Genomic DNA, 56812 nt, shown 5'->3' on the forward strand with positions numbered 1-56812 from the left:
CCCAACACATTGATAACCCCTACAGCCTGGCTGCGGCACTGGCCTGTTACGACCGCGACGAACGCACCTCCGCCCGCGGTCTGGAAATCTCACTGGCGTTGCTGATTCACCCGATGGGCCAGCCGACACCCGGCACCGAAGATCATGACCGACGCTTCAAGCGCCTGGAGCAATGGCTGGACCAGCACGACAGCCCGCTTTACACCGCCTTGGCGCCGTTCAACCCGTTCAAGGACAAAGCCGATTCGATCGGCGCCATGTTCGGCGCCAGCGACAACGTGATCGAAGGGCTCGCCGGTCGCTTCCCGGCCATGGCGGACATCACCGACCTCACCGCCCAGTCGGTCAATACCGTGGTGCTCAAGCGACTGCGCGGGCAGACCCGTTGGGATGCCAGCCATGGCCTGCGCCAGCAAGTGTTGCTGGCAGCGCACGAGGCCAATGCCGAGAAAGCCCTGGGATTGCTGGCGGCGCGCTATCGAATCACCGAGCAGGCCATTACGGAAAACCCCTTTAGCCAGGAGGTGCAGCGGTATTTGAAGAGCGGCATGGCGCAGGTTGAAGAGATGAAAGCGTTGCGCATTTCGGGTAGCCGCACGGTGTCCATCGAGCTGACCACCACTGCGCGTGCGAAACCCAACTTCCTTGGGTTGCTCACCTCCGGCGGTGGTGGTGGTTTAAACGCGGGGATGCTGTGGTTCAACATCTTATCGCTCAAGACGGCCTACAACAGCCTGCAGAAGAGCGATGCACCGGAATACACCCTGGGGTTCGCTTCATCTGTGTTCGGGGTGATCGGTGCAGCGGCGGCAACGTTGGTCAGCGTACGGGCAACGCAAAAGGCCGTCATGCTGAGATTAAGTGCCACAGCGCCGGGCATGGCCTTTGGCAATGGGGTTATCAAGTTTTTGAGTAGCAATCTGTTTGCGCGTTTAGCCGGATACCCGGCGATTGCGCTGGGTTTTTTCGCGGACGGTACTAAGGCGCTACGACAGTACGAAAATGGTGATCTAACTGCAGCCGGTTACACTGTGGCGGGTGGATTCACCATGGCTATTGGTTCCGCTGTCGTCCTTGAAGCAGGACTTGCAATTGCAGGCGTGACATCGGTTGTGCCCTTTGCCGGATGGGCCGCCGCTGCCCTTGTCCTCGTAGGTGTAGCCATCATCGCAGGAGGCCTCTACCTACACGCCAAGGCACATGAACGCCTTCACAGCCCAATAGAACTGTGGGCAGCACGTAGCATATTCGGCAATCGCATCAATGATGGAGAGGCGCACGCCGACATCAACTTGGACTTTGACAAAAAACTGCCTGCTTTCACCTCACTGCAAACGGAAATTAAGGCTTGGCACAATGAACATTACGGGCCCAAGCTACTATCCGCCGAGCAGGCCCTATCCCTCGGCATAACTAAAGCCGACACCCGATGGCATCAGAATAACCACTGGTCGCCGCCAAATTGGACAGCTATCACACATAACGAAGTAGCCACCCCCCAACCAACCGTAGAGTTCACAGTGCTGCTGCCTGCATTCAGGCTAGGCGTAAGTGAATGGTCAGGAAGTTTGAGCTCCGTCCGTGACAACCACGGAATTGACGTTTTTCCAATCAGCCCGACCGGCCACCTCGTAGATGCTGGCTTAGTTCTACATTTCGAAAACACACTCGCCAACCAAAATCATGTCTCACTTCATCTAACCTACAACGCCAATCAAGGCCTGGACGAAGACAATGAGACCCTGTCAATTTTTCGTCTGGAGCGCTGATCATGGCAACCATCTGGATATTCAACTCAATGTCAGACTCTGGACACAAGCCCTCTATCACAGGGCAACTATTAAGCTTATCTGACACCATTTTATGCTTAAGGAATCCATGGATCACAGACTCTGTCTTCATGGGAAAGCTGTATTGCGCGATAACTGTTCTGTCAATTGCCGGCTTTTACCCATATTTACTATCCAGGGATATATGGCGCATGTACGAAACCGCTCCATTATTAGCGACTGGATTCTTGCTTATGCCTTTCACTTTCCTACCTTTCCTCATTTATCGAATATATTTCATAAAACGCTTATCAAGCTTCTGCTTCAATCGGGCGACCCAAAAAATCTACTATCAACGTTTAAGCAAGGTACTGGTCTTTGAGTGGAGCAATACCGGCGGTGGTATTTTTAAGCGTACGGAATACGGCGGCTCATCATTCAGCACCAGCTATGCCCTCGCCTTCGCCCCCCGCCGGGAAGACGGCAGCCTGCATCAAAAAGACTGCCTCTGGGTCGACAGCAACGAACCCACCGAACCCGGCGTCAAGCATGTGGCCGAGGTATGGGAATACCTCCGCCACTTCATGGACCACGGCCCGGACAAACTCCCCCCGCCCGGTGAGCCCAACTGGTGGCACAAGCCACTGCACGCCATCTGCCTGACCCCGGCAGAAGCCTGGCGCCACTATGCCCCTTGGCGAACCGGCGAGCCCGGTGAAATGCAGGGCAAAAAGAACTGGCAATTGCCGTTCTGGGCCGTGCTGTTTCCCTACAACCTCTCCGTCGCCCTCTGCTGGTATGGCATCTGCCGCCTGTTCAACGTCCGAGCAGCGCCACCGCCTCCCGAAGCATTTGAGGAGGCCCCAGCGCATTCAACCCAAAAAGGGAAGCGTACATGAGCGACACCTCCGTCAGCAGCGCTACCTCCAGGCCCTGTCTGCAGTTCACGCGTACCCATCCTGACGGTGCACTACACCAACGCGCCATGCACCCGCGACTTCCCGGCCATGGCTGAGACCCTGTCAATTTTTCGTCTGGAGCGCTGATCATGGCAACCATCTGGATATTCAACTCAAGCTCAAGTTCAGGGCATAAACCCGCTATTGGCGGGCAACTATCAAGCTTGTCAAAAACCACCTTATGCCTGAGAAACCCCTGGGTAACAGACTCAGTTTTTATGGGAAAGCTGTACTGTGCAATGACCATTGCGCTCGTCATCTTCACCTACCCTTACTTACTCACCAGTGAAGCCTGGAACCCATACACCTTTAGTTATACCTTTATCCTCCTTACACTAATTGCACCTTTAATCTTCCTCCCATTCTTAGCCTATCGAATATATTTCATAAAACGCTTATCAATTTTCTGCTTCAATCGATCAACCCAAAAAATCTACTACCAACGTTTGAGCAAGGTACTCGTATTCGAATGGGCCAACACCGGAGGTGGCATTTTCAAGCGCACCGAATACGGCGGCTCATCGTTCAGCACCAGCTATGCCCTCGCCTTCGCCCCCCGCCGGGAAGACGGCAGCCTGCATCAAAAAGACTGCCTCTGGGTCGACAGCAACGAACCCACCGAACCCGGCGTCAAGCATGTGGCCGAAGTGTGGGAATACCTGCGCCACTTCATGGACCACGGCCCGGACAAACTCCCCCCGCCCGGTGAACCCAACTGGTGGCACAAGCCACTTCACGCCATCTGCCTGACCCCGGCAGAAGCCTGGCGCCACTATGCCCCTTGGCGAACCGGCGAGCCCGGTGAAATGCAGGGCAAAAAGAACTGGCAATTGCCGTTCTGGGCCGTGCTGTTTCCCTACAACCTCTCCGTCGCCCTCTGCTGGTATGGCATCTGCCGCCTGTTCAACGTCCGAGCAGCGCCACCGCCTCCCGAAGCATTTGAGGAGGCCCCAGCGCATTCAACCCAAAGGAAACGCACATGAGCGACACCTCTGTCAGCAGCGCTACCTCCGGGCCCTGTCTGCAGTCACGCATCCCCATCCTGACGGTGCACTACATGGCACCTTAAGCACCTTGGACTTCGACAGTAAGGCAATTCCCTCAGATACTGAGCCGACCTGCTACTTAACTAGAATCGATACAGCCAGAGCAAAAAGCGGCACTCTATTAATAAATTTCCTACCAAACTAAGGCTTATCCGCCAACACTCATTCAATCTCAACCCTTCATGTCGAGAGGTAGCGCCGTGGCCACAACATGGTTATTTAGCCCACATGAAAACACTTATATTAAACCAAAAATCCACGGACAAATCAGCAAAATAACCACAACATTAGCGCAGCTTAGAAATCCATGGGTTTCCGACTCAGTCTTCATGGCCAAGATGTATACCGCCACGATTTTAGCCATCGCGATTGTATCCTACACAGGCTTTTTCACCCACTCAATCAATTACCAACAGGAAGGGGCATATGTATTTATTGCAATACAGCTCCTCGGACCATTTATTTTTACTCCATTCTTAGCCTACCGTGTTTTCTTAATAAAAAAACTTTCTGACATATACCTCAATAGAGCCACCAAAAAAATATATTACAAACGCATAAATACACTCATAGTTATTGATTGGAATAACACTGGAGGCGGTATTTTCAAACGCACAGAATTCGGCGGCTCCTCCTTCACCACCAGCTATGCCCTCGCCTTCGCCCCCCGCCGGGAAGACGGCAGCCTGCACCAAAAAGACTGCCTGTGGGTGGACAGCAACGAACCCACCGAACCCGGCGTCAAGCATGTCGCCGAAGTGTGGGAATACCTGCGCCACTTCATGGACCACGGCCCAGACAAACTCCCCCCGCCCGGTGAACCCAACTGGTGGCACAAGCCACTGCACGCCATCTGCCTGACCCCGGCAGAAGCCTGGCGCCACTACGCCCCTTGGCGAACCGGTGAGCCCGGTGAAATGCAGGGCAAAAAGAACTGGCAATTGCCGTTCTGGGCCGTGCTGTTTCCCTACAACCTGACCGTCGCCTTCTGTTGGTACTGTGTCTGCAAGCTTTTCAATGTCCGTGCAGCGCCACCACCGGCGGAGGCTTTCGAAGGTGGGCCTGCTAAGCCCTAATAGTCACCACCTGAAGTGGATAGGAAGAGAACGCTAAGCGCCTGGATGGCAACGCGGCAAGACAGAATGGGGATGGCGCCCAGATCAAAGGGCTGTAGGACGGCGCCTGACTTATCGCAGGCAACCCAGCGTCCATAGGTTCGGCACAAATCTCAAGAGCGGTGCAATACCTGTGGCGCTGGCTTGCCGGCGATGATTGGGCGCAGCGCCTGTCAGGCGAACTTGGCCCGGGCCGCGTGCAGCTTCTTGTAGCTGTCGATCAGGCGCAGGTGGCGATCAAGGCCTTCGAGCTTCATGCTGGTCGGGGTCAGGCCATGGAAGCGGACACTGCCGTCCACCGAGCCCAATACCGCATCCATGCGCGCATTGCCGAACATACGGCGGAAGTTGGCTTCGTAGTCATCCATCTCCAGTTCGTCATCCAACTGCACTTCCAGCACCACGTTCAGCGCCTGGTAGAACAGGCCGCGGTCTACGGTGTTGTCGTTGAACTGCAAGAATGCCTCGACCAGTTCCTTGGCATCCTCGAAACGCTGCACCGCGAGGCAGATCAGCAGCTTCAGTTCGAGAATGGTCAGTTGGCCCCACACTGTGTTTTCGTCGAACTCCACACCGATCAGCGTGGTGATGGTGGTGTAGTCATCCACATCGCAGTTGTCCAGGCGCTTGAGCAGCAGCTTCAGCGAGCGGCTGTCGAGGCTGTGCAGGTTGAGGATGTCGGCACGGAACGACAAGGCGCGGTTGGTGTTGTCCCAGATCAGGTCCTCGACCGGGTAGATTTCCGAATAGCCCGGCACCAGGATGCGGCACGCGGTGGCGCCAAGGTTGTCGTACACCGCCATGTACACTTCCTTGCCCAGGTCTTCGAGGATGCCGAACAGGGTCGCGGCCTCCTGCTGGTTGGAGTCCTCGCCGTGCCCGGAGAAGTCCCACTCGACGAATTCGAAGTCGGCCTTGGCGCTGAAGAAGCGCCACGACACCACGCCGCTGGAGTCGATGAAATGCTCGACGAAGTTATTCGGCTCGGTCAGCGCGTGGCTTTCGAAGGTGGGTTGCGGCAGGTCGTTCAGGCCTTCGAAGCTGCGGCCCTGCAGCAGCTCGGTGAGGCTGCGCTCCAGCGCCACTTCCAGGCTCGGGTGGGCACCGAACGAGGCAAACACGCCACCCGTGCGCGGGTTCATCAAGGTCACGCACATGACCGGGAACTCGCCCCCCAGTGACGCATCCTTGACCAGCACCGGGAAGCCCTGCTCTTCCAGGCCCTGGATGCCGGCGACGATCGCCGGGTATTTGGCCAGCACCTCTTGCGGCACGTCCGGCAGGCACAACTCGCCCTCGAGGATTTCGCGCTTCACTGCCCGCTCGAAAATTTCCGACAGGCACTGCACCTGCGCCTCGGCCAAGGTGTTGCCCGCGCTCATGCCATTGCTGAGGAACAGGTTTTCGATCAGGTTGGACGGGAAGTACACCACCTGCTGGTCGGACTGGCGCACGAACGGCAGCGAACAGATACCCCGCGCCGTGTTACCCGAGTTGGTGTCATACAGGTGCGAACCACGCAGCTCCCCGTCAGGGTTGTAGATCGCCAGGCAGTGCTCATCGAGGATCTCGGCCGGCAGCGCGTCGCGCGGGCCCGGCTTGAACCACTGTTCGTTCGGGTAGTGCACGAACGGGGCGTTGGCCAGGTCTTCGCCCCAGAACTGGTCGTTGTAGAAGAAGTTGCAGTTGAGGCGCTCGATGAACTCGCCCAGCGCCGAGGCCAGCGCAGCCTCCTTGGTGGCGCCTTTACCGTTGGTAAAGCACATCGGCGACTGCGCATCGCGTACGTGCAGCGACCAGACGTTGGGCACAATGTTGCGCCACGAGGCGATCTCGATCTTCATCCCCAACCCGGCGAGGATGCCCGACATGTTGGCAATGGTCTGCTCCAGCGGCAGGTCCTTGCCGGGGATATAGGTGCTGGTGTCCGACACCGGCATCAGCAACCCCTGGGCATCGGCATCGAGGTTGTCGACCACTTCGATCACGAACTCAGGGCCGGTCTGCACCACCTTTTTTACCGTGCAGCGGTCGATGGAGCGCAGGATGCCTTGACGGTCCTTGTCGGAGATGTCTTCGGGCAGTTCGACCTGGATCTTGAAGATCTGGTTGTAGCGGTTTTCCGGGTCGACGATGTTGTTCTGCGACAGGCGGATATTTTCGGTGGGAATATCGCGGGTCTGGCAGTACAGCTTGACGAAGTAAGCCGCGCACAAGGCCGAAGACGCCAGGAAATAGTCGAACGGGCCTGGGGCCGAACCATCGCCTTTGTAGCGGATAGGTTGGTCGGCGATCACCGTGAAGTCATCGAATTTGGCTTCGAGACGGAGATTGTCGAGAAAATTGACCTTGATTTCCATGCGGGATTACCGTGATTTAAGCGTGCAAAACGAAATTGGCCGGCATTATCCGGGTTTTCGTTGCGCAAGTCCTGTTCAACGCCGACTGCAGGCTTGATTTTTCGAAGCTGGCTTGCGTATTCCGCCGGATTACTTGCCTGATCCTCTGAAGCCACCCCGCCACCAGATCAGCGGTCATCCACCTGTGCTAGCGTTTCTGCACCGGGGGACAACGTATTCCCCATGCAAAAAAAACACAGCGACAACAACCGTGACGGGCAGGTGAAACCATGGAACTACGCATCAACCAGAAGACCTATCAGGTCGAGGCGGACGCCGACACGCCCCTGCTGTGGGTAATCCGCGATGACCTGGGGCTGACCGGCACCAAGTATGGCTGCGGCTTGGCCCAGTGCGGCGCCTGTTCGGTGCTGGTGGACGGCAATGTGGTGCGCGCCTGCGTTACCCCGGTGGCCGGTGTGGTAGGGCGTGAGGTCACCACCATCGAGGCGATCGAAGCCGACCCCGTCGGCAAACGGGTGGTCGCCGCCTGGGTCGAGCACCAGGTGGCTCAATGCGGCTATTGCCAGTCTGGCCAGGTAATGGCAGCCACGGCGCTGCTCAAGCACACGCCCAAACCCAGCGATGCGCAGATCGATGCAGCCATGGTCAACCTGTGCCGCTGCGGCACCTACAACGCCATCCATGCCGCCGTGCATGACCTGGCCCAGGGGGAGCAGGCCTGATGAACACGCCAGTCGATACACCCGCCGAACTGCTCAGGCTGCAGCGGGGCGAAACGGTCAACCTGTCACGTCGGCGCTTTCTTGCCGGCACCGCAGTCGGTGCCCTGGTGCTAGGTTTCGGCCTGCCCATGGGCTCGGCCCGCGTGCAGGCAGCAGCCGCCGCTGCGGCAACGGCTGAACGTGGCACTCAGGTGCCCGCATTTCTGGAGATTCGCCCGGACGGCACGGTACGCCTGCTGAGCCCCTTCATGGAAGGCGGACAAGGCCCTTTCACCGCCATGGCGCAGATTGTGGGTGAAGAGCTGGATGTCGACCCGGCCCATTTCGTGGTCGATAGCGCGCCACCGGGCGAAGCCTACGTGGTGATGGAGAACGGCATGCGCATCACCGGTGGCAGCATGTCGGTACGCATGAGCTACCCGACCATGCGCCGCCTGGGCGCGCTCGCCCGGGGCATGCTGCTGCAGGCGGGCGCCGAACACCTGGGTGTACCGGTCGATGAGCTTTCAACCACGCCGGGTAACGTAGTACATACCACGAGCGGACGCTCCGTGACCTACGGTGAGCTGGCCGGTCGCGCCATGGACCTGCCGGTGCCCGACCCGGCCAGCGTCAAGCTGCGCGACCCCAGCCAGTTTCGCTGGATTGGAAAGCCCGTACGCCGCCTGGATGCCTACGACAAGTCCACCGGCAAGGCCCAGTACTGCATCGACATCAAGGTCGACGGCATGCTCCACGCGGCCGTGCAGCATGCGCCGCGCCTGGGCATGACGGTTGGCAGCCTGCGCAACGAAGACCAGGTCAAGGCCATGAAAGGCGTACATTCTGTGCATCAGCTGCCAGGCGCCGTGGCTGTGGTCGCCGAGCGCTGGTGGCACGCCAAGCGTGCAGTGGAGGCTATTCAGGTGGACTGGAAAGAACCGGCCGCCGACAGCAAAGTGCGACCGATGCCGGCCGATTTTTCCAGCGACGCCTGGCGCGAACACCTCGCGACGGTGCAAGGGCCATCCCGTGATGAAGAGAACGAAGGGGATATTGCCGGCGCCTTGGCCAACGCCAAGACCAAGGTCGAGGCCAGCTACCACAACCAGTACCTGAACCATGCCCAGCTGGAGCCACCGTCCGCCCTCGCCCGCTTCAACCCGGACGGCAGCCTCGACGTCTGGCTGCCCAACCAGGCCCCGGACATGTTCCGTGACGACATTGCCAGACGCACCGGCCTGGAGCCTGCTCAAATCAACCTGCACTCGCCGCTGCTGGGCGGCTTCTTTGGCCGCCACTTCCTGTACGACTCTGCCAACCCCTACCCGCAGGCCATTGCCCTGGCCAAAGCAGTTGGCCGGCCGGTGAAGCTTATCTGGAGCCGCGAGGAGGAGTTTTTGCGCGATGTACTGCGCCCCGTCGCAGTGGTGAAGTTCCGCGCCGGGCTGGACGCAGACGGTATGCCAGTGGCGCTCGAAGCGGTAAGCGCCACCGAGGGCCCAACCGAGGCCCTTGCTGGAAAACAAGGGGAGAAGATCGACCCGACCGCGCTTGAGGGGCTGTCAGGCAAGTCCTACGCCATCGCCAACAAGCGCATTGCCCAGATCTATGTCAAAGGTCCGGCCATGCTTGGTTACTGGCGCTCGGTAGGTAACTCGCTGAACGACTTCTTCTACGAATCATTCCTGGACGAACTGGCTGACAAAGGTGGCAAGGACCCGTTTGAACTGCGCCTGCACCTGCTGCGCGACAACCCGAGACTGACCAACCTGCTGAACGCAGTGGCCGACTTGTCCGGCGGCTGGAAGCGCGGACCGTTCACCGCCGAGGATGGCAGCAAGCGCGCACGCGGCGTGGCCATGGCCTCACCGTTCGGCTCGGAGGCTGCGGTCATTGCCGAGGTTTCCATCGACAACGGCCAGGTCAGGGTGCACGACATCTGGCAAGCCATCGACCCAGGCAGCATCGTCAACCCGGCGATCATCGAGCATCAGGTCAACGGCGCCGTCGCCCTGGGCCTGTCGCAGACACTGGTGGAAGAAGCGGTGTACGTGGATGGCAAGCCGCGCGCGCGCAATTATGACCTGTACCCGATCCTGCCGCCTTCGCGCATGGCCCGGGTGCATGTGCGCATCATCGAAAGCGGGGCGAAGATGGGCGGCATCGGCGAACCACCGCTGCCCGCCGTGGCCCCGGCGGTGGCCAATGCGGTCGCGCAGCTCACTGGCCAGCGCGTGCGCAGTTTGCCATTGAGCCGCCACACCTTCAGCTGATCGCACAAGGGACGCCTCATGACCCATCGTTTCGCAAGAACCGCTGGCTGGCTGGCGCTGCCGTGCCTGGTCGCGGCAGGCCTGCTGGCCTGGTATGTCACCCGTGAACCCGCATCGCCGTTTGCCGACGCACAGGCCACTGCTGCCGACCCGGCGCTGGTCAGCCGCGGCGAATACGTCGCCCGGCTCAGTGACTGCGTGGCCTGCCATAGCCTGCCGGATGGCAAACCGTTCGCCGGCGGACTGGAAATGGCCACCCCGCTGGGGGCAATCCACGCCACCAACATCACCCCCGACCGCGACAGCGGCATCGGTAACTACACCCTGGCTGACTTCGACCGCGCCGTGCGCCAGGGTGTGGCGCCTGGTGGCCGACGCCTGTACCCGGCGATGCCCTACCCGTCCTACGCCAAGCTCAGCGATGATGATGTCAAGGCGCTGTATGCGTTCTTCATGCACGGCGTACAGCCGGCGCGGCAGGCTAACCTGGCCAGCGACATCCCCTGGCCGCTGAACCTGCGCTGGCCCATCGCCTTGTGGAACGGCCTGTTCGCCGCCACCACGCCTTACACCGCCAAGGCCGGGCAGGATGCACAGTGGAACCGTGGCGCCTATATCGTTCAGGGCCCCGGGCACTGCGGCAGTTGCCATACGCCACGCGGCCTGGCCTTCAATGAAAAGGCGCTGGATGACAGCGGCAAGCCGTTCCTCTCCGGCGCACTGCTCGACGGCTGGTATGCACCCAGCCTGCGTGCCGACCACAACACCGGGCTGGGGCGCTGGAGCGAGGCCGAGATCGCGCAGTTCCTGAAGACCGGGCGCAACCGGCATGCAGTGGTATATGGTTCGATGACCGAGGCGTTCAACAACTCCACGCAATTCATGCGTGACGACGACCTGGCCGCCATCGCCCATTACCTGAAGTCGCTGCCCGGCGACCCTCAACGTGACGGCGCACCCTGGCAATACCAGGCCGAATCGCTAGCGACACGGCTGGATAGCCCAGGAGCGCGCACCTACGTGACACGCTGTGCGTCGTGCCATGGCCTGGACGGCAAGGGCCAGGCCGAATGGATGCCGCCCTTGGCCGGGGCAACCTCGGCACTGGCCAAGGAAAGCGCCTCGGCAATCAATATCACGCTCAATGGTTCGCAGCGGGTGGTGGCTGCAGGGGTGCCGGACGCCTATCGCATGCCGGCGTTGCGCGAACAGCTGAGTGATCAGGAGATTGCCGACGTGCTCAGCTTTGTGCGTACGGCCTGGGGCAACCAGGGTGGTGCGGTGGATGCGCAGGCGGTAGGCAAGCTGCGTGGGCATACCGACCCGGCCAGCAGCAGCCCTATCATCTTGCATATGCGTTGAATTGGAGTGGCACATGTACCGACGCGAGGCTGCCCCCAACAAAGACCGCGCAGCACATGAGCCACTCTGTCACTGCCACCGCTCCAGATTCTGTTTCAACCACTGCTCGGGCAAGGCCCCGCCAACGATCTTTGCCATCTCCCGCGCCAGCGCCTCACGCAGCAGTGGCCGGTTGCAAGGCGACTCATGTGAGATTGCCAGGTACAACCCTTCGCTGGACACCGGTGGCTGCAAAACCTGCACAGTGGCTGCGATGCCCAATGTGCGCGCCAGCGCCATGCCAGGATACTGCTCGTACACCACGTAATCGCTGCGCTTGTGCATCAGCTTCTCGAACGCCTGCCTGGCAGTGGGCACCGCTTCGAGGGTGAGACTGGCCTGGGCGTATTCATCGAATTGTTGGCCGTGGCTATTGTTGACCAGAGTGCCACCCTTGCGGCCTTTGAGGTCGGCCCATTGCTGGTAGGCAAAGGCATTGTCCTGGCGCACCCAGATGACGCTGGGTGTGCGCAAAAACGGCGGGGCAATGAAGTCCACATGCTGCCGGCGCGCTTCGGTCAGGAAATACCCGGCCATCAAGTCGATCCGCCCGGTGCGCACTTCTTCCTGGGCTCGTGACCACGGCCCGGCGTAAACCACCTCTATGTCCAGCCCCAGCTGCTTGCCCAAGTATTTGAGCAGGTCGGCATTGGCACCGATCAGTCGCTGAGGGTTCAGCGGGTCGCGCCACAGGTACGGGGGGTATTCCGGGTTGCCTGTGGCGGTCAGCCGTAGGCATGCATCATCCGCTGTTGCAGCCAGGGGCAGCAGTGACAGGCACATCAGGAGCAAGACGTGGCGAAAGCAACGCTCGATCATCTACGACCCTCGGCACATGAAACACCCGGCGATCCGGCGTAGTGGCCAAAGGCTGCCACCTGCCGTGGTCGCCTGCAGCTATCATCTGCGCGCTGTAGACAGTCTGGACCATCAGCAACCCGCAGACGAACCTTTCATCGTCCCGTTGATAAATCTGCCGAAGGACAGACAGTGAGCGCCTGCACGGCCGGCGAAAAACTGGGCGTTTCAGGCACCCTGCCGTCGCATCGCCAGGATCGCCGCGCCAAAACCGATAAAGGTGGTGCCCACCACCCTGTTCACCCAGCGCGACAGCGACGGCCGGGTCAGCACCCCCTTGGCCCGCGCAGCCAGGGCGGCATACGCGCTTAGCGAAGTGAGCGACAAGGCCACGAAAATCCCGGTCAAGGTTAGGAACTGCGGCAACAGCGCAGCCCCCTGGTCGATGAACTGCGGGAACAGTGCAGTAAAGAACATGGTCGCCTTCGGGTTGGTCACTGCAGTGAGAAAGGCCGATTTGAACAGTTTCAGCGGCGTGGGCCGCACCTTGGCTGAACGCTCTGCGGCCCCCTGCTCCAGCATCGGGCTCTTCTTCAGCAGTTGTCGCGCGCCCAGGTAGAACAGGTAGCCCGCCCCCAGGATCTTCACGGCATTGAACAGTACTTCAGAACTGGCCAGCAGTGCGCCTAGCCCCAGCATGGCCGCTGCCGACAGACAGAACAGACCCGTGCCATTGCCCAGCGACGACCAGATCGCGCTGCGTTGGCCATGGGCAAGGCTGTTGTTGATAGCCATCAAGGTGGCAGGGCCTGGGCTGGCGATCGCGATGGCGGCGACCAGGGTAAACGCGAACAGCGAGTGAGAATCCATTTTCAGGCTCGTCAGACAAACAGGAAAGGCTGCGTCAATTGCACGCAGGTTCAGCCGGCATTCTGCCGCTTGGCCGCCTTTTTGGCGATAGCCTTCATTCGCGTCGCCGCACGCTGCACAGTGGCCATTTTCTCGGGCCGCTTCATGCCCCGCCACTTGCGGATTTCGTCACGGGTACGGCCGCAGCTCACGCACAGTTCGCTGTTGAGCTGGCATAACGAGACGCAGGGGTTGTCGATGTCTTTGGCCATGCCACTACTCAGCCAGGCAGTTCTGCCCGCGCACGTTCGCCAGCACTGTGGAACACCTGGCGCACTTCCTCGGCCTTGACCTTGGTGACCGACCTGGCCACCCGCAACTCTTCGACCACGCGCAGGCCCTGCTCCAGGGCTGTTGCCAGTTGCTCGGCGTCGGAGGCGTCAGCGATATCACCCAGATAAGGAGCGATGAGATACACGTAACGGTCCTGCAGCTTGAGCGCTTCCAGCGCGTCGAGGGCTTTCTGGAACCGGTCGGCAGCGGCAGGGCTCATGCTCAATTTATCGAAATGAATCAGGCTCACACGGTCAGTGGCCATTATGACGAATCTCCGTTTCCTGGTGCGGCCAGGCCCACAAGCAGCAGCGCTTCTACGATGCTCGTATGTGCGGTCCCGGGTTATGCCCATCAGGGTACCAGAAGCCGAGGCAGAAAGGGCCATTGCCCCCAGAACTAAAAGTATTTGCCAAGTCGCGCAATGGACGCCCCATGGCGTTATGGGGACATGAGCCGCTATCTGCTGCGCAGGATAATCCCGCCAGCAATCCACCCCGCCGAGGCCGTCATCGTGCTCGGCAGCCCACACAACAAGCCTGCGCGTCCAGGCAATACACAAATGGGGCCTCATCATACATGGCAAAGGAACACATCCCCGAAACACTCGATCTTGGCGTCACAGACCCCTCGAAAACCGCAGAAGCCCGCCAGGATCGACATTTCGAGGGCAAGCTTGACTGGATCGTCTTTGGTTTCACCAGCCTCCTGGCCATCGCCTTCGTGCTCTGGGGCTTCCTCAACCAGGCCAGCCTGGCCAGCAGCGCTTCCAGCGCGCAATCCTGGGTCATTCTCAATTTCGGCTGGTTCTTCGTGCTCACCTCCTCCCTCTTCGTGGTGTTCGTGCTGTGGCTGGCCGCCAGCCGTTACGGGCGGGTGCCGCTGGGCCGCGATGGCGAACAGCCAGAGTTCCGCACGGTGTCCTGGGTAGCGATGATGTTCAGCGCCGGCATGGGCATCGGCCTGATGTTCTTCGGCGTGGCCGAGCCGCTGTCGCACTACATATCGCCGCCGCCCGGCTCGGCCAGCGGGCAGACCAGCGAAGCGATGCAGGTGGCAATGGCCACTACCTTGTTCCATTGGACCCTGCACCCTTGGGCCATGTACGCCATCGTCGGCCTGGTAATCGCCTACGGCACCTTCCGCCGTGGCCGCTCGCAGCTGATTTCCGCCGCCTTCCGGCCGCTGATCGGCAAGCACGCAAACGGCCCTCTCGGCCGCCTGATCGACATGATGGCAATCTTCGCCACGCTGTTCGGCTCGGCCGCCTCGCTGGGCCTTGGGGCGCTGCAGATTGCCGGCGGCCTGGAATACAACGGCTGGATCGAAAGCCCCGGTAAACTGTTCTACATCTCGATCATCACTCTGCTGACCATTGCCTTCGTGACCTCGGCGGTGTCGGGCATCGGCAAGGGTATCCAGTGGCTGTCCAACACCAACATGGTGCTGGCACTGGTGCTGGCGGTGTTCGTGTTCATGGTCGGGCCGACGCTGCTGATGCTCAATCTGTTGCCGACCTCGCTCGGCATCTACATCAAGATGCTGCCGGAAATGATGGCCCGCACCAACGCCAGCGGCGGCGAACAGATGAACAGCTGGCTGGCCGGCTGGACCGTGTTCTACTGGGCCTGGTGGATCTCCTGGACGCCTTTCGTGGGCATGTTCATCGCCCGCATCAGCCGCGGTCGCACCATTCGCCAGTTCGTTACCGGGGTGCTGTTGGTGCCAAGCCTGGTCAGCCTGGTGTGGTTCACCATCTTCGGTGGCGCCGCCATCGAGGCCGTGCGCGAGGGCGCCTTCCAGCTGGCCAACGGCGCGGTCAACAGTAATCACGCGCTGTACCAGTTGCTGGACAGCTACCCGCTGGCCTCGGCAACCTCGGTGCTGGTGATGATCCTGGTGGGCATCTTTTTTGTTTCGGGTGCCGACGCCGCCTCGCTGGTGATGGGCACGCTGTCGGAACACGGCACCACCGCGCCATCGCGACGCACAGTGATTTTCTGGGGGACGCTGACCGGTACGGTGGCGGCCATCATGCTGGCGATCGGCGACCCAGGTAACCCTGGCGAGGCACTGACCGGGCTGCAGAACCTGACCATCGTCGTGGCCTTGCCATTCGTGGTGGTGATGGTGCTGCTATGCCTGGCGCTGTACCGCGACCTGCGCAAGGACCCGATGATGCTGCGCCACCTGCGCGGCAACGAGCTGATCGAGAAGGCCGTACTGTATGGCGCGGTGAAGCATGGGGAGGAGTTCTACATTGTGGTGCAGGAGAAGAAGGCATCGGCCAAGACAGCGGCAGAGGCCGAAGTAACCCGCAACTGACGGCGTCAACCCGAAAACCACGGGCTGCTAAGCAGCCCGTTCGCGATGCGAGACCGCGCCTGCTGAAACATGGATCTGCTTCAACCTTCCAACGCCGCCGCTATCTTGGCCACATCGATCTTGCCCATCTGCATCATGGCCTCGAACGCACGCTTGGCCGCCGCACGGTCGGGGTGGCCGATGGCTTCGATGAGGATGCGTGGAGTGATCTGCCACGAAATCCCCCATTTGTCCCTGCACCAGCCGCAAACGCTGGCCTCGCCGTCGTTAGCGACAATGGCATCCCACAAGCGGTCGGTCTCTGCCTGGTCCGCGGTACTGACCTGGAACGAAAATGCCTCACAGTGCTTGAAGGCCGGGCCACCATTGAGGCCCACGCAAGGGATACCCATTACCGTGAATTCCACGGTGATCACATCGCCCTGCTTGCCTGAAGGGTAATCGGCGGGTGCCTGGTGCACAGCGACAACCCGGCTATCGGGGAAAGTTCGGGCGTAGAAGTTCGCCGCCTCTTCGGCATCGTGGTCGTACCACAGGCAGATGGTGTTCTTGGCAGTCATGGTCTTGCTCCAAGATCGAAGGTGAGCCTTGAGTCTAGCCCCATAGCCCCGGCGTACCGGTAGCACCTGACCACCTGATGCAAATGCAGGATTGATAGGCGATCAAGCCGATAAAAAAAGCGCCCCAAGCGGAGCGCCAGAAAATCCACCTAAACCAAAGGAGCAACAAGGTTGCCAAGGTGGAATCACAGAATCGACAACGGGTACTCCACGATCAGCCGCACTTCGTCCAGATCCGACTCGAACGCCGTGGCCCGGGTGGTGGCCTGGCGAACCCGCAACGACAGGTCCTTGGCCGCGCCCGTCTGCACCACATACTTCACCTCGATGTCACGCTCCCAGCGTTTCTGGTCGGTCAGCGGGTTGCCCGCAACGTCACGGCGCATGTAGGTGGCGTTGGCATTGGAGTAGTCAGCATCGTTACCCTTGCCGTAGCGTGTCATGAACGACAACCCGGGTACGCCGTAGGCAGCCATGTTCAGGTCATAACGCAGCATCCACGAACGCTCCTTGGGCGCGTTGAAGTCGCTGTACTGGATGGAGTTGTCGAGGAAGATCGAGTCGGACTGACGCAGGTAGTCGAAGTCGTCGTCGCCGTTGTTGCGCTGGTGCGTCAGGGCCAGGGTGTGAGCACCAAAGCGCACACCCAGCTTGGCGCTCCAGATGTCGTTGTCAAAGGCGCCCAGGCGCTGCTGCCCTTCATCCACAGCCTTGTAATAGTTGAAACCGCCAATCAGCGCCAGCGCCTCGCTCAGTGGCCAGCTCAGGCTGGTGCCGGCGTAGTACTGGTTCCACGCGTCCTTGAGCCGGCTACTGAACAGGCTGACGCTGACATGCTCATTGAGCCTGTAATCCCCCCCACCATAGGCGATCCAGGGCGAATCGACCGGGCCGCCATAGAAGGTCACGAAGTTCTCCCGCAGGTCGCTGGACATCGGCTGGCTCATAGCATGCAGACGCCCGGCTTGCAGGGTAAGGTCCTTGATGCTGGAGTTCTCCAGGGTCACCCCACGGAAGCTTTCCGGCAGCAGCCGCGAGTCGCCAGCCGCCACCACCGGGTTGGCCGGGAACACATCCCCCACCTTCAGTACCGTGTCGAACAGTCGTAGCTTGGCCGCGCCCCCCACCTTGGTGTATTCGTCACGTGCCTGGCCGTCGCGGTCAACCGGCAATACGTCGAAAGAACTGCGCCCGCCGTTGCGGCCGCCGCCCGTGTCGAGCTTGAGGCCAAGCATGGCAAACGCATCCAGGCCAACACCTACGGTGCCCTGGGTGAAGCCCGACTCGAATCGGGTAATCACGGCGTGCCCCCAGGCCTCGGAGTAGCCGTTGTCAGCTTGTTTGCTCGGGTTGTGTGTGGGGGCCACAGAATCGCGATTATCGCGGTTGAAGTAGAAGTTGCGGTTAAGCACGCTGAGGGTGCTGCCCTCCATGAAGCCGTCCGCACTTTTTTCTGCAGCAACAACCTGGCTGCCAACGCCGGCCAGCGCCAGGCAAGCAGCCAGTGTCAGGGGTGATCTGCACGTCATCCGATGCTCCTTGAACGTCGCATTTGTTGTTATGTCGGCGGGCCAAGATTGACGGCCGGCAGATAACGCCAAGGTGATCGGCGCATTACAATTGCGTCATCGGCAACGCAGCGCTCTGGGGCGGGCGCTGCAACATTCTGCAGACATTTCCGACACTAGGCAGTGAACCTGCTGACAAAAAAACGGTCTTTCGCTGACGGTCAACTCACCGACCGGTTCATCGGCCCAGTCACCTGGCCTACTTTTTGTCCTGTTTCAGCGAAGACCCAACATGCCCGATTCCCGCCCAAATGCTTCCGCCCTCCCTGCCCTGCGCATCGGCCTGATTGCCGCCCTGGTGGGCCTTGCCGCCCCCGTGCACGCCGAAGAGCCTGCCAGCGACGCACGCTGGGTCAGTGACAGCCTGAGCACTTACGTGCGCAGCGGCCCGACCGACGGGCACCGCATTGTCGGCACGCTCAAGTCCGGGCAGAAGCTGACCCTGCTCGGCAGCCAGGGCAATTACAGCCAGGTGCGCGGGCAGAACGGCGATGTGGTGTGGATCCTCAGCAACGACCTGCAGGCAGTGCCCGGGCAGAACGAGCGCCTGCCGTTGCTCGATGCCCAGGTCACCGAACTGACCGGGCAGTTGAAGACCATCGACGACAGCTGGAAGAACCGCGTACAGGGCATGCAGGAAACGCTTGATTCGCGCAAGCAGCTGATTGATGAGTTGGAGGCACGCAACAAGGCACTGAACGAGCAGCTCGATCAGAGCCAGTCGGACCTGCGCGATACCCAGGCCCGCCTGGGGGATGAGAACAAGCAGGTGATGATGCGCTACATGGTGTATGGCGGCAGCATTGCCGGTGCAGGCTTGCTGGCGGGGCTGATCCTGCCGGCACTGACCCGTGGGCGCAAGAAGAACGATCGCTGGTTCTGAGCTCGGCAAGGCGTCGGGGCTGGAACGTGCAGGCCTGCCACAGGTCTTGCAGCAGCGGAACCGCCCCTACCGCAACCGTTCCAGCGCCTCCAGCACATACCCCGTGGCCCGCTCCACCTGCCCTTCCCGACACGCAATACCCAACTGCCGCCACAACCCCGGCCGCAGCGGTCGGCGGGCAATGCGCCGGTCCAGCTCGGTCGCCTCCCCCTCCTGCGGCAACAATGTCGCCCCGTACCCGGCGCCGACCAGGCTCTTGATCGCATCGTTGTAGTTCAGCTCGATCCGCGGTTCGGGGTACAACCCCGCCGCTGCAAACCACTCGCCGGTAACCCGCGACAGCTGGGTGGTGCTGTCGTTGAGAATCAACGCCCGTTGCGCCAGCCAGGCCGGGGTGATCCTGGCCGGTGGCTGCCAGTCGGCCGGCACATACGCCAGGATCGGGTCGCGCCGCCAGGGGGTGACCGTCAGCCCTTTGCCGGCCACCTGTGGCAAGGCCACAAGGCCGATATCCAGTGTGCCCTCACGCAAGCGCACGAGCGACGCCTGAGAGGTCAGCACCTGGACCTGCACATCGATCCCCGGGTGCTCCACACGCAGGCGCGCCAGCGCCTGCGGCAGCAAATGGGCGATGGCACCGGTGGAGGCGCCCAGGCGCACACGTCCGGTCAACCCTGCGACCTGCCGGCGCACTTCGTCCAGCGCCAAGTCAGCGTCCGCCAGCAGGCGTCGGGCACGCCCCAGCAGTGTTTCACCGATGACGGTAGGCCGCACCTGGCCACGGGTGCGGGTGAGCAACGGGGCGCCAATACGCGCCTCCAGCTCGGCCACGTGCAAGCTGATGGTGGGCGGCGCCAGGTTAAGCTGGCGGGCGGCCTCGGCAAAGGAGCCCAGGTCGGTGATGACCACCAATGTGCGGAGGCGGTCGAGGCTGATTTCGCGCAATTGTCAGTGCAGGCCCTTTTTCGGGTAAACCCACAGGTTCACCACGTGTTTCAAAACTAATTCAGAAATCCTGAATGTATTGATCATCATATTCAAATTTTCATTACCAATGCTACGGGCGAGCATAGGCTATCTTTCCCCAACCGGACCCCGAGCATGCACACCCCTGTTGTTTTCATCGACGGCGACCAAGGCACCACAGGCCTGCAGATCCATGCCCGCCTGCAGGGCCGGAGCGATCTTCGCCTGCTGACCCTCCCCGAGGCCGAGCGCAAGGACCCGCAACGCCGCTGCGAAGCGATCAACAGTGCCGACATCGCCCTGCTGTGCCTGCCCGACGACGCCGCCCGCGAGGCCGTGGCCGCAATCCACAACCCCCAGGTGCGGGTGATCGACGCCAGCTCGGCGCACCGCACCACACCAGGCTGGGTGTATGGCCTGCCGGAGCTTGACGAACAGCAAGCCGAGCGCATCGCGCAAAGCACGCGTGTCAGCAATCCCGGTTGCTATCCCACCGGCGCCATCGCGCTGCTGCACCCACTGGTCAAGGCCGGCTTGCTGCCTGCGGACTACCCCCTGAACATCCACGCCGTGTCTGGCTATTCCGGCGGTGGTCGCGCGGCGGTCGAGCGGCATGAACAGCCCGGCGCCGCCAAAGCCCCGGCGCTACAGCTGTATGGCCTGGAGCTGGCGCACAAGCACGTACCGGAGATCCAGCAGCACGCGGGGTTGTCGGCGCGGCCGATGTTCATGCCCGGCTATGGCGCCTACCGCCAAGGCATCGCGCTGAGCATTCCGCTGCAGCTTCGCCTGCTGCCTGGACAGGTCAGCGCCGAGCATTTGCAAGCCTGCCTGGAACAGCATTACCAGGGTGCCCGCCATGTTCAGGTGATGCCTCTGCATCAGTGCGGTGCTGCGGCAAACCTCGACCCCGAGGCATTGAACGGCAGCAATGACCTGCGCCTGGCGTTGTACGCCAACCCCGAGCATGGCCAGGTACTGCTCACCGCAGTGTTCGACAACCTGGGCAAAGGTGCCTCTGGTGCTGCCGTGCAAAACCTCGACCTGATGCTCGGTGCCTTACAGGCACACGGCTGATACGGCAAAAACGGTTAGACTGTACAACCCGCGCCAACACAGCGCGGGTCGTATTCTCATCCGCCGGAGCCCCCAGATGTTCATCCTGAGCCGCCTCGACAGCGTGCCGCCCGAATCTTTCCAGAACCAGATCCGCGAGCTGGTCATTCACAATGTCGGCGATTTGAGCAGTGTCGCCATCGCCGTCGACAACCCGCTGTACCCGCTGTACCAGTACGGCGTCGGCATGGAAGTCCACCAGTACCTGCAAGCGCTGGACGGCACCCGCGGTCTGGCTGTGGCGCTTACCCTGGCGCTGGATGCCGAAGCACCGGACCAGTTGCTGGGCTTTGCGCTGTCGCTGCCAGCCCAGGACGATGGGCAGGCCTGTGCATTGGCCTTTCTGGCCGTGTGCGCCAGCCATCGCCGCCAGGGCATCGCCCGTGCCCTGCTGGGCGACCTGCGCTCACGCCATGCCTGCGTGGAGCTGAACGCCTTTGCCAACCAGGTGCCGTGGTTCGAGGCGATGGGCATGCAAGTGGTGGCCGCCAATGGACCGCAGGTGCTGATGAGCAGTACCGGCCTGCCCAGTGGTGCGCTGATCGGGCGCCTGGACATTGCGCCGATTTATCAGACCGCTGAAGTGCTGCAGATTCACACCTATCTGCTTAACCAGCAGGGTGAGGATGCAATGATCGAAGCGGAGCAGATGCGCGATGAGCGGCTGGATGAGCTGACCGCTCAAGCCCAGGAATGTGTGCGCCAGCGCAAGAACGTGCATTGATCCGATGGCCTGTTCGCGGGCTTGCCCGCGCCCACAGGAATACCGTAAGGCCCAAGGCCGGTGATGTACCTGTGGGAGCGGGCGAGCCCGCGAAGAAGCCCCATTGGCCTTTCAGCCATGCACCCAGCGCCGATGCAGCCCACGCGCCAGAGCATCCAGCACAAACCCCAGCACGCCAATCAGCAGCACCATCGCCATCAGTTCGGAATACGCCAGCCGGTCGCGGGTATCAAGAATGAAATACCCAAGCCCCGCACTCACCCCAAGCATTTCGCACGGCACCAGCACAATCCACAGAATACCGATGGCCAGGCGCACGCCCGTCAGCACGTGACCGATTACCCCCGGCACGATCACCTTGCACAAGGTTTCCCAGCGCGTTGCACTCAAGCTGCGGCTAAGTTGCAGCCAGCGCGGGTCCAGTTGACGCACCCCTGCCGCCGTATTCAGCAAGATCGGCCACAACGCGGCAAACGCCAGCAGGAAGTAGATCGGCTGGTCACCCACGCCCATCAGCATCACCACCACAGGCATCCACGACAATGGCGATATCATGCGCAGAAACTGAAATGCCGGCGTGGTCACCGCCTCCAGGTGCCGGTAGCTGCCTACCAGCAAGCCCAACGGCACGCCCATCAGCAGCGCCAGCAGCAGCCCAATCAGGATGCGCTTGAGGCTGACCCAGATATGCCCATAGACCTCGCCCTGCCCCAGCAGCTCGACCAGGCTGGCCAGGGTTGCCGCCGGCGAAAAGCGCGCCGACAGGCCGTCGGCCTGGCCGAACAGTGCTACACCGGCCCACCATAACAGCAACAAGGCCAGCAACCCGACCAGCCCAAGGCCGGCATGTACGACATGGGTGCGCATCAGACCGCAAACTCCTCGCTACGCTCGAAGTTGTCGGCAATGCCGAACACCGACGGACCACCTACTGTCGCGATGGCATTACGCACGAAGCGATCGTCGACCAGGTCGCGGGCGGCATACGCCGGATCCAGCCCGGAAAGAAACGCATTGTCGCCTTCGATCAGGGTGGTTTTCAGGCGCTTGACCAGCTCTTCGGTGTAACTCGGGAACGGGTATGGCTGGAAGTCGATGCGTTTTTCGTCCCACTGCTGATGGCGAATGGCGCCACTGGCAATGTAGCCAGCACGGTCTTCGGCGGCGGGCGCCAGGACCTTGGTCAGCACCGCAGGCTCGTGCGGGGTGTACTTGTTGGGGCCCGCCCTGGACAGCAGTGCGGCGGCTTCGGTGCGATGGTCACGGGTCCATTGCTGGGCCTTGACGATGGCGTTGACCACTTTCTGCGACCACTCCGGGCGGTTATTCAGGTCATGCTCGTGCATGAACACCACGCAGCACGCATGGTTGCGCCATACATCGCCGGTAAAGCGCTGCACGCGGCCTACCTTGAGGTTCTCGGCCAGTGCGTTGAACGGCTCGGCAACGATGTAGCCGGCAATGCGCTTGCTGGCCAGAGCGGGTGGCATGTCGGACGGTGGCAGCACCAGCAGGTTGACTTCGTTGGCGGCCAGTTGCGCATTGGCCGGCTTCGACACGGGCGTCAGGCCGTTGTCGTTGAGCAACTGTTGCAGTACCACATTGTGGATCGAGTACCAGAACGGAATGGCCACTGTCTTGCCACCGAGCTGTTTCACGGCGGATATATCCGGCGCAACAGTCAGGCCCGAACCGCCCACGTGGTTCCAGGCCACCACCTTGGCTGGCACCTTGCTGCCATAGCGCGCCCATACCGTCATCGGCGAAAGCAGGTGGATGACATTGACCTGGCCGGAGATGAATGCCTCGATCACCTGCGCCCAGCTGCGCAGCAGCACCGGGCGCTCGGCCTTGATGCCTTCGGCCTCGAACAGGCCGTTGTTATGTGCCACCAGCAGCGGCGTGGCATCGGTGATCGGCAGGTAGCCGATGCGCACCGGCGCGTCCGGCTCGGCAGCGGCACGCGCCTGCAAGCTCGACAGCAACGGCAATGCACCGGCAGCAGTGAGCATGGCGCCGAGCTTGAGAAAGTCACGACGCGAAGAAGAGGAACAGCAGTCATCCATGCACATGGACAGCCTCCGAGGGCAACGAGGTTGGGGTAGGTTCGACTGTGCGGCTTGCCCGCCGAAGGGTTTTGAGGATTTCGATACGCAAAGCGCCCAGTTCTTCGACCCGCTGCGTCCGTGGTTGCGGCAGGTCGATATGCCACTGCCCGAGGATGTGCGCTGGGAGGTTGCCCAGTAGCAGAACCCGGTCTGACAGCAGCAGGGCTTCGTCGATATCGTGAGTGATCAGCACGGCCGCGGTCTTGTGCGTGGCGATCAGTTGCAGCAGCAACTGCTGCATGTCGGCGCGGGTCACCTCATCCAACGCACCGAAGGGTTCATCCAGCAACAAGACTTCGGGCTGGCGTGCCAGGCAGCGGGCCAGCGCGGTGCGCTGGGCCATGCCGCCAGACAACTGCGCCGGGTACTGGCCACGGGCGTGGGCCAGGCCCACAGCCGCAATCGCATGGTCGATGCGTGCACGGCGTTCGGCATCCGCCAGCCTGGGCTGACGGGCGAAGTCCAGGCCGAAGGCGACGTTTTTCTCCAGGCTCAGCCATGGCAGCAGGCTGGGATCCTGAAAAGCCACCGCCAGACGCGGGTGCGGCCCCTGCAGCGGCTGGCCGTGCAAGCTCACGCTGCCGCCGCCAGGCTGCTGCAGCCCTGCCAGCACCCGCAGCAGGCTGGACTTGCCCACACCACTGGGGCCAAGGATGCTCACGACCTCACCTGGTGCCAGCTGCAGGTCGAACTGCGCCAGCACCTGCTGCCAACCACCCTCACGCGGGTAGCCCAAGCGGATGTCACGGGCCTCCAGCAACACCGCGCTCATGCAACGCCTGCCTGGCGTTGCAGTTCGGCGCGCAATTGCACCAGGCTGGGCGTGACGATCGGCACGAAGGCCGACTCCCGCCATCGGCGGGCAAACCCTTCGCCGTATTCGCAGAGGTAAGCCTTGCCGCCACTGGCCTGCAACTCCAGTTGTACCGCGTCGGCAGCACTTTCAGCCAGGATGATGCGCAGCTTGAACAAGGCCGCCGGCTGCTGCTGGAAGCGACCGTCGAGCAAGCCATGCTTGAGTTCGCTGACGGTGTTTTCTAGGCGTTCGCTAAGCACCTGACGGGCTTCGTCGAGGAACGAGGCTCGGCCTTGCAGATGCGCCTGAACCTCTTCCAGCGCTCGTCGCGCCAGGCCAATGGCCATGCCACATTGCAGCGCCAGGAATGCCGGGCGTACCCGTGGCAGGAATTCGCGTGCATTTTCATGCAGCAACCAGTCGCGGGCCAGCGGCACCTGGTGAAAAGCCAGTGCTGCCGTGTTGCTCGACTGCAGGCCCATCAGTTGTAGATCATCAGAGCGCTCCAGGCCTTGAGCGTCGGAAGGAATGGCCAGCACAAAAGGCGCGCCGCCGGCTTCATCCTCGATGGCCGCCGCCACCACGAAGCCGCTTTTACGCAAGTTGGTCACCCAGTGCAGTCGCCCTTCCAGGTGCCAGCCATCGGCTGCCGGGCGGCCACGCACCTGCAGCGCTTCGATACCGGACAGGAACTTCATGGCGTTGGACAGCCCGGTGGCACCGGCCAATTCACCGGTCAACAGCCGCGGCAGCAGGCGCTCACGCAGGGGCTGGTTGGGGCTGTGCAGCAGGTATTCGATGAAGGCACGCTGGCCCCAGCAGACGAAAGCCGCGGCCAATGAGCGGCTGGCAATGGCGGCGATGGCCTCGACCGCGTCGGTCACCTGCCCGCCCGTACCGCCCAGCGCTGGGTCGACCCCCGTGCGCAGCAGCTGCGATTCTGCGATCTGCGCCAGTACCTGCTGCGGCTCGCACAGGCCCCGGTCGATGGCCTCGGCATTGGCATCCAGCCAGTGTCGAAATGCACAATCTTGCATGGTCTTGCTCCTTTGATAACGCCGGGGCCGCTCTGCGGCCCGTTCACGGCACAAGGCCGCTCCTACAACGGCCTGGTAATGGCCATTATCACAGGTGGGCTACGCAGAAGGCTGCCAGCGGTATTTGCCAAGCTCTTCGTTGAGTGGCGTCTGGGCGAAAACATTAGCAAAGTTGCACAGGGTTGCGAGGCTTACGCCCAGAATCACCTCCAAGGCGTTGCCTTCACTGAAGCCGGCCTCACGGAAGGCCTGGTAGGTGGCTTCGCTGACATTGCCACGGGTGGCGATCACTTCGCGGGCAAAGGCGGCCAGGGTTTCGTAGCGGGCGTTCGGGAGTTCGCCACGGGCACGCAGAGCATCGACCACCTCCTGCGGCAGCTTGGCCTTGTTCAGCGCGACGGCCGTATGGCCGGCCACGCAAAAGTCGCAGCCATGCTGGGTGGCCGCGATCAGTTGCACCACTTCACGCTCGGCCAGGCCAAGCTCAGACTTGCCATTGAGTGCCGAAACGGTCACGTAGGTTTCCAGCGCCGCCGGGGCGTTGGCCAGCACGCCGAGCAGGTTGGGGATGAAGCCGGAATTCTTCTGCGCGTTCTCAAGGAACGGCCGTGCCGCTTCCGGGGCGCTCTGCAGCGTGTGTAAAGTAATGCGCGCGGACATGCAGTGATCTCCTTTGATGAGTATCACTACAGTCTGTTGGTTATAAGAACTACCCTCCATATTCGTCAGTCGCCTTTCCTTGCTCCTGAGTCTTTGCATTAGATGATTTCGTCCAGCCCGCTTGTCGATTGGTTATTAGAAAGCCTGGAGCTCGATGCCAGCCTGTTTCATGTAGGCCGCTATTGCGGCGGCTGGCATGCCAGTACCCAAGGCATGGGCCGGGCCAGCTTTCATCTGGTGGTGCAAGGCCATTGCTGGCTGCACATTGACGGCCAGCCGCAGGCCATTTGCCTGGAGAAAGGTGATGCCGTGTTCCTGCTGCGTGACCTGGCCTATCGCTTGTCCAGCGATCAGGACCCGGTCGACGCTTGTGCCCAGCCGCGCCAGGCCATGCAGGCGCTGGATAGCCAGGCCGCCGACGGCGTTGGCTTGGTCTGCGGCTTCTTCCATTTTCAGTCGGGCCTCTGCTCGCTGATTGTCGAGGGTCTCGCTGACTGGATCTTGTTACGCGCTGAAGATCCCAGCGGCAGCGCAGCGCGGGCGCTGTTCGGGCTGATCCTGGAAGAATGCCGGCGAGATGCTGGGCCATCACAGATGCTACTGGAACGGCTGACGCACTTGTTGTTCCTGTACGTGCTGCGCCAGCAGGTGCACGCAGGGCAATCGCTGGGCGGGCTGGTCGCCCTCGCCCGCCAGCCGGCATTTGCCGGATTGCTTGAGCAATTGATCGAGCATCCGGGGCAAACCTGGACCCTGGAGAACATGGCCGCTTGCACCGGGTTGTCACGGTCGGCTTTTTTCAAGCGTTTCAGCGAGCTGGCCGGGCAGTCACCGGGACAAGTGCTGCTGGCGCTGCGCATGCGCCATGCCAGCCAGTTGCTGCAGGCGGGGCATACCGTTGAGCAGGTAGGCGCGCAGGTGGGGTATCAGTCGGTGGCCGCATTCACCAGGGCGTTCGCCAAGGCAGTGGGGGTGCAGCCGGGGGCGTATCGCAGGCAGCATGACGGGCGCGGGCATGCCTGACCCAGCAAAGCGCGGAAATCGACCAAGCGGCCATAGTCGGGGCTGCTTTGCAGCCCCATGTTGCAGTTGTCAGTCGTTGACGCTGATAACCCGCGCACTGTTAACCGCCTTCCCGCGTGTGGCCAGGCAGTAATACAGCGGCACCGTCACCAGCAAGCCGAATAGCCACGACAGGTCGGCCCCTTCGACAATGTTCGAGTACGGCCCCACATACAGCGAAGTATTGGCAAACGGCAGCTGCACCAGGATGCCACAGGCATAGGCAATGATCGCGTGGTGGTTGAAGCGGCCATAGATGCCGCCGTCTGCACTGAAGATCGAGGCGATGTCGTACTGGCCCTTCTTGATCAGGTAGAAATCGATCAGGTTGATCGAAGCCCAAGGCACCAGCACCAGCAGCAGCGCCAGGATCAGGCCGATGAACTGGCCGATGAAGTCCGCCGAGGCATTCAGTGCCACCATCCCGCAGCCCACCAGAATGACCGAGGCCAGAATCACCCGTACCTTGACGCTCGGCGTCCACTCGGCCACGAAGGTCTGGATTGCGGTCACGATCGACAGCACCGCGCCATACAGGTTGAGGGCGTTGTGGCTGATGATGTTAAGCAGGAACAGCACCATCAGGATCGGGCCCAGCCAGCCGGTAGCCTGCTTCACCGCGTCCATTGCGTCGGTGCCTTGCGGGACGCACAACACGGCCACTGCACCAAAGCTGAAGCACAGGATGGTGCCCAGGGTGGCGCCCAGGTAGGTAGCCCAGAACGGTTTGGCAATGCCCACTTCACGCGGCAGATAGCGCGAATAGTCTGACGTGTACGGCGAGAAGCTGATCTGCCAGATGGTGCCCAGCGACACGGTGGCGATAAAGCCCGACAGGTTGAATGCGCCGCGGCTGAAGAAGTCTGCCGGCAGGTCCTGGATGAACATCATGATGAAACCGGCCAGCAAAGCCGAACCCATCACCCAGGTACCGATGCGATTGAGAATGTGGATGAAACGATAGCCGATCACGCCGATGGCAGTAGCGCTCAGGGCGCCTATCACGATCGCGCCAGGCATCGGCACGCTCGGGGCGATGCCGTGGATGGTCTTGCCTGCCAGGACAATGTTGGAAATAAAGAAGCCGACATAGATCAGCGCGGTGAAGAACACGATCAGCAAGGCACCGTAGCGGCCAAACTGGCCACGGCTTTGCACCATTTGCGGAATGCCCAGCTGCGGCCCCTGTGCAGAGGCCAGGGCGATGACCACGCCCCCGACCAGATGGCCCAGCACGATGGCGATCAGGCCCCACAACAGGTTCAGGTGGAACACCTGGACCACCATGGCGCCGGTCACGATAGGCAGTGGCGCGATGTTGGTACTGAACCAGAGGGTGAACAGGTCGCGCGCCTTCCCATGGCGCTCGGCAGGTGGAACGTAATCGACCGTGTGATTCTCGACAAACTGGTGTTGCGACGACGGTTGGGACATGGTTTTCAGCTCGAAAGGTCGTTTTTATCTTTGTAAGGAAACCGCATCTAGGCGGCCTCTCAGCTGCGGACCATATTATGGTATTCCAAACTTTTGACAACACTGATCCGCATGAAAAAACGGCCACTGATCCGCTTGCAAAACCCCTGCGACAAACCGCCTCACCGCTCAAGGCCACGGTTTTCGTGGCTTTGGGCCGTTCATCGCGAAAACCCAGGGTCGAAAATTCCGCTTGCAAAATAGGTATTACGGTATACCATCAGACACATCAACGATAAAAACCGCGGACCACCGCAGCCCTTCAGAGGTACTCCCGATGATCGACGCAACTGTCTACAAGAACGTTCTGGGCTCCTTCCCGTCCGGCGTTACCGTCATCACCACCCAGGACGACGACGGCTCGGTCGTCGGCCTGACCGCCAGCGCCTTCTCCTCCCTGTCGATGGACCCGCCACTGGTGCTGTTCTGCCCCAACTACACCTCCGACTCCTACCCGGTACTGATCAAGCAGAAGCGCTTTGCCATTCATCTGCTCTCGGGTGAACAGCAGGCAGAAGCCTACGCGTTCGCCAAGAAGGGCAAGGACAAGGCCAGCGGTATCGAGTGGAGCCTGAGTGAACTGGGCAATCCGATCCTGGCCGGTGCCACCGCCGTCATCGAATGCGAACTGTGGCGTGAATATGAAGGTGGCGACCACGCCATCATGGTCGGCAAGGTGCACAACCTGATCGTCCCGGCAGAAGCACCACGGCCCATGGTGTACTGCCGCGGCAAGATGGCCAGCCTGCCGGCCTTTGCCTGAAGCCTGCAGTTGGACGCAGCCCGCTCCCAAATTGAAGCCCGATTGACTGACGGGCAATAACAAGCGTTGAGGAAAAACCCATGAAATTTTCGTTGTTCGTGCACATGGAACGTTGGGATGAACAGGTCAGCCACCGCCAGCTGTTCGAAGACCTGACCGAACTGACCCTGATGGCCGAAGACGGCGGTTTCAGCACCGTGTGGATCGGTGAACACCACGCCATGGAATACACCATTTCGCCAAGCCCGATGCCGCTGCTGGCCTACCTGGCCGCGCGCACCGAGAAGATCCGCCTGGGCGCCGGCACCATCATTGCGCCGTTCTGGAACCCTATCCGCGTCGCTGGCGAATGCGCCCTGCTCGACGTGATCAGCAACGGCCGCATGGAAGTGGGCCTGGCCCGCGGTGCCTACCAGTTCGAGTTTGACCGCATGGCAGGTGGCATGCCGGCCACCGACGGCGGCAAGGCGCTGCGCGAGATGGTGCCGGTGGTGCGCAAGCTGTGGGAAGGCGACTACGCCCACGACGGTGAAGTCTACAAGTTCCCGACCTCCACCAGCGTACCGAAGCCGTTCAACGCCACGCCGCCCATGTGGATCGCCGCCCGCGACCCGGACTCGCACAACTTCGCCGTTGCCAATGGTTGCAATGTCATGGTCACCCCGCTGATGAAGGGTGACGAAGAAGTGCTGGACCTGAAGAACAAGTTCCAGGCCGCCCTGGACAACAACCCGGACGTGCCGCGCCCGCAACTGATGGTGCTGCGCCACACCCACGTGCACAGCCCGTCCGACCCGGAAGGCTGGAAGGTCGGTGCCCAGGCGATCTCGCGCTTCTACCGCACCTTCGATGCCTGGTTCGGCAACAAGACGACCCCGGTGAATGGCTTCCTGGAGCCGAGCCCGGAGTCGAAGTTCGCCGAAGTGCCGGCGTTCCAGCTGGAGAACATCCGCAAGAACACCATGATCGGCACCCCGGAAGAAATCATCGCGCGCATCAAGTACTACCAGGAACTGGGCGTCGACGAGTTCAGCTTCTGGTGCGACAACAGCTTGCCCCACGCCGAGAAGAAGAAGTCGCTCGAGCTGTTCATCAAGGAAGTGGTGCCGGCGTTCGCCTGAATTCCCATTGCCTGAATCATTGCGGGACGCGCCCGCTCCCGTGGGCCCCTTCGGCCTGCGTGAGCGGGCTTTTTTTTGAAACCTGTGCAGTCCCTGTGGGAGCGGGCAAGCCCGCGAAGAGGCCAGTACAGACAACAGAGAAATCAAGGCATCAGGCCACCTTTCGTCCCCCGGCAAGAGAAATTTCCTGACACCTCTTGCACAACAAATATTATGGTATACCATCAGACAACAAGAGCTGATAACCCTCACCAGGAGCCATCCATGAGTTTCGAAATCCGCAAGATCGTCACCTACTCCGAAGAGACCCGCATCGAAGGCGGCAAGGCCACCGACAAGCCGGTGACCATGGTCGGCCTGGCCGTCGTGATCAAGAACCCATGGGCCGGTCGCGGTTTCGTTGAAGATCTGAAGCCGGAAATTCGCGCCAACTGCTCGGAGCTGGGTGCCCTGATGGTCGAGCGCCTGACTGCTGCCATTGGCGGCGCCGACAAGATCGAGGCCTACGGTAAGGCCGCCGTCGTCGGCGCCGATGGCGAAATCGAGCACGCCTCGGCCGTGATCCATACCCTGCGCTTCGGCAACCACTACCGCGAGGCGGTACAGGCCAAGAGCTACCTGAGCTTCACCAACAAGCGCGGCGGCCCAGGCACTTCGATCCAGATCCCGATGATGCAGAAGGACGACGAAGGCCTGCGTTCGCACTACATCACCCTGGAAATGCAGATCGAAGACGCCCCGCGTGCCGATGAAATCGTCGTGGTCCTGGGCGCAGCCGATGGCGGCCGCCTGCACCCGCGCATCGGCAACCGTTACATCGACCTGGAAGAACTGGCTGCCGAAAAAGCCAACGCTCAATAACAACAACCAAGACGGGCCGGGGCGTGGCGTGCTTACCCGCCGCGCCCGACCTTCAAGGAGCGCCCTCCATGATTCAGCCTGTCGCTGAACGCACACCTGCCGGCACCAGCTATCTGGATGTCGGCCAGGGCCAACCCGTGGTACTGATCCACGGCGTGGGCCTGAACAAGGAAATGTGGGGCGGTCAGTTCGTTGGCCTGGCCAACGACTACCGCGTCATCGCCTACGACATGCTCGGCCACGGTCAAAGCCGCGTACCGGCTGCCGACACACCGCTGGAAGGCTATGCCGACCAGCTCGCCGAACTGCTTGACCACCTGCAAATTGCACAAGCCACCGTGATCGGCTTCTCCATGGGCGGCCTGGTTGCCCGTGCATTCGCCCTCAATTACCCGCAGCGCCTGGCTGCACTGGTCGTGCTCAACAGCGTGTTCAACCGCACCCCCGAGCAAAGTGCCGGGGTGATCGCCCGCGCTGCCCAAGCGGCGGAGCTGGGCCCAGACGCCAACGTCGATGCTGCCCTGGACCGCTGGTTCAGCCGTGAATACAAGGCTGCCAACCCCGCGCAGGTCGCCGCCATTCGCCAGGTACTGGCGAGCAACGACCCGCAGGGCTACCACACCACTTATTCGCTGTTCGCCACTCAGGACATGTACCGCGCCGACGACCTGGGCAGTATCCAGGTGCCGACGCTGATCGCCACCGGCGAACTCGACTCGGGCTCCACCCCGGCCATGACCCGCCAGCTCGCCGCCTGCATTCCTGGCGCACGCAGTGTGGTCCTCGCCGAGCAACGGCATATGATGCCGGTGGAAGCACCGCGTGAAGTCAACAAGATGCTGCTGGACTTCCTCACCCAAGCCCGCACCCTCACCGAATCCGCCAAGGGGATTGTTGCATGACCCTCGTTCGTTTCCAGATGTGCATCGACGGCCAATGGCGCGATGCCCAGAGCGGCAAGACCTTCGACAGCCTCAACCCGGCCACCGCCCAGGCCTGGGCGCAACTGCCCGACGCCGATGAAGCCGATGTGGAGCTGGCCGTTCAGGCCGCCCAGCGTGCCTTCGACAGCAAGGCGTGGCGCAGCATCACCGCCACCGCCCGCGGCAAGCTGCTGCGTCGTCTGGGTGACCTGATTGCCGAGAACAAGGAGCACCTGGCCCAACTGGAGAGCCGTGACAACGGCAAGCTGATCCGCGAAACCCGCGGTCAGGTCGGCTATCTGCCGGAGTTCTTCCACTACACTGCGGGCCTGGCCGACAAGCTCGAAGGCGGCACCCTGCCGTTGGACAAACCCGACCTGTTCGCCTACACCGTGCACGAGCCAATCGGCGTGGTTGCCGGGATCATCCCGTGGAACAGCCCGCTGTACCTCACCGCGATCAAGCTGGCGCCGGCCTTGGCTGCCGGCAACACCATCGTGCTCAAACCGTCCGAGCACGCCTCGGCAACCATCCTCGAGCTGGCCCGACTGGCCCTTGAGGCCGGCTTCCCGGCCGGTGTGGTCAACGTGGTCACCGGCTACGGCCCCAGCACCGGCGCGGCGCTGACCCGCCACCCGCTGGTGCGCAAGATCGCCTTCACCGGCGGTGCCGCCACCGCCCGCCACGTGGTGCGCAGCAGTGCCGAAAACTTCGCCAAGCTGTCGCTGGAACTGGGCGGCAAGTCGCCGAACATCATCTTCGCCGACGCCGACCTGGACAGCGCCATCAATGGCGCCGTGGCCGGCATCTATGCCGCGTCCGGGCAAAGCTGCGTGGCCGGCTCGCGCCTGCTGGTGCAGGATGAAATCTTCGACGAGTTCGTCGAGCGCCTGATTGCCCGCGCCAAGCGCATCCGCATCGGCAACCCGCAGGACGACGCCAGCGAAATGGGCCCGATGGCCACCGCGCAACAGCTGGCAGTCGTCGAAGGCCTGGTGGCGGCGGCCAAGGCCGAAGGCGCCAAACTGCACATGGGCGGAAAGCGTGCCGACGTTGAAGGTGACGGCTGGTTCTACGAGCCGACCCTGTTCGAGTGCGACAGCAACGCGATGACCATCATGCAGGAAGAAGTGTTCGGCCCGGTCGCCGCAGTAATTCGCTTCAAGACCGAAGAAGAAGCCCTGGCCATGGCCAACGACTCGCAATTCGGCCTGGCTGCCGGCATCTGGACGCGCGATCTGGGCCGTGCCCACCGCCTGGCCCGCGACGTGCGTTCGGGGATCATCTGGGTCAACACCTACCGTGCCGTGTCGGCCATGGCACCGATAGGTGGTTTCAAGAACAGCGGCTACGGCCGTGAGAGCGGCATCGATTCGGTGCTGGCCTATACCGAGCTGAAGACCGTGTGGATCAACTTGTCCACCGCGCCGATGCCCGACCCGTTCGTGATGCGCTAGGAGGAACACGAGATGATCGAACCCGGCATCTACAAAGACGTGATGGGCTCCTTCCCATCCGGCGTCACGATAGTGACCACCCTGGACGCCGACGGCGGCATCGTCGGCATCACCGCCAGTGCATTCAGCGCGCTGTCGATCGACCCGGCGCTGGTGCTGTTCTGCCCCAACTACGCCTCCGACACCTACCCGATCCTGCGCGACAGCAAGCAGTTCGCCATCCACCTGCTGTCCGCCGACCAGACCGCCGAGGCGTATGCCTTCGCAGGCAAGGGCAAGGACAAGGCCAAGGGCGTCGAGTGGCACCTGAGCGAGCTGGGCAACCCCCTGCTGGCCAAGGCCACGGCGATCATCGAGTGCGAATTGTGGCGCGAGTACGACGGCGGTGACCACGCGATCATTGTCGGCGCGGTGAAGAACCTGGTGTTGCCTGAGCAGCCGATGACCCCGATGGTGTACCACAAGGGCAAGCTCGGCGCCCTGCCGCCACTTGGCTGATACATCTTGAGTCGATGTTGGCATCTTCGCGGGCTTGCCCGCGAAGATGCCAACATCGATGCCCCTGTTTTCAGGGGTCGCGCTAATCGTCTCACCCTCGGTTGCGGCCCCTTTTTTATGCCGGAGTACTGCACATGAGCAATGAAAAGTACGAAAAGGGCCTGAAAATCCGCACCCAGGTACTGGGCGAGGACTACGTCAACCGCTCGATCCAGAACGCAGATGAATTCACCAAACCGTTGCAGGAGCTGGTCACCGAGTATTGCTGGGGTCACGTCTGGGGCCGCGAAGGCTTGTCGCTGAAAGAGCGCAGCATGATAAACTTGGCCATGATTTCCGCGCTCAACAGGCCCCACGAGCTCAAGTTGCACATTCGCGGTGCCCTGCGCAATGGGCTGAGCCGTGAACAGATTCGCGAAATCCTGCTCCAGGTCGGCATTTATTGCGGCGTACCCGCGGCGGTGGACAGTTTCCGCCTGGCCCGTGAAGCGTTTGCCGAAGCCGATGCGGAGCCAACCCGTTAACAACGGGCTGTTCGAACCACTGCATGGAAAGCCTCGGTTCGGGGCATTCCGCGATGTTGGCGCAACAGCCTCATAAAGAGCGCACCTGATGAAACGCCAGCCACTCGACGACAGCTTCAAGGTCAACCGCAACCCCGTTACTCTGCGCGAAATCGTGCTCGACAAGCTGCGCACCGCAATCATGAACTTTCACCTGTTGCCCGGCGACCGCCTGGTCGAGCGCGACCTGTGCGACCGCCTCGGCGTCAGCCGCACTTCGGTACGTGAAGCGCTGCGTCACCTGGAGTCCGAAGGCCTGGTCGAGTTCGCCGACGCCAAAGGCCCGCGCGTGGCCATCATCACCCTGGAAGACGCACGTGACATCTATGAGCTGCGCTGTGTGCTCGAAGGCCTGATCGTGCAACTGTTCACCCTCAACGCCAAGGCCAAGGACATCCGTGCGCTGGAACGCGCGCTGGAAGTGAACCGTGAAGCACTGGAAGAAGGCGAGTTGCAACAGGTGCTGGACTCGGTACAAGGTTTCTACGATGTGCTGCTGGAAGGCTCTGGCAACCAGGTGGCGGCCCAGCAGCTGCGCCAGTTGCAAGCACGCATCAGCTACCTGCGCGCCACCTCGGTATCGCAGGAAAACCGCCGCGGCGCCAGCAACCGCGAAATGGAAAAGATCGTCGAGGCCATCAAGGGCGGCGACCCGCTGGTGGCCCACCAGGCCTCGGTCGACCACGTCCGCGCCGCCGCCAAGGTGGCCCTGGACTACCTGCGCCAGAAGCAGGATGACAACGCCAAGGTGCGCGACATTGTCGAACCCTTGGCCCTGAAGGAACCCCGCATAGGTCGCTGATCATGCCCAATGCCCCGCGCTACTGCCCGCACTGCACCAAGGAACTGGCCCGGGGCGTTCCCACAGGCGATACCCACGAACGCCTGCATTGTACCGGCTGCGGCTACATCCATTACATCAACCCCAAGATCATCGCCGGCTGCATCATCGAGCGCGATGGAAAGTACCTGCTGTGCCAGCGCGCCATCCCCCCTCGCCCCGGCACCTGGACCTTGCCTGCCGGGTTCATGGAGGCTGGCGAAACCACCGAACAGGCGGCGCTGCGCGAGGTATGGGAAGAAAGCGGCGTACGTGCGGACATCGTCTCGCCGTATTCGATCTTCAGCGTGCCAAAGATCAGCGAGGTGTACATCATCTTCCGTGCCATCGTCACCGAAGAGACCGGGCAGTATGGGCCGGAGACGCTGGCGTACAAGTTCTTCGAACCGGATGAAATCCCTTGGGATGAAATCTACTACCCGGCCATCCGGCAAATTCTCGAACGCTACATCCTCGAGCGGCAGGCCGGGGTGTATGGCATTTACATGGGCAATGATGACACCGGCAAGGTGCACTTCATGCGCTAGCCGGTACGGCCTCTTCGCCGGTGAATCTGCACTCCCCCGTATCGCGCAGTGGCAGAGGCTCGTGCAGTGGCACAGCCCCTCACAAAACCCTCGCCAACGGTCTATTCTCGGTGCACCCTAAGGGCCTTGAGAAAGAGGACCGGCAAAGCACATGGCTAGATGGCTAGACGGCGGCGGGCAAATGGCCGAACGCATCCGCAACCACGACTGGGCCAGCACTCCCCTGGGCCCGCTGGAACATTGGCCCGACGCCCTGAAAACCACGATGTCTCTGTGCCTGGCCTCGCGCTTTCCGCAGGCCGTGCTGTGGGGCCCGGACTTGATCACCCTGTACAACGATGCGTTCACGCCGATTCTCGGTCGCAAGCCCCTGGCCTTGGGCATCCCCTTCCGCGACGTGTGGCACGAAGCCTGGGATGAAATCAGCAGCATGGCGGACCGTGCGTTGGCCGGTGAAGCGGTGTACATCGAAGACTTCCCGCTGATGATCGACCGCAACGGAGGTTTGGAGCGGGCCTATTTCACCTTCTGCTACAGCCCGATTCGCGGCCATGATGGCGAGATTCTGGGCATGCTCGACACGGTCACCGAAACCACCGCCAGCGTGGTCACCAACCAGCGCCTGAACTTTCTCGATACCCTCGGGCGAGCCGTGACCGAGGCGACCGACCCGGACCAGATCATGGCCATCACCACCCGCATGCTGGTCGAGCACCTTGGCCTGTCCAGCTGTGCCTATGCGGTGATGGACCCCGACGAGGACGGTTTCACCATTTGCGGCGATGCGGTGACCCCCGGTTCACCACGCCTGGTGGGCCACTATCACCTGCATGACTTCGGCCGCCTGGCTGTCAGCCGCCTGCGCAGCGGCCTGGCTCTGGTGATCAATGACAACCTGCGCGAACTGGCCGCTGACGAGGCGGCGACTTATCAGGCCATCGGCATTACGGCCACCATCTGCATGCCACTGATCAAGGGTGGCAGGCTGACCGCGCTGATGGCGATTCACGACCGCGTACCCCGGGCATGGACCGACTACGAGCAAACACTGATCAGCGAAGTGACCGAGCGATGCTGGGCACACATACAACGGGCCCAGGCCCATGCCGAAGTGCGCGAAGCGATGGCGGCCCTGGAAGCGCTCAACACCACCTTGGAACATCGCGTCGAAGAACGCACCACTCAGTTGCTGCACACCGAGGCCGTGCTGCGCCAAGCCCAGAAGCTGGAAGCCATTGGCCAGCTGACCGGCGGGGTAGCCCACGACTTCAATAACCTGCTGACCATCATCCGCTCGTCGCTGCACTTCCTGCAGCGCCCCAACCTGGCCGAGGAGCGCCGCGAGCGCTACCTCAAGACCATGTCCGACACGGTCGACCGTGGCGCCAAACTGACCGGTCAGCTACTGGCCTTCGCCCGACGCCAGGCCCTCAGCCCACAGGTGTTCGAGGCCGGGCCTCGGCTGGAGGCCATGGCCGACATGCTCGACACCGTCACTGGCGCGCGCATCCGGGTCGAGCTGCAGTTACCGCAAGCGCCCTGCCACATCCGCGCCGACCTCAGCCAGTTGGAAACCGCGGTAATCAACCTGATGCTCAACGGCCGCGACGCCATGGCTGGCGAAGGTGCCTTGCAGCTGCGCCTGCAGGCCGACCAGTGCCTGCCGGCCTTGCGCGGTCAGCCTTCACAGCCAGGCCCGTTCGCGGCGATATCGGTGAGCGACAACGGAGTCGGTATTGCCACCGAGTTGCTGGAGCGCATCTTCGACCCGTTCTTCACCACCAAGGCCCCAGGTGAAGGTACCGGGCTCGGGTTGTCGCAGGTGTTTGGTTTCGCCAAGCAATCCGGGGGCGATGTACAGGTGAACAGCATCCCCGGCCAGGGCACCACCTTTACCCTGTATCTGCCGCAAGAGGCCCCAGCTGCAGCCGCGCCCGAAGACGCCTCGGCCGGCAGCCAGCCACAGGTACATGGCGAGCGGCGACGAATACTGGTGGTAGAAGACAATCCCGACCTGGGCAGTTTCACAGCTCAGCTCCTCGAGGACCACGGCTACCAAATCAGCTATGCACGGTCGGCAGAAGAAGCGCTGGCGCAGTTGACTGGCCCGGCAGGTGATTTTGATGCAGTGTTTTCCGATGTGGTCATGCCCGGCATGGGTGGCTTGGCACTGGCCCGCGAACTTCGCCGCCAGCGCCCGCAGTTGCCGGTGATCCTGACTTCGGGCTATAGCGAGGCGATTGCCGAAGGCGGGCACCAAGGGTTCACCTTCCTGGCCAAACCCTACTCGGCAGAACAGGTGTGCCAGATACTCGGCAAAGTATTCGGCCACTGATACCTTGCATCGCAATAGGCGATCAACGGCGCCCTTCTGCCAGCATGCGCACCGCCAGCCCCGCCAGCACCGTTCCCATCAACCAACGCTGAACCTGTTGCCACAGCGGCCTGCCAGCCAGGAACACGGCGATGGAACCGGCCATGATCGCAATCAGCGCGTTGACCGTAACGCTGATGGCGATCTGCGTCGAACCCAGCACCAGCGATTGCAACAGCACGCTGCCGTGGCCCGGTTCGATGAATTGCGGCATAAGCGACAGGTACATGACGGCAATCTTGGGGTTGAGCAGGCTGGTGGCAAACCCCATGGTGAATAGCCGCCGCGGGCTGTCGGCGGGCAGTTCACGGAGCTGGAACGGCGATTGGCCACCCGGCCGCAGCGCCTGCCAGGCCAGGTACAACAGGTACAGCGCGCCACCGATGCGCAGCGCGTCGTAGGCAAAGGGTACTGCCATCACCAGCGCCGTGATGCCCATTGCCGCGCAGAACATGTAGATGACGAAGCCCAGAGCCACACCGCCAAGCGAAATCAAGCCGGCTTGGCGGCCCTGGCAGATCGAGCGGGAAATCAGGTAGATCATGTTCGGCCCTGGGGTCAGGACCATGCCGAGGCAAATCAAGGCGAACGTGAGCAGTTGCGTGGTTTCGGGCACGGGGCACATCCTGGTTGTGCATTAGGTTGCAGCGAGTTTATCTGAAGTCATTCTGAACCGGTAAATTCAGGTCATTTGCCCGGCTATCAAGCCCACGGCCACGGTAATCATCGCCATCCCCGACACCCGCCCGACCAGCTTTGCCGCACCCGGCCGAGTGCTCAGCACAGCTTTGGCGCCATAGCCGACCAGTGTGTAGATCACCAGCGAACTGCACAGGTGGACCAGCCCCAGCAACAAGATCTGCAATGGCACAGGCCAGCTCGACTGCGGGTCGGTGAACTGCGGCAGCAGGGCCAGGAACAGCAGGAATACCTTGGGGTTCAGGCCGCTGACGCAAAAACCCTTCAACGCCCAGCGTGAGCCCGACTCCCCCGCTCCGCCCTGCCCGGCCGCCGGCAATGCCGGGCTGAGCAACAGGTTGCCGCCCAGCCACAGCAAGTAACTGCACCCCGCCAGGGTCAGCAAGGTCAGCGCCAACGGGTGACCTGCCAGCAAACTGCCGACCCCGGCCGCCACCACCAGCGTGGCCAGGAAATGCCCCGACAACATCCCCGCCACCGCTGGCATCACCCAGCGCCCACGCATGCCGGCCGAGATGGCATAGGCCCAGTCTGCACCGGGGGTAATCACGAACAGCATCGACACAGCCCAGAACGCCGTCAGCACACTGATAGCCACTTGAGTCTTCCTTATCTACTGCATTGGGATGTCGATAGATTACGGATTCCGTCCGGGGATTTTCTTTCGTATATTCCCCCTCAGCACTCATGTACTGGAAGATTCTTCCCAATGGATAGAACTGATCGAAAAATCCTTGCCGAGCTGCAAAAAGACGGGCGGCTGTCGGTAACCGAGCTGGCCGACCGCGTGGGGCTCAGCCTGTCACCCTGTCATCGGCGCTTGAAGGCACTGGAAGAGTCCGGCGCCATTCTGGGCTATCACGCACGGCTGGCACCGAGCGCCCTTGGGCTGAACTTTGCCGCGTTGGTGTTCGTGACGCTACGCGAGGTGACCCGCCAGCCGGTGGCGGACTTTGAAACGGCACTGGCGCAGATCCCGCAGATTGTCGAAGCGCAGCGGCTGTTTGGCGACCCGGATTACCTGCTGCATGTGGTCGCCAAGGACCTGCCGGCGTTTCAGAAGCTGTATGACGAGCATCTGACCAGTATTCCCAATGTGAAACGCTTGAGCTCGACCTTGGTGATGAAGGAAGTGATTCAGGATCGGTTGCTCCCCATGTAGCTGTTTCCTCTTGTGCCGGCCCCTTCGCGGGTAAACCCGCGCCTGCTGTAGGAGCGGGTTTACCCGCGAAAAGGCCGGCCCAGGACCTTTCATCTGCCCTGAAAACGCGCACATCGCACCAACCCAGCCCACCGTGATCCGGGTTGCCAACCCGCCGCCCCTCTACCCCACGGCCTTCAGCCAGCTGGCACTCTCCTTGCTACCGTCACCCGCTTAAGCTTTTGTCAGCCTTAGTTTTTTTAACGCTTATGGGTACATATTTACTAATTTCTCGTTATCCCCGCGCCCCTCATCATCGCTCCAACAAGAACGCGTCGCCCACCGCCGGCACGCCCCCGGGCAGTTCCCAATGCCCTACCTTGCCTTGGAGTCAGTCATGACCAGTGCAGCCAATTCGGCACCCCTGATAGAAAAACACACGATCGGCTACGTGCCCCCGCAAGACCGCCATGGAAAGGTAAGGGATCTGTTCACACTCTGGTTCGGCGGCAACATCGCGCCGTTGCCCATCGTCACCGGCGCGCTGGGTGTGCAGCTGTTCCACCTGAACCTGGTATGGGGCATCGTCGCCATCCTTGTCGGCCACCTGGTCGGCGGGGTGCTGATGGCCCTGCACTCGGCCCAGGGCCCGCAAATGGGCATTCCGCAGATGATCCAGAGCCGCGCCCAGTTCGGCACCCTCGGCGCGCTGCTGGTGGTGGTGATCGCCGGCGTCATGTACATCGGCTTCTTCGCTTCCAACATCGTCCTTGCCGGCAAGTCACTGCATGGCGTGGTCGACGCCGTTCCGGTACCGGTGGGCATCGTCATCGGTGCGCTGGGTTCAGGCATCATCGGCATCATCGGCTACCGCTTCATCCACGTGCTCAATCGCATTGGCACCTGGGTACTGGGTATCGGTATCGTGGTCGGCTTCGGCTACATCTTCACCCATGTACAAAGCGACGATTTCCTCACCCGTGGCAGCTTCAACCTAGCCGGCTGGCTGGCCACCGTGTCGCTGGCGGCGTTGTGGCAAATCGCCTTTGCGCCCTATGTGTCGGACTACTCGCGCTACCTGCCGGCAGATGTCAAAGTCAGCTCGACCTTCTGGACCACCTACCTGGGTTCGGCCCTGGGCTCAAGCCTGTCGTTCATCTTCGGCGCCGTGGCCGTGCTGGCGATCCCGGCCGGCATGGACACCATGGACGCGGTCAAGCTGGCCACCGGCACGCTCGGCCCGATCATGCTGGTGCTGTTCCTGCTCAGCGTGATCAGCCATAACGCCCTCAACCTGTATGGCGCGGTGCTGTCGATCATCACCCTGGTGCAAACGTTCGCCTACCGCTGGATCCCCACCGCCAAAAGCCGGGCAGTGCTGTCGCTGATCGTGCTGTCGGCCTGCTGCGTGGTAGCGGTGTTCGCTTCGGCAGACTTCATCGGCCACTTCGTTGACATGGTGCTGGTACTGCTGGTGGTGCTGGTGCCGTGGACGGCGATCAACCTGATCGACTTCTACGCCATTCACAAAGGTGACTACGACATCCAGTCGATCTTCCAGGTCGATGGTGGGATCTATGGGCGCTACAACCCGCAGGCCCTGATCGCCTACGCTGTGGGTATCGTGGTGCAGATACCGTTCATGAACACCCCGCTGTACGTCGGGCCGATTTCCGAGCACATCAACGGGGCTGACCTGTCGTGGCTGGTAGGGTTGGCGATCACCTCGCCGCTGTACTGGTGGCTGGCGAGCCGAGACAGTGCCTACCGTCGTCGGCAGACCAGCGCCAAGCTGGCAGCGATGGCTTAATCGGTACTGGCCTTTCGTTGCAAAAGATGAAACGGCTGGGTGCAGGCGTCCGAACGCCTGGTGCAATTCAGGCGGAAAACAGCGAACCCTTCGATTGGGAATAAATGGCGAAAAATGGGCCGGCTTCAGAAGGCCGGCCCGTTTCGCTATTTAGAAGTTGAAGGTGTAGCGCATGATCAGGCGATTTTCATTAGCGCTGTCAGCGTAGGTCGAGCGGTTCGTGGAGTTACGCCACTGAAACGAAACACCCTTCGCCGGACCACTCTGAATAACATAAGAGATATCAGTGACCCGCTCCCATTCTTTGCCATCCTCCCCGTTGAGGCGGAGTGAAGCAGCTTGGCGGCTGGTCAGCAGATCAGGATTAACATCATCACCTTTCATGTACCGAGTGGTGAACAGCAAGCCCGGTACACCCAACGCGGCGAAATCAAAGTCGTACCTTGCGAACCACACTCGCTCCTCTGGGGCAGTGAATGTACTGACCAACGACTCGCCGAACAGATAGGTATCCGTGCCGTTCACGAACGCAAACGAGGTGTCGCCCCAGGCCTTCTGGTAACCGCCACCGATGGTGTGTCCCTTGATGCTGTAGGCGAAGTAGCTACTTAGCGTTCTGTTGTCCACCTCACCCAGTTTTTTAGAGCCCGTCTCGCTGGCATCGAACACGCGAACATCCGCGATCACATTGCCTTCCCACAACGGCTTGATGACTTTAATGCCGGCGAAGTAGGATTTATAGAGATCTTCAAGTTCGGCGGCGTGCAAACTGAAGGTCATGTCCTTCGCAGGCTTGAAGTCAAATGCCAGGTAGTTGTAGTGATCCGCCTCAACCGGGGCATAGCCAGTGGCTGTGAGTGATTCGAAATCGGTGGAATTACGCTGCTTCACTGCATTGATTCTTGTCGCCGTTACCGTCAATTTATCGATATCGTTGACGGTCAGCGAACCACCGCGAAAGACCTGAGGCAGCAAGCGGCTGTTATTACTCCAGAGTAGAGGCATCAGAGGGTTTACCCCTCCTATCCTCAACTCTGTCTTACCCATCCTCGCTTTGGCGGTGGCCACGAACTTACCGTATTCATCCTCAACCTGCCTGTCGGAATCGTAGGCCAGCAGCCCTGATCCCGTTCTGTCCGGGCTGGAATCAAGCTTCACCCCCAGCAAGCCCATCGCATCAATACCGAAGCCCACTGGCCCTTCTGTAAAACCGGATTGCAGGTTCAAGATAAAACCTTGCGCCCACTCATCGCGCTTGGACTGAGTGGCGCCATCATTGCGAAAATCCCGATTATAGTAAAAGTTCCGGAGCTCAAGGCTGCCTTTGAAGTCTTCCACGAACGCGGCAGAAGCATAAGGCGCGACTAGCAGTGTTGCTGAACAAGCCAACGTTTTTTTAAAAGCAATAGACATCACAGGCACCTTGTTCTTGTTGTGTGCTTGAGCATGGTCCGCCGCTAAGCGCCCCATGCAATGCCAGTTCTACAAATAGGTTAAGTCCCGCTTTAGCGGAATGATCGAAACAGTATCACCCTGCCCGACGCCAAACTTGGACAGGGCGCACGCCAGTTTTTTATTCTGAGTGAAAGGTAGTGAATGCACGCACGGGCTCACGGCCAGTAACCAACGTGTTCTCAATGCTGCCATCATCGGCATAACCCAAGCTCATCCCACAGACGAGCATTTGGCTCTTCGGTATTTCCAGCATTTCAGTGATGATGCTGTGATATTTAAGGAATGCTGCCTGTGGGCAGGTGTGCAAGCCTCTTCCCCGTGCGGCAATCATGAGGCTTTGCAGGAACATGCCATAGTCCAGCAGGCTCCCTTCCTGAAGCACGCGGTCAATCGTGAAGAACAGGCCTACAGGCGCCCCGAAGAAGCGATAATTCCGGCCGTGTTGCTCGTGCATCCTTTGTTTATCGCTTCGACTGATGCCCAACAAGCTATAGAGCCCCCACCCTACCTCCCTGCGCCGCTCGATGTAGGGAGACGTCCACTCCCTGGGGTAATACGCGTAGGGATCAGAAAAGCGTTGGTCATCAGCCGGATGGTCATCAACCTCAGCAAGTGCTGCGGACAACCGTGCCTTCATATCACCGGTAACAACATGCACATTCCAGGGCTGCAGGTTGACGCCTGTTGCGCTAAAGCGAGCAACGTTCAGCATCGCTTCGATTTCCTCTAGCGGAACTGGGGTTGGGAGGAACGACCTGATGCTCCGACGTGAGACAATTGCCCAGTCGATCAAACGGGCTGTTTCGTCCGAACCTACCGGTGATTCGCGCAAGCGATCAATAAGCATACTTGGCACCTGTCTCTCAGAATTACGGTCAGGTCAGCTCGTGGGCAACCGTGGCCTTCTTCCTCACTACAGCCGAGTCCGAGCGGGATTGGTTGATCATGGTCACTGCAACAGCCCCTACCAGGCCGGCGAGCGCGATTGCCATGAAGTTCTGCTCCAGCGGCAACGCCATCGACACCAAGGCACCAATCAAAACAGGTGCGACAATCGCCCCGACGCGACCGACCCCCGATGCAAAACCGACGCCAGTCGAGCGGATGGTGGAGGGATAGAAATCGCCGGCGTATGCATAGGCCAGAAGCTGGGTGCCAAGGGTCGAGGCCCCCACGATGAACACGACGACAAAGAGCAGTTCGGTGGAGCGGGTATATCCCAGCAACGTGAGTGCGACCGCGCCCACTACATAGAACACCACCAAGACGTGCTTGATGCTGAATTTATCGCTAAGCCATCCACCCAGAATTGCACCGAAGATCGAACCGAGGTTGAACACGATGACGAAATTCAGGGCTGAACCGAGGCTGAAGCCCGCCATGGCCATCAACTTGGTGAGCCACGAATTGAGCGCATACACCATGAACAGCCCGGTCATGAATGCCATCCAGATCATGACCGTGCTGTATCCACGGCCTTCCAGGAAAAGGCTTCGTACCGGCTTGTCTTGAGCAGAGATAATCTGCGGATTGCCAACGAATTGCGTGTCATCCTTGATCACAAGGTCGGGACGAAGGCGACGCGCGATGACTTTCAACTCGTCTTGTCGACCCTGCTTCAACATAAAGCCGATAGAGTCGGGCATTGACTTGAGAATGAAAGGAATCAAAACCACTGGCAGGACGGCCACGTAAAACACATATTGCCAACCGTAGCTTTCGATCAGTTGTTTACCCGTCAGCGCTACCAGAATTCCGCCCACCGAATAGCCTGCGAAAACGATGGTCACCAGCCGGGTGCGAACTTTCAAGGGCGAGAACTCACCCATCTGCGCCGTACAGATGGGCAACACACCGCCAATTCCCAAGCCGGCGATAAAGCGCATGATACTGAAGGTCAGCGGGCTGTCAGTGAACCCTGCCGCAGCGGTGAAAACGCTGAACAGCGCTACACAGATCGCGATCATTTTCGGCCGGCCAATTCGATCTGCCAATGTGCCTAAAAAAATAGCGCCCAGCATTGTCCCGAACAATGCTGAGCCAGCCATTACCCCGGCGCTGGTTGCGTCAATTTGCATATCGGCCATGATGGCTGGCAGGGCAGCCCCCACCACTGCCAAGTCGTAGCCATCGATAATCAGAATCAACACGCACCAGAATAGAATAAGTCCATGAAAGCGGTTGAACTTCGACTCTTCGGTCAACGTGTACATATTCAAAGAACTCATACCGTGTCTCCTTCAATCTTATTGTTGTGTTTTTGAAGTCCACATACGTATAGCGATCTGGCACAACTCGACCACACGCACAGGTACGCATGGTTCCGCGTGTGAGTCGGGAGAGTTGAGAGGCACCAACTAGACGGCGCCCGAGAAAAATCGTAGGCCTTATGGCAAGCGCCAACCATGCCCAATGGCATCATTCTGCTTGACCGGAACGGGCAGTTTTTGGAAAACCAGATGGCTTCGAAGAGAGGGTGATCAGCCCAAGCGCAGCGGACTAGTCCCCTCGAGGGCTAAGCAACGAGCGTCTGTAAGCACCAGGGGTGATACCCGTCCATTTCTTGAATGCCCTGTGGAACGCACTGGTCTCAATGAAGCCAACCTCTGACGCAACGCCATCCACTGTCATACCTGCCCGGCACAGCAGACTGATGGAAATATCCCGCCTTAGATTATCTTTGAGCCGTTGGTAGGTGAAACCCTCAGCATAGAGCCTTCGCTGTAGGGTGGAACTGGACATGCTCAAGTCGCGTGCGAGCTCATCGAGTTCAGGCCACGTGTGTGGAGAGAGCAGTTTTAATCGCCGCCGGATCATAATGCTCGTACTGTCGTCGTTACGGTATTTCACAAGGAAGTTACTTGGCGTGCCTTTTAAAAAGGCAGGAAGAGAAGCGGGCGTTTGGCAAACCTTGTACGCCAGAAAGCTCTTCTCGAACACAGCGGAGGTTCTATCGGCCCTCCACTCGATTTCCTCACAAAAGCGCATTCGATAGTCGCTGTCGTCCACCGGCTGAGGAGGACGCATCGATAACTTCACAATAGGAATGCGCCTGTCGCACAGCCAGCAGAGCAGGCCGTGCACGAGCACCAGCCAGGCACCGTAACAAAACACCCTTCGCAACTCACCATGATCATGAATGATAATTGCAGCATGCTCTCCCTCGCATTCCACCGACCCGTAGATGTCATCAAGGGCAGTCCTGAGAAACGCCAGAATCCGCTTGAGCGCCTGCCCAATGGTGTCGCAGCCGAGGGCCAATTGCGCCATCAGCTTGAAGCTACCTCTGCGAAGGGGATGACTGTCTGCCGCAAAAAACTCATCGTCGAGCAAATCCGCTAATGCAATCCACAATCTGGAGAACGTACCAGCAGGTACCCTGGCATAGCGCTGGTCCAGCAGGCGTGGATCAATATGCGCGTGGCTGAGCACAGTCGCGACATCCAGGCCACGTAGTTCTGCTCCTTGAAGTGCGTCCCGCACGAGGCTGATCGACGTGGTGCCTTTGTGGGCAGAAAACTCCATCTGGGGCTCCGTTGCTAACTCGATACCGAAGGCTGCCTTGCAAAGCATACACGCCGATCCATATAGCCAATACCCTATGTTCAGAAGCCACCAAGGGCTGGATTGGTCTCCAACTTCCTGGGGGCAGTCCAGATACAGCACCGTCTTCAAATATCTGTGCTGTACCTGTGGCGGGCACGCCCGCGAAGAGACCAGTACAGTCAACCCACCTCTTGCATGGCAACACACAATTCAAGAAACCGCGAGGCAGCCCGCGAAGGCGTAGCCGCATGCGGCAACAGAATGGAAAAACGCCGCACCAGCGCCTGCGGCGCTACCTGCAGCCGGTGCAGCGCCCCATCCTCATGACGAATGGACATCGCCGACACAAAGCCAACCCCCATCCCGGCCCGGACCGCCTCTTTTACCCCTTCAACGCCCGCGATCTCCAGCGCCACACGCATCGCCACGCCATCACGGGCAAACGCCCGCTCGACGATCTGCCGCACACCCGAGCCGCTTTCACGCAGTACCAACGGGTAGGCGCCGAGCGCCGCCAGCGTCTGCTGGTCACTGCCTGCCAGCGCATGCCCACGGGGCACTATCGCCACGATCTCGTCCTCACGCCATGGCGTCACTTGCGTACCCAACGGCAACTCCTGCCCGGGCGGCCCCTCGATCAGAGCGATATCAACACTGTCCAGGGCGGCGACGATCTCCGCGGTGTTGCCATGCGAGGTGCTGACCAGCACATCCGGATAACGCCCGTGAAAATCGGCGATCAGGTAAGGCAGCAGGTAACTGGCAGGCGTGGTACTGGCGCCGATGCGCACGGTGCCGCGCTCCAGCCCGCGCATGGCCTCGCGCAGCGCTTGCGCCTGGCGGAAGGTTTCGCGCAGGCGCTCGGCATGCGCCAGCAACTGCTCACCGGCCGCTGTCAGCCGCACGCCGCGGCCGGCACGTTGGTAAAGGGGTTCGCCAAACGCCTCTTGCAAGAGCTTGAGCTGGCCGGACACCGCCGGCTGCGACAGGTGCAGGGCTTGGGCCGCATGGCTGATGTTGCCGTGTTCGGCAACCGTGGCGAACGTTATCAGCTGTTCTGGGGTCATGATTCAAAAATATCAGCTATACGGATATTTGCCATTCTAAATTACGATTTTTTATAAGGTTATAACCAGATTAACGTAGGCCGTGTCGAAACACCTTTTCCGGAGGACTCACATGGCCACGGTTCCGTCCAACCCCGCCTTTGCCCCTACCCTCTCCACCCGAGGGCGGCTCAATGGCATTCTGTTCGTCGCGCTGTTCGCGGTCGCAGTCACGCAACTGGCGGCCATGCCCGCTATCGCCAACCTGGGCATCAGCCCGCTGATCGTGGGTATCGTCGCAGGTGCCTTGTATGGCAACGCGCTGCGTGACGGCGTACCGGCAAGCTGGGCGGCAGGCATCAATTTTTCCGCTCGCGGCCTGTTACGCATTGCTGTGGCATTTTTTGGCCTGCGGGTAAGCCTGCAGGAAATTGCCGAAGTCGGCTGGTCGGGGCTTATCGTGTCGGTGCTGGTAGTCACCAGTACCCTGCTGATCGGCCTGTGGTGTGGCATGAAAGTGTTCAAGCTCGACCGCGATACCGCCTTGCTGACCGCCGCCGGCAGCGCCATCTGCGGCGCCGCCGCCGTGCTGGCATTCGAATCGGCGCTGCGCAGCGCCCCCCATAAAAGCGCCATGGCAGTCGGAAGCGTAGTGCTGTTCGGTACCTTGTCGATGTTCCTTTACCCACTGGCGATCAATGCCGGCTGGCTGCATCTGGATACCATGGGCGCCGGGCTGCTGCTGGGCGGCACTGTCCACGAAGTGGCGCAGGTGGTAGGCGCGGCCAGCAATGTCAGCCCCGAAGCCACGCATGTCGCCACCATCGTCAAGATGACCCGGGTCATGCTGCTGGTGCCGGTACTGCTGGTGGTGGGCCTGTGGATCAGCCGTTCGCGCAAGGCAGGCCAGGCGCAGGGCAACGGGCGCATTGCCATGCCCTGGTTCGCTTTCGGCTTCCTGGCCCTGGTCCTGGTGAATTCGATGCAAGTGCTGCCTGGCAGCGTGACCCAGGCCGTGAACAGCCTGGACACCTTTGCCTTGACCATGGCCATGACGGCGTTGGGCATGGAGACCCGCTTCAGCCAGATTCGCCAGGCTGGGCCACGGGCGCTGGCCACCGGGGCGATCCTCAACCTGTGGCTGGTTGGCGGGGGGCTGGCGATTACCCTGGGGGTGCAGAAGCTGTTGGGCTGACTGGAGACCGAGTCGGCTGCTTCGCGGGTAAACCCGCTCCTACAGGTGGGTGCTGCCCTGAAGACGGCAAGGCCCCTGTAGGAGCGGGTTCACCCGCGAAGCAGGCAGCTCGGTCTCAAGGTTTTTCACAGCCCCCCTCGTTGCCGTCCACATTTCTCGGTATGGTGGTGTCAAAGAAGGATGTTTTACCCGCACAGGAAAGACTTAGATGCCTCAACGCCATGTCATCAATGCATCCGTCAGCCCCAAAGGCAGCCTGGAGACGCTGTCACAACGTGAAGTGCAGCAACTGAGTGAAGTCGGTACCGGTAGCCTCTACACACTGTTCCGCCAGTGCGCCCTGGCAATCCTCAACACCGGCGCCCATGTCGACAATGCCAAGACTATCCTTGAGGCCTACAAAGACTTCGAGGTGCGTATCCACCAACAGGACCGCGGCGTGCGCCTGGAGCTGCTGAACGCCCCGGCCGACGCCTTCGTCGATGGCGAAATGATCGCCAGCACCCGTGAAATGCTGTTCAGCGCCTTGCGCGACATCGTCTACACCGAAAGCGAGCTGGCCAGCCAGCGCATCGACCTGGAAAGCTCCCAGGGCATCACCGACTACGTTTTCCACCTGCTGCGCAACGCGCGCACCCTGCGCCCAGGCGTGGAGCCGAAGATGGTGGTGTGTTGGGGCGGCCACTCGATCAGCACCGAGGAATACCAGTACACCAAGAAGGTCGGCCATGAACTGGGCCTGCGCAAGCTGGATGTCTGCACCGGCTGCGGCCCGGGCGTGATGAAAGGCCCGATGAAGGGCGCCACCATCGCCCACGCCAAGCAACGCATGCATGGCAGCCGCTACCTGGGCCTGACCGAGCCCGGCATCATCGCCGCCGAGGCGCCCAACCCGATCGTCAACGAACTGGTGATCCTGCCAGACATCGAGAAGCGCCTGGAGGCCTTCGTGCGTGTCGGCCACGGCATCATCATCTTCCCGGGCGGTGCCGGCACGGCGGAGGAGTTCCTGTACCTGCTGGGCATCCTCATGCACCCGGACAACCACGACCTGCCGTTCCCGGTGGTGCTCACCGGCCCGCGCAGCGCCGAGCCTTATCTGCAACAGTTGCACGCTTTCGTCGGCGCCACGCTGGGTGAAGCGGCCCATCGCCTGTACGAAATCATCATTGATGACCCGGCGGAAGTCGCCCGGCACATGGTCGAAGGCCTCAAAGCGGTCAAGCAGTTCCGCCGCGAGCGCAACGATGCCTTCCACTTCAACTGGCTGCTGAAGATCGAGGAGAGCTTCCAGCGACCGTTCGACCCGACCCACCAGGCCATGGCCGACCTGGACTTGCGCCGCGAGCTGCCGCCCCATGAACTGGCGGCCAACCTGCGCCGGGCGTTTTCCGGGATTGTCGCAGGCAACGTCAAGGACAAAGGCATCCGCCTGATCGAGGAACACGGGCCGTATCAGATCCACGGTGACAGCGCCGTACTGGACCCGCTGGGCCGGCTGCTGCAGGCATTCGTCGACCAGCACCGGATGAAGCTGCCCGGCGGCGCGGCGTATGTACCGTGCTATCAGGTGGCAACCTGACCCGCTGCTTTACTGAGGACGGGCATGGATGCCCGTCGAACGCGGGGGCCGGGTGACGGGAGCGTCTGTACGGATCACCCACATGGGTTACATGAAAGCTCCCCCACCTAGGTGACTCGCTCACTGCCGGAGTTCAACCACCGCCCGCTCGAAAAACCGAATGCTGTCGCGCCCCCCACGTTTGGACTGGTACAACGCCACATCCCCCTGCTCGATCAACGCCGCCAGGCTCGCCGGCGGCTGATCGAACACGTTGGCACCAATGCTCAAGGTAACCGCCTGGGGCGTAGGCACAGTCTTGTCGGCGTACTGCTGGAACTGCTCACGCAGCCCACTCCCCAGTTCCATGACCCGTTCACTGCTCGCGCCACTGAGCAAGATGACGAACTCATCCCCGCCCAACCGCGCCGCCAGCGAGCGCTCGGGCAGCGCCGTACGAATCATCTCGCTCAAGGCAATCAGCAAACGGTCGCCGGCGATATGCCCGTGCAGGTCGTTGACCAGTTTGAAGTTGTCGATGTCGATCAACAGCAATGCCCCGGGTTGCGCCGGGCTCACGTCCTTGAAGAAATGCCCCGCCCGCACCTCCAGTGCACGCCGGTTGTACAGCGCAGTCAGCGGGTCACGAGCTGCCAGCCGGGCAATCCGCTCTTCCCGCCGGTAACGTACGGTGCCGGTCATCGACAAGGCAATCAGCATGATCGCCATCGCGCCTTCCACCAGCGAAACCTGAATGATCAGCCCGCCAAAGGTCGCCAGGTCAATCAGCGTGCCTGGCGTGATCGCGATGGCCGCCTTGGCCACATAGAACAGCCCATGGATCAGCAACACATAGCGCAGTTGCACGGCCCCGACACTCAGCGATTTGCCATGTGGCCGCAGCAGGAAACTGGCCTTGAGCGTCAGCGAGGCCACCAACAACGAGTTGACCATCAGCATCACCTTCGACCACTGCGGGCCCACGGGCAGCAGCAGCAAGGCGAACCAGACCAGCACGATCATCAACCAGGCACGTGACAAGCGCTCCTGAGTGAAGCGCAGCACGCCGATCAGGAAAAAAACGTGGGCCACCACCAGCAAGCCATTGGCGAACCAGATACCGATGAACAGCAAGCCGATCCCGCGCAACAATGCCAGGGTGCTACCAACCGTAATCGTGGCGAAACCCGCACTCCAGTACAGCAATGAGGTTTCGCGCACACTGCGCCATTCAATCGCCAGGTACAAGGCGGCCGCAGCGGCCAAAGCGACTGAAATAGTCAGCATCGTGGGTGGATCTAACGCCATATACGCATTGGCCTGTCTGGTTAACGGGAAAAGGCCCGACTGTATGCGATCGTGATCACGTTCAGAGGGGCCTTGCACTGTTGCCTGCACATTGTAATCCAGCCCCTGACAAAGGGCCGTGGGCAGCAATATCATAATGACATCAATGCGCGGTGCGCACCACTCTGGCCCTGTCGCTGGCTTGCCGGCGACAGGGTCAGTACAGGCGATGTCAGAGCACCCGCTTGATCAACGGCTCCAACCGGCTATAGCGCAACCGACGCAGAAACTTGCGCACTTGCTTGGGATGTTCGGCCTTCTCCCCCAGCGCCTCTGCCGAACCGATTCTCGGCGCAAAGCGCCGTAGTTCGCTCAACTCCGCTTCCCGTGGCGCCAGCCATTGCCCCTGCGGGTCGTCGATCAGCAGGCCGTTCTCCAGGTCCAGGTTGAACCCGCGCGGGTTGAGGTTGTTGCCGGTCAGCAGCGAATAACGCTGGTCGATCCAAACGCCCTTGGCATGGAAGGTATGCCCGGGATCGTTCCAGATGCGTACTTGCAACTGGCCGCTGGCAATCGCGGCGTGGCGGCGGTGGGCGAAGGCGCGCAGGTTGTCCTCGTACAGATAGGGCAATGCACCACTGGCACTGAACGGTTCGCCAGGGGCAATGTAGAAGTCGTTGGCGGTGCGGTCACCGACAATCAGCTCCACCCCAACCCCCCGCGCCAGGGCATGGTCAAGTTCGCGCATCACGACCTGCGGCGGGTTGAAATACGGCGTACTGATGATGATCTGCGTGCGCGCCACTGCCAGCAAGGCGCACAGCGCCCGGTTCAGTGGATTGCCACGGCCCACACCCAGCAGCGGGATCACCTGCAGGCCCTGCCCCGTCACGCTGGCCGGTACCTCGTAGGCCATGCGCCGCAGCCGTGCGCGCAAACGCCGAATGTCACCGCGCAAACTGCGGGTAGAAGGTGGCGCCGGCAGGTCGAGGCGCGGTGTGGCGGTATGGTGCAGCAAACGCTGAACCAGGCCGACCATGGCATCAGCCAGTGCCGGTGACTGGAACAGGTGGTAGCGATCCAGGCGATAGCGGTCGAAACGATGCAGGTAGACGTTGTTCAGACTGGCGCCGGTGTAGATCACGCAATCGTCGATGATGCTGCCTTTGAGGTGCAGCACCCCGAACAGTTCGCGGGTCTGCACTGGCACGCCATGAATCGCGATGTCCAGCCCGCGCAACTGGCGCTGGGCCTGATACCAGGCGGCATTGCCCGGCTGACGCCCGGCCCCCAGCAGCCCGCGCCTGGCGCGGAACCAGTCGACCACGATGGTGATCTCCAGGCCTGGCCGCTCGGCCTTGGCCTGGTACAAGGCATCCAGGACTTCCTGGCCAGCCTCATCCTCCTGCAGGTACAACGCGACGATAACGATGCGCCGAGTCGCCGCACGGATGCGCTCGAACAGGCAGGCGCGGTAAGCCCTGGCATCGGGCAGCACCTGGATCGCTTCGGGGGCCATGGCGTAGCCTGGCAAGCCCGCCAGCATGGTTTCGGGGTTCACTGACGCTCACCTTCTCTGTGCAATCACTGTCGGCCCTGCCTGCCGGCGGGGCCATTCCTGGCCGCTGCATCCGGGGTGTATGATCGACCCGGCAACGACCCATAACAACAAGAACCACGCGAGGCTCTGCTTTCTCACTGCCCCTGACCAACCAGGCCTCAGCTTGCACAGGAACAGCGCAATGGTCCACCCCGCTTCTGCAAACCTATCGCCGTCTAGTGTAAAGAATTGTTCGGCAAAGACCTTTGGCTTCCTGATTTTGCCCAATTTCACCACCATCGGCCTTGCGTCGGCGGTGGAGACCCTGCGCATGGCCAATCTGGCCGCGCGCAAGCCACTGTATCGCAGTGTGCTGATCGCCGCAGACGACGCGCCGGTGGTGGCCAGCAACGGCATGCGCGTACTGCCCGACTACAACATCACCAACGCCCCCGCGCTGGATGCCTTGCTGGTGGTCGGCGCCAACCCGATCGACCGAAGCCGTAGCAACCGCCCATTGATCGACTGGTTGCGCCAACTGGCCCGCCAGCGCTTGCCACTGGGCGGTATCTGCACCGGTAGCTACCTGCTGGCCAAGGCAGAATTGCTCAAGGGTTACCGCTGCACCATCCACTGGGAAGACCTGCCGACGTTGCAGGCACACTTCCCCGGTATCGTGATCTCCAGCCAGCTTTTCGAACTGGACCGCGACCGTTACACCTGCTCAGGCGGCGTGGCGGCCATGGACATGATGCTGCAACTGGTGGCCCGGGACACGGGCGGCCAGGACATCGCGGCCAAGGCCGCCGAGCTGTTGCTGTGCGACCGCGTGCGCGGTGAGCGTGAGCGCCAGCGTGTACCGCTGCGCACCCTGCTCGGCAGCGCTCAACCCAAACTGAGCCAGGTGGTGGCGATCATGGAGGCCAATCTGGAGGAACCGCTGGGGCTGGAGGAACTGGCCAGCCTCAACGACGTGACCGTGCGCCAATTGGAGCGGCTGTTCCACAAGTACCTGCAGCGCACGCCCAGCCAGTATTACCTGGAGCTGCGGCTGTCGCGGGCGCGGGAGTTACTGCTGCGCAGCGACGTGCAAGTGCGTGAGGTAGCGCTGGCCTGTGGTTTCAGTTCGCCTGCGCATTTTTCCAAGAGTTACAGCAGGTTCTTCGGGCTGTCGCCCCTAGGGGAGCGGCGGCAGGCCTCTCTCCACTGACGGGGGTCAGGTATGGGCATTGCTGGCCTCTTCGCGGGCAAGCCCCCTCCTACACGCACACCGGTGGTCCGCCACAGGCCGTTGTGAGCGGGCTTGCCCGCGAAGAGGCCAGTGCAGGTCAACTAATCTTCAAGGGCCGCATGCGCCGTCTCCCGACACATCAGCATGGCCACCAGCGCCACCAGTGCTGCCGCCAGCAAGTATCCTGCCGGGGCCAGCTTGCTGCCCGTCACCTGAATCAGCCAGGTGGCAATGAACGGCGCAGTCCCGCCAAACAGCGAATTGGCCACATTGAAGCTCAAGGCAAACCCGCTGAAGCGCACCCGGGTCGGAAAGATTTCGGCCAGCAGGCACGGCAAGGTCCCGTCGTTCATCGCCAGCATCGCACCGAAAAGGATCTGGATGGCCAGAATCACCAGCAGCGGCTGGCCGTCCAGCAGGCGAAACAACGGCACGGTCAACCCCAGGAACAACAGCGAGGCCACCACCAGCATGGTCTTGCGACCAAACTGGTCGGACAGCCGCCCCATCAGGAAGATCAAGCCGATATAGGTGGCCAGCGACACCGTCGAGGCGATGAACGAATCCCGCTCGCTCATGCCCATTTCACTGGACAGGTAGGTCGGCATGTAACTGAGCAACAGGTAGAACGCAACCGCATTCAGGCAGGTGACACCCATGCCGATTGCCAGACTGCGCCGGTGCTGGCCCAGCAGTTCGCGCAGCGGCGTCGTGGCCATGCCGGCCTTGGTTTCCAGGCGCTGCTCCATCTCCAGGAACTTGGGCGTGTCCTGCAAGCTCATGCGGATATAGCGCCCTACCAGGCCGAACGGCGCCGCCAGCAGGAACGGCAGGCGCCAGCCCCACTCATGCAGGGCTTCACTGCTGAGCAGCTCATGCAGCACCGCGACGAACGCCGCACCGAACAACAACCCCGCCGCCGTGCTGGCCGGCACGATGCTGGTGTACAAGCCACGCCGCCCAGGCGGCGCGTACTCGGCCAGGAACGCAGCGGCCCCGGCGTACTCACCCGAGGCGGAAAACCCCTGTACCAGGCGGATCAGCAACAGCAAGGCCGGTGCCCACAGCCCGATCTGCGCATAGCCCGGCAACAAGCCGATGCAGAAGGTGGATACCGACATGATCAGGATCGACCACGAGAGCGCGTTGCGCCGACCGTGTCGATCGCCGAAATGGCCCCAGACGATGCCACCCAGCGGGCGCACCAGGAACGACAGGGCGAATACCGCAAAGGTGGCCAGCAAACCGGTGGTCTTGTCAGTTTGCGGGAAGAAGGTGGCGGCGATGATGGTGGCCAGATAGCCGTAGGCGGCGTAGTCGAACCACTCGACGAAGTTGCCCATGAAGCTGGCCCGGGCGGCCTTGCGCAGCGCCTGGCGTTCGGCGTTGTGTTTGGGGCCGGCGATGGCGGATGGGTCTAGGGTGGTGCTGGACATGACGGGTACCCTCTGGTTCTTTTAATTGGAGGCAGGGTCTGGTGGTCAT

At 61.4% G+C, this 56812-nt stretch carries 51 protein-coding genes; 27 read left to right on the forward strand and 24 right to left on the reverse strand.

The genetic code is table 11. The features are described from left to right. The 4 genes from ACF8O8_RS07755 to ACF8O8_RS07770 form a co-directional block, all read left to right on the forward strand. Positions 1-1769: T6SS effector BTH_I2691 family protein (locus ACF8O8_RS07755; protein ID WP_392509474.1), on the forward strand; the 1769-nt coding region annotated here is incomplete at its 5' end. A gap of 2 nt (positions 1770-1771) precedes the next feature. Then, positions 1772-2668 carry a DUF6708 domain-containing protein gene (locus ACF8O8_RS07760; RefSeq protein ID WP_392509475.1) on the forward strand — a complete coding sequence of 299 codons (897 nt, stop codon included), beginning with the start codon at positions 1772-1774 and terminating at the stop codon, positions 2666-2668. 149 nt (positions 2669-2817) lie between these two features. After that, entirely contained in the window at positions 2818-3711 is an 894-nt protein-coding gene (locus ACF8O8_RS07765) for a DUF6708 domain-containing protein (protein ID WP_392509476.1), read from the forward strand. Between the two features lie 263 nt (positions 3712-3974). Further along, the gene (locus tag ACF8O8_RS07770; protein WP_392509477.1) at positions 3975-4850 is read left to right on the forward strand and encodes a DUF6708 domain-containing protein; all 876 of its coding nucleotides are present in this window, start codon (positions 3975-3977) and stop codon (positions 4848-4850) included. 212 nt (positions 4851-5062) lie between these two features. Here ACF8O8_RS07770 and ACF8O8_RS07775 read toward each other — a convergent pair whose 3' ends face one another. Beyond that, positions 5063-7249 (reverse strand): OsmC domain/YcaO domain-containing protein, encoded by a 2187-nt coding sequence (locus tag ACF8O8_RS07775; RefSeq protein WP_012052024.1) that lies wholly within the window; start codon positions 7247-7249, stop codon positions 5063-5065. A gap of 269 nt (positions 7250-7518) precedes the next feature. Here ACF8O8_RS07775 and ACF8O8_RS07780 point away from each other — a divergent pair, with 269 nt between their 5' ends. Genes ACF8O8_RS07780 through ACF8O8_RS07790 form a run of 3 tightly spaced genes read left to right on the forward strand, consistent with a single transcriptional unit; the run spans position 7519 to position 11591 of the window. Then, positions 7519-7974 (forward strand): (2Fe-2S)-binding protein, encoded by a 456-nt coding sequence (locus ACF8O8_RS07780; protein WP_003256023.1) that lies wholly within the window; start codon positions 7519-7521, stop codon positions 7972-7974. Then, on the forward strand, positions 7974-10229 hold the full coding sequence (locus ACF8O8_RS07785; protein WP_392509478.1) for a molybdopterin cofactor-binding domain-containing protein: 2256 nt from the start codon (positions 7974-7976) through the stop codon (positions 10227-10229). The genes ACF8O8_RS07780 and ACF8O8_RS07785 overlap by 1 nt, the downstream gene beginning before the upstream one ends. 18 nt (positions 10230-10247) lie before the next feature. Further along, positions 10248-11591, forward strand: a complete 1344-nt coding sequence (locus ACF8O8_RS07790; RefSeq protein ID WP_003256026.1) for a cytochrome c — start codon at positions 10248-10250, stop codon at positions 11589-11591. 69 nt (positions 11592-11660) lie between these two features. Here ACF8O8_RS07790 and ACF8O8_RS07795 read toward each other — a convergent pair whose 3' ends face one another. The 4 genes from ACF8O8_RS07795 to ACF8O8_RS07810 all read right to left on the reverse strand — a co-directional run bounded on the left by ACF8O8_RS07795 (position 11661) and on the right by ACF8O8_RS07810 (position 13875). Beyond that, positions 11661-12449, reverse strand: coding sequence for a transporter substrate-binding domain-containing protein (locus ACF8O8_RS07795; RefSeq protein ID WP_350298009.1), 789 nt, complete (start codon positions 12447-12449; stop codon positions 11661-11663). A 207-nt stretch (positions 12450-12656) separates the two neighbouring features. Further along, entirely contained in the window at positions 12657-13298 is a 642-nt protein-coding gene (locus ACF8O8_RS07800; RefSeq protein ID WP_010954467.1) for a LysE family translocator, read from the reverse strand. A 50-nt stretch (positions 13299-13348) separates the two neighbouring features. Continuing rightward, a complete protein-coding gene (locus ACF8O8_RS07805) occupies positions 13349-13549 on the reverse strand; it encodes a DUF1289 domain-containing protein (RefSeq protein ID WP_010954468.1) in 201 nt (66 codons plus the stop codon). A gap of 8 nt (positions 13550-13557) precedes the next feature. Next, the gene (locus ACF8O8_RS07810; RefSeq protein WP_010954469.1) at positions 13558-13875 is read right to left on the reverse strand and encodes a hypothetical protein; all 318 of its coding nucleotides are present in this window, start codon (positions 13873-13875) and stop codon (positions 13558-13560) included. A gap of 314 nt (positions 13876-14189) precedes the next feature. Here ACF8O8_RS07810 and ACF8O8_RS07815 point away from each other — a divergent pair, with 314 nt between their 5' ends. Beyond that, positions 14190-15935 carry a BCCT family transporter gene (locus tag ACF8O8_RS07815; RefSeq protein WP_010954470.1) on the forward strand — a complete coding sequence of 582 codons (1746 nt, stop codon included), beginning with the start codon at positions 14190-14192 and terminating at the stop codon, positions 15933-15935. A gap of 80 nt (positions 15936-16015) precedes the next feature. Here ACF8O8_RS07815 and ACF8O8_RS07820 read toward each other — a convergent pair whose 3' ends face one another. Together ACF8O8_RS07820 and ACF8O8_RS07825 are read right to left on the reverse strand one after the other, a co-directional pair. Continuing rightward, positions 16016-16495 (reverse strand): VOC family protein, encoded by a 480-nt coding sequence (locus ACF8O8_RS07820; protein ID WP_392509479.1) that lies wholly within the window; start codon positions 16493-16495, stop codon positions 16016-16018. 185 nt (positions 16496-16680) lie between these two features. Next, positions 16681-18024 carry an OprD family porin gene (locus ACF8O8_RS07825; protein ID WP_350298010.1) on the reverse strand — a complete coding sequence of 448 codons (1344 nt, stop codon included), beginning with the start codon at positions 18022-18024 and terminating at the stop codon, positions 16681-16683. 271 nt (positions 18025-18295) lie between these two features. Here ACF8O8_RS07825 and ACF8O8_RS07830 point away from each other — a divergent pair, with 271 nt between their 5' ends. Continuing rightward, positions 18296-18946 (forward strand): TIGR04211 family SH3 domain-containing protein, encoded by a 651-nt coding sequence (locus ACF8O8_RS07830; protein WP_010954473.1) that lies wholly within the window; start codon positions 18296-18298, stop codon positions 18944-18946. Between the two features lie 66 nt (positions 18947-19012). On the opposite strand, the gene ACF8O8_RS07835 is transcribed toward ACF8O8_RS07830, so the two are convergent. Beyond that, positions 19013-19891 carry a LysR family transcriptional regulator gene (locus ACF8O8_RS07835; RefSeq protein ID WP_350298011.1) on the reverse strand — a complete coding sequence of 293 codons (879 nt, stop codon included), beginning with the start codon at positions 19889-19891 and terminating at the stop codon, positions 19013-19015. A gap of 156 nt (positions 19892-20047) precedes the next feature. Here ACF8O8_RS07835 and argC point away from each other — a divergent pair, with 156 nt between their 5' ends. Both argC and ACF8O8_RS07845 read left to right on the forward strand, forming a co-directional pair. Further along, complete coding sequence (gene argC, locus ACF8O8_RS07840) at positions 20048-20989, forward strand: N-acetyl-gamma-glutamyl-phosphate reductase (protein ID WP_010954475.1); 942 nt, start codon at positions 20048-20050, stop codon at positions 20987-20989. 76 nt (positions 20990-21065) lie between these two features. Beyond that, complete coding sequence (locus ACF8O8_RS07845; protein WP_392509480.1) at positions 21066-21752, forward strand: GNAT family N-acetyltransferase; 687 nt, start codon at positions 21066-21068, stop codon at positions 21750-21752. Positions 21753-21863: 111 nt separating this feature from the next. On the opposite strand, the gene ACF8O8_RS07850 is transcribed toward ACF8O8_RS07845, so the two are convergent. From ACF8O8_RS07850 to ACF8O8_RS07870, 5 genes are all read right to left on the reverse strand, one after another. Then, positions 21864-22619, reverse strand: a complete 756-nt coding sequence (locus ACF8O8_RS07850) for an ABC transporter permease (protein WP_010954477.1) — start codon at positions 22617-22619, stop codon at positions 21864-21866. Then, positions 22619-23824 carry an ABC transporter substrate-binding protein gene (locus ACF8O8_RS07855; protein WP_350298012.1) on the reverse strand — a complete coding sequence of 402 codons (1206 nt, stop codon included), beginning with the start codon at positions 23822-23824 and terminating at the stop codon, positions 22619-22621. The genes ACF8O8_RS07850 and ACF8O8_RS07855 overlap by 1 nt, the downstream gene beginning before the upstream one ends. Beyond that, positions 23811-24632, reverse strand: coding sequence for an ABC transporter ATP-binding protein (locus tag ACF8O8_RS07860; RefSeq protein ID WP_350298013.1), 822 nt, complete (start codon positions 24630-24632; stop codon positions 23811-23813). The genes ACF8O8_RS07855 and ACF8O8_RS07860 overlap by 14 nt, the downstream gene beginning before the upstream one ends. Next, complete coding sequence (locus ACF8O8_RS07865; protein ID WP_010954480.1) at positions 24629-25693, reverse strand: acyl-CoA dehydrogenase family protein; 1065 nt, start codon at positions 25691-25693, stop codon at positions 24629-24631. The genes ACF8O8_RS07860 and ACF8O8_RS07865 overlap by 4 nt, the downstream gene beginning before the upstream one ends. A 99-nt stretch (positions 25694-25792) precedes the next feature. After that, positions 25793-26353: a carboxymuconolactone decarboxylase family protein gene (locus tag ACF8O8_RS07870; RefSeq protein ID WP_029615376.1), complete on the reverse strand. Its 561-nt coding sequence runs from the start codon at positions 26351-26353 to the stop codon at positions 25793-25795. A gap of 102 nt (positions 26354-26455) precedes the next feature. Between ACF8O8_RS07870 and ACF8O8_RS07875 the strand changes: the two genes are divergently transcribed. Then, a complete protein-coding gene (locus ACF8O8_RS07875) occupies positions 26456-27376 on the forward strand; it encodes an AraC family transcriptional regulator (protein WP_350298014.1) in 921 nt (306 codons plus the stop codon). 69 nt (positions 27377-27445) lie between these two features. On the opposite strand, the gene ACF8O8_RS07880 is transcribed toward ACF8O8_RS07875, so the two are convergent. Further along, positions 27446-28849, reverse strand: coding sequence for a cytosine permease (locus tag ACF8O8_RS07880; RefSeq protein ID WP_010954483.1), 1404 nt, complete (start codon positions 28847-28849; stop codon positions 27446-27448). A gap of 316 nt (positions 28850-29165) precedes the next feature. On the opposite strand from ACF8O8_RS07880, the gene ACF8O8_RS07885 reads away from it, so the two are divergent. From ACF8O8_RS07885 to ACF8O8_RS07930, 10 genes are all read left to right on the forward strand, one after another. Beyond that, the gene (locus ACF8O8_RS07885) at positions 29166-29651 is read left to right on the forward strand and encodes a flavin reductase family protein (protein ID WP_010954485.1); all 486 of its coding nucleotides are present in this window, start codon (positions 29166-29168) and stop codon (positions 29649-29651) included. Positions 29652-29731: 80 nt separating this feature from the next. Further along, entirely contained in the window at positions 29732-30772 is a 1041-nt protein-coding gene (locus tag ACF8O8_RS07890) for an LLM class flavin-dependent oxidoreductase (RefSeq protein ID WP_010954486.1), read from the forward strand. A 264-nt stretch (positions 30773-31036) separates the two neighbouring features. Then, a complete protein-coding gene (locus ACF8O8_RS07895; RefSeq protein ID WP_003256068.1) occupies positions 31037-31633 on the forward strand; it encodes an amino acid synthesis family protein in 597 nt (198 codons plus the stop codon). 68 nt (positions 31634-31701) lie between these two features. Continuing rightward, the gene (locus ACF8O8_RS07900; RefSeq protein WP_020193431.1) at positions 31702-32535 is read left to right on the forward strand and encodes an alpha/beta fold hydrolase; all 834 of its coding nucleotides are present in this window, start codon (positions 31702-31704) and stop codon (positions 32533-32535) included. Further along, on the forward strand, positions 32532-34013 hold the full coding sequence (locus ACF8O8_RS07905) for an aldehyde dehydrogenase (protein ID WP_010954488.1): 1482 nt from the start codon (positions 32532-32534) through the stop codon (positions 34011-34013). Before ACF8O8_RS07900 ends, ACF8O8_RS07905 begins: the two co-directional genes overlap by 4 nt. 12 nt (positions 34014-34025) lie before the next feature. Continuing rightward, positions 34026-34511, forward strand: coding sequence for a flavin reductase family protein (locus tag ACF8O8_RS07910; RefSeq protein WP_010954489.1), 486 nt, complete (start codon positions 34026-34028; stop codon positions 34509-34511). Between the two features lie 134 nt (positions 34512-34645). Then, positions 34646-35035 (forward strand): carboxymuconolactone decarboxylase family protein, encoded by a 390-nt coding sequence (locus tag ACF8O8_RS07915; RefSeq protein ID WP_003256073.1) that lies wholly within the window; start codon positions 34646-34648, stop codon positions 35033-35035. 88 nt (positions 35036-35123) lie between these two features. Beyond that, positions 35124-35876 (forward strand): GntR family transcriptional regulator, encoded by a 753-nt coding sequence (locus ACF8O8_RS07920; RefSeq protein ID WP_010954490.1) that lies wholly within the window; start codon positions 35124-35126, stop codon positions 35874-35876. 2 nt (positions 35877-35878) lie between these two features. Continuing rightward, positions 35879-36442, forward strand: a complete 564-nt coding sequence (locus tag ACF8O8_RS07925; protein ID WP_010954491.1) for an NUDIX hydrolase — start codon at positions 35879-35881, stop codon at positions 36440-36442. 151 nt (positions 36443-36593) lie between these two features. Then, positions 36594-38777 carry an ATP-binding protein gene (locus ACF8O8_RS07930; protein WP_392509481.1) on the forward strand — a complete coding sequence of 728 codons (2184 nt, stop codon included), beginning with the start codon at positions 36594-36596 and terminating at the stop codon, positions 38775-38777. Between the two features lie 22 nt (positions 38778-38799). Here ACF8O8_RS07930 and ACF8O8_RS07935 read toward each other — a convergent pair whose 3' ends face one another. Next, on the reverse strand, positions 38800-39432 hold the full coding sequence (locus ACF8O8_RS07935) for a LysE family translocator (RefSeq protein ID WP_003256077.1): 633 nt from the start codon (positions 39430-39432) through the stop codon (positions 38800-38802). 66 nt (positions 39433-39498) lie between these two features. Further along, positions 39499-40113, reverse strand: a complete 615-nt coding sequence (locus ACF8O8_RS07940) for a LysE family translocator (protein ID WP_019751094.1) — start codon at positions 40111-40113, stop codon at positions 39499-39501. Positions 40114-40224: 111 nt separating this feature from the next. Here ACF8O8_RS07940 and ACF8O8_RS07945 point away from each other — a divergent pair, with 111 nt between their 5' ends. Together ACF8O8_RS07945 and ACF8O8_RS07950 are read left to right on the forward strand one after the other, a co-directional pair. Then, entirely contained in the window at positions 40225-40677 is a 453-nt protein-coding gene (locus ACF8O8_RS07945) for an Lrp/AsnC family transcriptional regulator (protein WP_003256079.1), read from the forward strand. Between the two features lie 376 nt (positions 40678-41053). After that, positions 41054-42466 (forward strand): cytosine permease, encoded by a 1413-nt coding sequence (locus tag ACF8O8_RS07950; protein ID WP_198748082.1) that lies wholly within the window; start codon positions 41054-41056, stop codon positions 42464-42466. Between the two features lie 150 nt (positions 42467-42616). On the opposite strand, the gene ACF8O8_RS07955 is transcribed toward ACF8O8_RS07950, so the two are convergent. The 5 genes from ACF8O8_RS07955 to ACF8O8_RS07975 form a co-directional block, all read right to left on the reverse strand. Continuing rightward, positions 42617-43936 carry an OprD family porin gene (locus tag ACF8O8_RS07955; RefSeq protein ID WP_392509482.1) on the reverse strand — a complete coding sequence of 440 codons (1320 nt, stop codon included), beginning with the start codon at positions 43934-43936 and terminating at the stop codon, positions 42617-42619. Positions 43937-44039: 103 nt separating this feature from the next. Beyond that, positions 44040-44768 carry a nitroreductase gene (locus ACF8O8_RS07960; protein WP_019436941.1) on the reverse strand — a complete coding sequence of 243 codons (729 nt, stop codon included), beginning with the start codon at positions 44766-44768 and terminating at the stop codon, positions 44040-44042. 28 nt (positions 44769-44796) lie between these two features. Further along, positions 44797-46149, reverse strand: a complete 1353-nt coding sequence (locus ACF8O8_RS07965; RefSeq protein ID WP_010954498.1) for an aromatic acid/H+ symport family MFS transporter — start codon at positions 46147-46149, stop codon at positions 44797-44799. Between the two features lie 271 nt (positions 46150-46420). Next, on the reverse strand, positions 46421-47446 hold the full coding sequence (locus ACF8O8_RS07970) for an AraC family transcriptional regulator ligand-binding domain-containing protein (RefSeq protein ID WP_350298020.1): 1026 nt from the start codon (positions 47444-47446) through the stop codon (positions 46421-46423). 200 nt (positions 47447-47646) lie between these two features. Next, positions 47647-48534, reverse strand: a complete 888-nt coding sequence (locus ACF8O8_RS07975; protein WP_392509483.1) for a LysR family transcriptional regulator — start codon at positions 48532-48534, stop codon at positions 47647-47649. A gap of 112 nt (positions 48535-48646) precedes the next feature. On the opposite strand from ACF8O8_RS07975, the gene ACF8O8_RS07980 reads away from it, so the two are divergent. Continuing rightward, the gene (locus ACF8O8_RS07980) at positions 48647-49708 is read left to right on the forward strand and encodes a YeiH family protein (protein ID WP_010954501.1); all 1062 of its coding nucleotides are present in this window, start codon (positions 48647-48649) and stop codon (positions 49706-49708) included. A gap of 208 nt (positions 49709-49916) precedes the next feature. Further along, positions 49917-51290 carry a nucleotide 5'-monophosphate nucleosidase PpnN gene (gene ppnN / locus ACF8O8_RS07985; RefSeq protein WP_003256095.1) on the forward strand — a complete coding sequence of 458 codons (1374 nt, stop codon included), beginning with the start codon at positions 49917-49919 and terminating at the stop codon, positions 51288-51290. A 120-nt stretch (positions 51291-51410) separates the two neighbouring features. Here the strand turns inward: ppnN and ACF8O8_RS07990 are convergent, their stop codons facing one another. Both ACF8O8_RS07990 and pssA read right to left on the reverse strand, forming a co-directional pair. Further along, the gene (locus ACF8O8_RS07990; protein WP_049586495.1) at positions 51411-52556 is read right to left on the reverse strand and encodes a GGDEF domain-containing protein; all 1146 of its coding nucleotides are present in this window, start codon (positions 52554-52556) and stop codon (positions 51411-51413) included. 232 nt (positions 52557-52788) lie between these two features. After that, positions 52789-54117, reverse strand: a complete 1329-nt coding sequence (gene pssA, locus ACF8O8_RS07995; protein WP_082412172.1) for a CDP-diacylglycerol--serine O-phosphatidyltransferase — start codon at positions 54115-54117, stop codon at positions 52789-52791. A gap of 181 nt (positions 54118-54298) precedes the next feature. Between pssA and ACF8O8_RS08000 the strand changes: the two genes are divergently transcribed. Then, positions 54299-55306: a GlxA family transcriptional regulator gene (locus ACF8O8_RS08000; RefSeq protein WP_019751089.1), complete on the forward strand. Its 1008-nt coding sequence runs from the start codon at positions 54299-54301 to the stop codon at positions 55304-55306. A 122-nt stretch (positions 55307-55428) separates the two neighbouring features. Here the strand turns inward: ACF8O8_RS08000 and ACF8O8_RS08005 are convergent, their stop codons facing one another. Further along, the gene (locus ACF8O8_RS08005; protein WP_392509484.1) at positions 55429-56763 is read right to left on the reverse strand and encodes an MFS transporter; all 1335 of its coding nucleotides are present in this window, start codon (positions 56761-56763) and stop codon (positions 55429-55431) included. Positions 56764-56812: the final 49 nt, after the last annotated feature.

The sequence above is a fragment of the Pseudomonas sp. TYF_14 genome (genome assembly GCF_043105275.1).
Taxonomy (GTDB): Bacteria; Pseudomonadota; Gammaproteobacteria; order Pseudomonadales; family Pseudomonadaceae; genus Aquipseudomonas; species Aquipseudomonas alloputida.

Excerpts from the sequence above, each read along its gene's own strand:
- ACF8O8_RS07950 (WP_198748082.1), top strand. The coding sequence starts at position 41,054 with ATGACCAGTGCAGCCAATTCGGCACCCCTGATAGAAAAACACACGATC.
- ACF8O8_RS08000 (WP_019751089.1), top strand. The coding sequence starts at position 54,299 with ATGGTCCACCCCGCTTCTGCAAACCTATCGCCGTCTAGTGTAAAGAAT.
- ACF8O8_RS07945 (WP_003256079.1), top strand. The coding sequence starts at position 40,225 with ATGGATAGAACTGATCGAAAAATCCTTGCCGAGCTGCAAAAAGACGGG.
- ACF8O8_RS07860 (WP_350298013.1), bottom strand. The coding sequence starts at position 24,632 with ATGAGCGCGGTGTTGCTGGAGGCCCGTGACATCCGCTTGGGCTACCCG.
- ACF8O8_RS07980 (WP_010954501.1), top strand. The coding sequence starts at position 48,647 with ATGGCCACGGTTCCGTCCAACCCCGCCTTTGCCCCTACCCTCTCCACC.
- ACF8O8_RS07810 (WP_010954469.1), bottom strand. The coding sequence starts at position 13,875 with ATGGCCACTGACCGTGTGAGCCTGATTCATTTCGATAAATTGAGCATG.
- ACF8O8_RS07880 (WP_010954483.1), bottom strand. The coding sequence starts at position 28,849 with ATGTCCCAACCGTCGTCGCAACACCAGTTTGTCGAGAATCACACGGTC.
- ACF8O8_RS07960 (WP_019436941.1), bottom strand. The coding sequence starts at position 44,768 with ATGCTTATTGATCGCTTGCGCGAATCACCGGTAGGTTCGGACGAAACA.
- ACF8O8_RS07825 (WP_350298010.1), bottom strand. The coding sequence starts at position 18,024 with ATGACGTGCAGATCACCCCTGACACTGGCTGCTTGCCTGGCGCTGGCC.
- ppnN (WP_003256095.1), top strand. The coding sequence starts at position 49,917 with ATGCCTCAACGCCATGTCATCAATGCATCCGTCAGCCCCAAAGGCAGC.
- ACF8O8_RS07795 (WP_350298009.1), bottom strand. The coding sequence starts at position 12,449 with ATGATCGAGCGTTGCTTTCGCCACGTCTTGCTCCTGATGTGCCTGTCA.
- ACF8O8_RS07820 (WP_392509479.1), bottom strand. The coding sequence starts at position 16,495 with ATGACTGCCAAGAACACCATCTGCCTGTGGTACGACCACGATGCCGAA.
- ACF8O8_RS07885 (WP_010954485.1), top strand. The coding sequence starts at position 29,166 with ATGATCGACGCAACTGTCTACAAGAACGTTCTGGGCTCCTTCCCGTCC.
- ACF8O8_RS07805 (WP_010954468.1), bottom strand. The coding sequence starts at position 13,549 with ATGGCCAAAGACATCGACAACCCCTGCGTCTCGTTATGCCAGCTCAAC.
- ACF8O8_RS07900 (WP_020193431.1), top strand. The coding sequence starts at position 31,702 with ATGATTCAGCCTGTCGCTGAACGCACACCTGCCGGCACCAGCTATCTG.
- ACF8O8_RS07830 (WP_010954473.1), top strand. The coding sequence starts at position 18,296 with ATGCCCGATTCCCGCCCAAATGCTTCCGCCCTCCCTGCCCTGCGCATC.
- ACF8O8_RS07775 (WP_012052024.1), bottom strand. The coding sequence starts at position 7,249 with ATGGAAATCAAGGTCAATTTTCTCGACAATCTCCGTCTCGAAGCCAAA.
- ACF8O8_RS07850 (WP_010954477.1), bottom strand. The coding sequence starts at position 22,619 with ATGCGCACCCATGTCGTACATGCCGGCCTTGGGCTGGTCGGGTTGCTG.
- ACF8O8_RS07875 (WP_350298014.1), top strand. The coding sequence starts at position 26,456 with ATGATTTCGTCCAGCCCGCTTGTCGATTGGTTATTAGAAAGCCTGGAG.
- ACF8O8_RS07765 (WP_392509476.1), top strand. The coding sequence starts at position 2,818 with ATGGCAACCATCTGGATATTCAACTCAAGCTCAAGTTCAGGGCATAAA.
- ACF8O8_RS07920 (WP_010954490.1), top strand. The coding sequence starts at position 35,124 with ATGAAACGCCAGCCACTCGACGACAGCTTCAAGGTCAACCGCAACCCC.
- ACF8O8_RS07970 (WP_350298020.1), bottom strand. The coding sequence starts at position 47,446 with ATGGAGTTTTCTGCCCACAAAGGCACCACGTCGATCAGCCTCGTGCGG.
- ACF8O8_RS07890 (WP_010954486.1), top strand. The coding sequence starts at position 29,732 with ATGAAATTTTCGTTGTTCGTGCACATGGAACGTTGGGATGAACAGGTC.
- ACF8O8_RS07910 (WP_010954489.1), top strand. The coding sequence starts at position 34,026 with ATGATCGAACCCGGCATCTACAAAGACGTGATGGGCTCCTTCCCATCC.
- ACF8O8_RS07925 (WP_010954491.1), top strand. The coding sequence starts at position 35,879 with ATGCCCAATGCCCCGCGCTACTGCCCGCACTGCACCAAGGAACTGGCC.
- ACF8O8_RS07975 (WP_392509483.1), bottom strand. The coding sequence starts at position 48,534 with ATGACCCCAGAACAGCTGATAACGTTCGCCACGGTTGCCGAACACGGC.
- ACF8O8_RS07815 (WP_010954470.1), top strand. The coding sequence starts at position 14,190 with ATGGCAAAGGAACACATCCCCGAAACACTCGATCTTGGCGTCACAGAC.
- ACF8O8_RS07800 (WP_010954467.1), bottom strand. The coding sequence starts at position 13,298 with ATGGATTCTCACTCGCTGTTCGCGTTTACCCTGGTCGCCGCCATCGCG.
- ACF8O8_RS07785 (WP_392509478.1), top strand. The coding sequence starts at position 7,974 with ATGAACACGCCAGTCGATACACCCGCCGAACTGCTCAGGCTGCAGCGG.
- ACF8O8_RS08005 (WP_392509484.1), bottom strand. The coding sequence starts at position 56,763 with ATGTCCAGCACCACCCTAGACCCATCCGCCATCGCCGGCCCCAAACAC.
- ACF8O8_RS07955 (WP_392509482.1), bottom strand. The coding sequence starts at position 43,936 with ATGGGGCGCTTAGCGGCGGACCATGCTCAAGCACACAACAAGAACAAG.
- ACF8O8_RS07915 (WP_003256073.1), top strand. The coding sequence starts at position 34,646 with ATGAGCAATGAAAAGTACGAAAAGGGCCTGAAAATCCGCACCCAGGTA.
- ACF8O8_RS07780 (WP_003256023.1), top strand. The coding sequence starts at position 7,519 with ATGGAACTACGCATCAACCAGAAGACCTATCAGGTCGAGGCGGACGCC.
- ACF8O8_RS07865 (WP_010954480.1), bottom strand. The coding sequence starts at position 25,693 with ATGCAAGATTGTGCATTTCGACACTGGCTGGATGCCAATGCCGAGGCC.
- ACF8O8_RS07845 (WP_392509480.1), top strand. The coding sequence starts at position 21,066 with ATGTTCATCCTGAGCCGCCTCGACAGCGTGCCGCCCGAATCTTTCCAG.
- ACF8O8_RS07905 (WP_010954488.1), top strand. The coding sequence starts at position 32,532 with ATGACCCTCGTTCGTTTCCAGATGTGCATCGACGGCCAATGGCGCGAT.
- ACF8O8_RS07855 (WP_350298012.1), bottom strand. The coding sequence starts at position 23,824 with ATGTGCATGGATGACTGCTGTTCCTCTTCTTCGCGTCGTGACTTTCTC.
- ACF8O8_RS07965 (WP_010954498.1), bottom strand. The coding sequence starts at position 46,149 with ATGAGTTCTTTGAATATGTACACGTTGACCGAAGAGTCGAAGTTCAAC.
- ACF8O8_RS07930 (WP_392509481.1), top strand. The coding sequence starts at position 36,594 with ATGGCTAGATGGCTAGACGGCGGCGGGCAAATGGCCGAACGCATCCGC.
- ACF8O8_RS07790 (WP_003256026.1), top strand. The coding sequence starts at position 10,248 with ATGACCCATCGTTTCGCAAGAACCGCTGGCTGGCTGGCGCTGCCGTGC.
- ACF8O8_RS07895 (WP_003256068.1), top strand. The coding sequence starts at position 31,037 with ATGAGTTTCGAAATCCGCAAGATCGTCACCTACTCCGAAGAGACCCGC.
- argC (WP_010954475.1), top strand. The coding sequence starts at position 20,048 with ATGCACACCCCTGTTGTTTTCATCGACGGCGACCAAGGCACCACAGGC.
- ACF8O8_RS07990 (WP_049586495.1), bottom strand. The coding sequence starts at position 52,556 with ATGCTGACTATTTCAGTCGCTTTGGCCGCTGCGGCCGCCTTGTACCTG.
- ACF8O8_RS07760 (WP_392509475.1), top strand. The coding sequence starts at position 1,772 with ATGGCAACCATCTGGATATTCAACTCAATGTCAGACTCTGGACACAAG.
- ACF8O8_RS07870 (WP_029615376.1), bottom strand. The coding sequence starts at position 26,353 with ATGTCCGCGCGCATTACTTTACACACGCTGCAGAGCGCCCCGGAAGCG.